At 71.5% G+C, this 57,245-nt stretch carries 50 protein-coding genes and 1 pseudogene (1 of these 51 running past the window's edge); 20 read left to right on the forward strand and 31 right to left on the reverse strand.

All coding sequences use genetic code 11. The features are described from left to right. Window positions 1-380 precede the first annotated feature (380 nt). From BM085_RS37425 to BM085_RS37435, 3 genes are all read left to right on the forward strand, one after another. Window positions 381-671 (forward strand): MerR family transcriptional regulator, encoded by a 291-nt coding sequence (locus BM085_RS37425; RefSeq protein WP_093891563.1) that lies wholly within the window; start codon window positions 381-383, stop codon window positions 669-671. Between the two features lie 285 nt (window positions 672-956). Further along, the gene (locus tag BM085_RS37430; protein ID WP_093891521.1) at window positions 957-1,292 is read left to right on the forward strand and encodes a Scr1 family TA system antitoxin-like transcriptional regulator; all 336 of its coding nucleotides are present in this window, start codon (window positions 957-959) and stop codon (window positions 1,290-1,292) included. After that, window positions 1,280-1,492, forward strand: a complete 213-nt coding sequence (locus BM085_RS37435; protein WP_093891522.1) for a DUF397 domain-containing protein — start codon at window positions 1,280-1,282, stop codon at window positions 1,490-1,492. Before BM085_RS37430 ends, BM085_RS37435 begins: the two co-directional genes overlap by 13 nt. Before the next feature lie 254 nt (window positions 1,493-1,746). Here BM085_RS37435 and pip read toward each other — a convergent pair whose 3' ends face one another. Beyond that, window positions 1,747-2,706, reverse strand: coding sequence for a prolyl aminopeptidase (gene pip / locus BM085_RS37440; protein ID WP_093891523.1), 960 nt, complete (start codon window positions 2,704-2,706; stop codon window positions 1,747-1,749). 324 nt (window positions 2,707-3,030) lie between these two features. Between pip and BM085_RS37445 the strand changes: the two genes are divergently transcribed. From BM085_RS37445 to BM085_RS47265, 3 genes and pseudogenes are all read left to right on the forward strand, one after another. After that, window positions 3,031-3,390: a YciI family protein gene (locus BM085_RS37445; protein WP_245789925.1), complete on the forward strand. Its 360-nt coding sequence runs from the start codon at window positions 3,031-3,033 to the stop codon at window positions 3,388-3,390. Window positions 3,391-3,397: 7 nt separating this feature from the next. Continuing rightward, window positions 3,398-3,736, forward strand: a complete 339-nt coding sequence (locus tag BM085_RS37450; RefSeq protein WP_093891525.1) for a YciI family protein — start codon at window positions 3,398-3,400, stop codon at window positions 3,734-3,736. Further along, a pseudogene (locus BM085_RS47265) lies at window positions 3,733-4,569 on the forward strand (RNA polymerase sigma factor); the annotation flags it as partial. The gene BM085_RS37450 and the pseudogene BM085_RS47265, both read left to right, overlap by 4 nt. Before the next feature lie 444 nt (window positions 4,570-5,013). On the opposite strand, the gene BM085_RS37460 reads toward BM085_RS47265, so the two are convergent. Continuing rightward, window positions 5,014-5,625 (reverse strand): TetR/AcrR family transcriptional regulator, encoded by a 612-nt coding sequence (locus tag BM085_RS37460; protein ID WP_093891526.1) that lies wholly within the window; start codon window positions 5,623-5,625, stop codon window positions 5,014-5,016. Window positions 5,626-5,794: 169 nt separating this feature from the next. Between BM085_RS37460 and BM085_RS37465 the strand changes: the two genes are divergently transcribed. Beyond that, window positions 5,795-6,220 (forward strand): hypothetical protein, encoded by a 426-nt coding sequence (locus tag BM085_RS37465; protein WP_143121247.1) that lies wholly within the window; start codon window positions 5,795-5,797, stop codon window positions 6,218-6,220. Window positions 6,221-6,230: 10 nt separating this feature from the next. Here the strand turns inward: BM085_RS37465 and BM085_RS37470 are convergent, their stop codons facing one another. Together BM085_RS37470 and BM085_RS44950 are read right to left on the reverse strand one after the other, a co-directional pair. Then, on the reverse strand, window positions 6,231-7,070 hold the full coding sequence (locus tag BM085_RS37470; protein WP_177245467.1) for a MerR family transcriptional regulator: 840 nt from the start codon (window positions 7,068-7,070) through the stop codon (window positions 6,231-6,233). Between the two features lie 86 nt (window positions 7,071-7,156). Next, complete coding sequence (locus BM085_RS44950) at window positions 7,157-7,327, reverse strand: hypothetical protein (protein ID WP_177245468.1); 171 nt, start codon at window positions 7,325-7,327, stop codon at window positions 7,157-7,159. A 179-nt stretch (window positions 7,328-7,506) separates the two neighbouring features. On the opposite strand from BM085_RS44950, the gene BM085_RS37475 reads away from it, so the two are divergent. After that, window positions 7,507-8,094: a TetR/AcrR family transcriptional regulator gene (locus BM085_RS37475; RefSeq protein ID WP_143121248.1), complete on the forward strand. Its 588-nt coding sequence runs from the start codon at window positions 7,507-7,509 to the stop codon at window positions 8,092-8,094. A gap of 108 nt (window positions 8,095-8,202) precedes the next feature. After that, complete coding sequence (locus tag BM085_RS37480; RefSeq protein ID WP_093891529.1) at window positions 8,203-9,405, forward strand: cytochrome P450; 1,203 nt, start codon at window positions 8,203-8,205, stop codon at window positions 9,403-9,405. A 152-nt stretch (window positions 9,406-9,557) separates the two neighbouring features. Here BM085_RS37480 and BM085_RS37485 read toward each other — a convergent pair whose 3' ends face one another. The 7 genes from BM085_RS37485 to BM085_RS37515 form a co-directional block, all read right to left on the reverse strand. Continuing rightward, entirely contained in the window at window positions 9,558-11,453 is a 1,896-nt protein-coding gene (locus tag BM085_RS37485; protein WP_093891530.1) for a P-loop NTPase family protein, read from the reverse strand. After that, window positions 11,450-13,339: a P-loop NTPase family protein gene (locus tag BM085_RS37490; protein WP_093891531.1), complete on the reverse strand. Its 1,890-nt coding sequence runs from the start codon at window positions 13,337-13,339 to the stop codon at window positions 11,450-11,452. Before BM085_RS37490 ends, BM085_RS37485 begins: the two co-directional genes overlap by 4 nt. Window positions 13,340-13,599: 260 nt before the next feature. Next, a complete protein-coding gene (locus BM085_RS37495) occupies window positions 13,600-14,304 on the reverse strand; it encodes a response regulator transcription factor (protein ID WP_031169984.1) in 705 nt (234 codons plus the stop codon). Between the two features lie 80 nt (window positions 14,305-14,384). After that, window positions 14,385-15,011 (reverse strand): hypothetical protein, encoded by a 627-nt coding sequence (locus BM085_RS43820; protein ID WP_143121249.1) that lies wholly within the window; start codon window positions 15,009-15,011, stop codon window positions 14,385-14,387. Between the two features lie 28 nt (window positions 15,012-15,039). After that, window positions 15,040-16,290: an ABC transporter permease gene (locus BM085_RS37505; RefSeq protein ID WP_093891532.1), complete on the reverse strand. Its 1,251-nt coding sequence runs from the start codon at window positions 16,288-16,290 to the stop codon at window positions 15,040-15,042. Then, complete coding sequence (locus BM085_RS37510) at window positions 16,287-17,018, reverse strand: ABC transporter ATP-binding protein (RefSeq protein ID WP_093891533.1); 732 nt, start codon at window positions 17,016-17,018, stop codon at window positions 16,287-16,289. Before BM085_RS37510 ends, BM085_RS37505 begins: the two co-directional genes overlap by 4 nt. Continuing rightward, the gene (locus tag BM085_RS37515; protein ID WP_093891534.1) at window positions 17,015-18,193 is read right to left on the reverse strand and encodes an efflux RND transporter periplasmic adaptor subunit; all 1,179 of its coding nucleotides are present in this window, start codon (window positions 18,191-18,193) and stop codon (window positions 17,015-17,017) included. The genes BM085_RS37510 and BM085_RS37515 overlap by 4 nt, the downstream gene beginning before the upstream one ends. Before the next feature lie 149 nt (window positions 18,194-18,342). Between BM085_RS37515 and BM085_RS37520 the strand changes: the two genes are divergently transcribed. After that, a complete protein-coding gene (locus BM085_RS37520) occupies window positions 18,343-20,154 on the forward strand; it encodes an efflux RND transporter periplasmic adaptor subunit (protein WP_093891535.1) in 1,812 nt (603 codons plus the stop codon). A 26-nt stretch (window positions 20,155-20,180) separates the two neighbouring features. Here the strand turns inward: BM085_RS37520 and BM085_RS37525 are convergent, their stop codons facing one another. The 4 genes from BM085_RS37525 to BM085_RS37540 are packed head-to-tail and all read right to left on the reverse strand — an operon-like array spanning window position 20,181 to window position 24,521. Next, window positions 20,181-21,569, reverse strand: a complete 1,389-nt coding sequence (locus BM085_RS37525; protein ID WP_245789921.1) for a sensor histidine kinase — start codon at window positions 21,567-21,569, stop codon at window positions 20,181-20,183. Further along, complete coding sequence (locus BM085_RS37530) at window positions 21,566-22,273, reverse strand: response regulator transcription factor (protein ID WP_093891537.1); 708 nt, start codon at window positions 22,271-22,273, stop codon at window positions 21,566-21,568. The genes BM085_RS37525 and BM085_RS37530 overlap by 4 nt, the downstream gene beginning before the upstream one ends. A gap of 35 nt (window positions 22,274-22,308) precedes the next feature. Further along, the gene (gene lhgO / locus BM085_RS37535) at window positions 22,309-23,499 is read right to left on the reverse strand and encodes an L-2-hydroxyglutarate oxidase (protein ID WP_093891538.1); all 1,191 of its coding nucleotides are present in this window, start codon (window positions 23,497-23,499) and stop codon (window positions 22,309-22,311) included. Further along, window positions 23,496-24,521, reverse strand: a complete 1,026-nt coding sequence (locus BM085_RS37540) for an NAD-dependent epimerase/dehydratase family protein (protein ID WP_093891539.1) — start codon at window positions 24,519-24,521, stop codon at window positions 23,496-23,498. The genes lhgO and BM085_RS37540 overlap by 4 nt, the downstream gene beginning before the upstream one ends. A 163-nt stretch (window positions 24,522-24,684) precedes the next feature. Between BM085_RS37540 and BM085_RS37545 the strand changes: the two genes are divergently transcribed. Next, entirely contained in the window at window positions 24,685-25,731 is a 1,047-nt protein-coding gene (locus BM085_RS37545) for a hypothetical protein (RefSeq protein ID WP_143121250.1), read from the forward strand. 226 nt (window positions 25,732-25,957) lie between these two features. Here the strand turns inward: BM085_RS37545 and BM085_RS37550 are convergent, their stop codons facing one another. Beyond that, window positions 25,958-29,569: an SCO7613 C-terminal domain-containing membrane protein gene (locus BM085_RS37550; protein ID WP_143121251.1), complete on the reverse strand. Its 3,612-nt coding sequence runs from the start codon at window positions 29,567-29,569 to the stop codon at window positions 25,958-25,960. A 301-nt stretch (window positions 29,570-29,870) separates the two neighbouring features. Continuing rightward, complete coding sequence (locus BM085_RS37560; RefSeq protein ID WP_093891543.1) at window positions 29,871-30,881, reverse strand: hypothetical protein; 1,011 nt, start codon at window positions 30,879-30,881, stop codon at window positions 29,871-29,873. Window positions 30,882-31,170: 289 nt separating this feature from the next. Between BM085_RS37560 and BM085_RS37565 the strand changes: the two genes are divergently transcribed. Further along, on the forward strand, window positions 31,171-32,139 hold the full coding sequence (locus BM085_RS37565) for an aldo/keto reductase (RefSeq protein WP_093891544.1): 969 nt from the start codon (window positions 31,171-31,173) through the stop codon (window positions 32,137-32,139). A gap of 444 nt (window positions 32,140-32,583) precedes the next feature. On the opposite strand, the gene BM085_RS37570 is transcribed toward BM085_RS37565, so the two are convergent. From BM085_RS37570 to BM085_RS37585, 4 genes are all read right to left on the reverse strand, one after another. Beyond that, complete coding sequence (locus tag BM085_RS37570) at window positions 32,584-33,294, reverse strand: hypothetical protein (protein WP_093891545.1); 711 nt, start codon at window positions 33,292-33,294, stop codon at window positions 32,584-32,586. A gap of 27 nt (window positions 33,295-33,321) precedes the next feature. Beyond that, entirely contained in the window at window positions 33,322-33,939 is a 618-nt protein-coding gene (locus tag BM085_RS37575) for a pentapeptide repeat-containing protein (RefSeq protein WP_177245469.1), read from the reverse strand. Window positions 33,940-34,059: 120 nt separating this feature from the next. Beyond that, complete coding sequence (gene amcA / locus BM085_RS37580; RefSeq protein WP_342742929.1) at window positions 34,060-35,013, reverse strand: multiple cyclophane-containing RiPP AmcA; 954 nt, start codon at window positions 35,011-35,013, stop codon at window positions 34,060-34,062. A 67-nt stretch (window positions 35,014-35,080) separates the two neighbouring features. Beyond that, the gene (locus BM085_RS37585) at window positions 35,081-35,305 is read right to left on the reverse strand and encodes a hypothetical protein (protein ID WP_143121252.1); all 225 of its coding nucleotides are present in this window, start codon (window positions 35,303-35,305) and stop codon (window positions 35,081-35,083) included. 469 nt (window positions 35,306-35,774) lie between these two features. On the opposite strand from BM085_RS37585, the gene BM085_RS37590 reads away from it, so the two are divergent. Both BM085_RS37590 and BM085_RS37595 read left to right on the forward strand, forming a co-directional pair. Next, on the forward strand, window positions 35,775-37,157 hold the full coding sequence (locus tag BM085_RS37590) for an NsdA family TPR-like regulatory protein (protein WP_093891549.1): 1,383 nt from the start codon (window positions 35,775-35,777) through the stop codon (window positions 37,155-37,157). A gap of 39 nt (window positions 37,158-37,196) precedes the next feature. After that, window positions 37,197-37,673 (forward strand): SAM-dependent methyltransferase, encoded by a 477-nt coding sequence (locus BM085_RS37595; RefSeq protein ID WP_093891550.1) that lies wholly within the window; start codon window positions 37,197-37,199, stop codon window positions 37,671-37,673. Window positions 37,674-37,966: 293 nt separating this feature from the next. Here the strand turns inward: BM085_RS37595 and thpR are convergent, their stop codons facing one another. From thpR to BM085_RS37615, 4 genes are all read right to left on the reverse strand, one after another. Next, entirely contained in the window at window positions 37,967-38,539 is a 573-nt protein-coding gene (gene thpR, locus BM085_RS37600; RefSeq protein ID WP_093891551.1) for an RNA 2',3'-cyclic phosphodiesterase, read from the reverse strand. Then, the gene (locus BM085_RS37605) at window positions 38,496-39,758 is read right to left on the reverse strand and encodes an MFS transporter (protein ID WP_342742930.1); all 1,263 of its coding nucleotides are present in this window, start codon (window positions 39,756-39,758) and stop codon (window positions 38,496-38,498) included. The genes thpR and BM085_RS37605 overlap by 44 nt, the downstream gene beginning before the upstream one ends. Before the next feature lie 224 nt (window positions 39,759-39,982). Then, window positions 39,983-40,444, reverse strand: a complete 462-nt coding sequence (locus BM085_RS37610; protein WP_086578735.1) for a MarR family winged helix-turn-helix transcriptional regulator — start codon at window positions 40,442-40,444, stop codon at window positions 39,983-39,985. A gap of 163 nt (window positions 40,445-40,607) precedes the next feature. Beyond that, the gene (locus BM085_RS37615; protein ID WP_245789922.1) at window positions 40,608-40,814 is read right to left on the reverse strand and encodes a PIN domain-containing protein; all 207 of its coding nucleotides are present in this window, start codon (window positions 40,812-40,814) and stop codon (window positions 40,608-40,610) included. 234 nt (window positions 40,815-41,048) lie between these two features. On the opposite strand from BM085_RS37615, the gene BM085_RS37620 reads away from it, so the two are divergent. Next, window positions 41,049-42,554 carry an ATP-binding protein gene (locus tag BM085_RS37620; RefSeq protein WP_093891553.1) on the forward strand — a complete coding sequence of 502 codons (1,506 nt, stop codon included), beginning with the start codon at window positions 41,049-41,051 and terminating at the stop codon, window positions 42,552-42,554. A gap of 37 nt (window positions 42,555-42,591) precedes the next feature. Here BM085_RS37620 and BM085_RS37625 read toward each other — a convergent pair whose 3' ends face one another. Beyond that, the gene (locus BM085_RS37625; RefSeq protein ID WP_093891554.1) at window positions 42,592-44,052 is read right to left on the reverse strand and encodes an NCS2 family permease; all 1,461 of its coding nucleotides are present in this window, start codon (window positions 44,050-44,052) and stop codon (window positions 42,592-42,594) included. 130 nt (window positions 44,053-44,182) lie between these two features. On the opposite strand from BM085_RS37625, the gene BM085_RS37630 reads away from it, so the two are divergent. Beyond that, window positions 44,183-44,473, forward strand: a complete 291-nt coding sequence (locus tag BM085_RS37630; RefSeq protein WP_093891555.1) for a DUF2530 domain-containing protein — start codon at window positions 44,183-44,185, stop codon at window positions 44,471-44,473. A 160-nt stretch (window positions 44,474-44,633) separates the two neighbouring features. Here BM085_RS37630 and BM085_RS37635 read toward each other — a convergent pair whose 3' ends face one another. Next, window positions 44,634-47,717, reverse strand: coding sequence for a sacsin N-terminal ATP-binding-like domain-containing protein (locus BM085_RS37635; RefSeq protein WP_093891556.1), 3,084 nt, complete (start codon window positions 47,715-47,717; stop codon window positions 44,634-44,636). A 96-nt stretch (window positions 47,718-47,813) separates the two neighbouring features. After that, entirely contained in the window at window positions 47,814-48,650 is an 837-nt protein-coding gene (locus BM085_RS37640) for a DUF3027 domain-containing protein (RefSeq protein ID WP_093891557.1), read from the reverse strand. Window positions 48,651-48,941: 291 nt separating this feature from the next. Between BM085_RS37640 and BM085_RS37645 the strand changes: the two genes are divergently transcribed. Further along, window positions 48,942-50,549, forward strand: a complete 1,608-nt coding sequence (locus BM085_RS37645; RefSeq protein WP_245789923.1) for an MFS transporter — start codon at window positions 48,942-48,944, stop codon at window positions 50,547-50,549. A 16-nt stretch (window positions 50,550-50,565) separates the two neighbouring features. Here BM085_RS37645 and BM085_RS37650 read toward each other — a convergent pair whose 3' ends face one another. Both BM085_RS37650 and BM085_RS37655 read right to left on the reverse strand, forming a co-directional pair. Then, window positions 50,566-50,964 (reverse strand): cold-shock protein, encoded by a 399-nt coding sequence (locus BM085_RS37650; RefSeq protein WP_031169890.1) that lies wholly within the window; start codon window positions 50,962-50,964, stop codon window positions 50,566-50,568. Window positions 50,965-51,054: 90 nt separating this feature from the next. Next, window positions 51,055-51,672: an HAD family hydrolase gene (locus BM085_RS37655; RefSeq protein ID WP_093891566.1), complete on the reverse strand. Its 618-nt coding sequence runs from the start codon at window positions 51,670-51,672 to the stop codon at window positions 51,055-51,057. Between the two features lie 310 nt (window positions 51,673-51,982). On the opposite strand from BM085_RS37655, the gene BM085_RS37660 reads away from it, so the two are divergent. The 3 genes from BM085_RS37660 to BM085_RS44955 all read left to right on the forward strand — a co-directional run bounded on the left by BM085_RS37660 (window position 51,983) and on the right by BM085_RS44955 (window position 55,901). Beyond that, on the forward strand, window positions 51,983-52,606 hold the full coding sequence (locus tag BM085_RS37660) for a TetR/AcrR family transcriptional regulator (RefSeq protein WP_031169885.1): 624 nt from the start codon (window positions 51,983-51,985) through the stop codon (window positions 52,604-52,606). 102 nt (window positions 52,607-52,708) lie between these two features. Further along, window positions 52,709-55,078 (forward strand): helicase-associated domain-containing protein, encoded by a 2,370-nt coding sequence (locus BM085_RS37665; protein ID WP_093891559.1) that lies wholly within the window; start codon window positions 52,709-52,711, stop codon window positions 55,076-55,078. Window positions 55,079-55,277: 199 nt separating this feature from the next. Continuing rightward, window positions 55,278-55,901, forward strand: coding sequence for an MgtC/SapB family protein (locus tag BM085_RS44955; protein WP_177245470.1), 624 nt, complete (start codon window positions 55,278-55,280; stop codon window positions 55,899-55,901). A 388-nt stretch (window positions 55,902-56,289) separates the two neighbouring features. Here the strand turns inward: BM085_RS44955 and BM085_RS37675 are convergent, their stop codons facing one another. After that, window positions 56,290-57,245: the 3' portion of a recombinase family protein gene (locus tag BM085_RS37675; RefSeq protein ID WP_093891560.1), read on the reverse strand. Its footprint extends 724 nt past the window's final position; only the last 956 of its 1,680 coding nucleotides appear in the window; its start codon lies beyond the right edge, outside the window; it ends in the stop codon at window positions 56,290-56,292.

The following is a 57,245-nucleotide window of genomic DNA, read 5'->3' on the forward strand; positions in this document are numbered from 1 at the left end:
CGCCATCAGGATCGCCCGCTGCCGGCTGAAGTTCGCCGCACGGGTACCGCAGCTCCACAGATTGGACGGTGGTCTACGGTCACGCATTCGCGATCCCCGCATCCCCGCCCCCACCGGGCGGCCACATGCGGAAGCAAGTAAGTCGGCCACATGGCCGGTAGATGGTGTTGAACCTCGTGGGCCCCGGCGCATCATAGCGCCGGGGCCCCTATTGGCATTCGGGAAGGTATATGGATCAAGCACCGATAGCGTCGGCCGTCCGATCGAGCCCCACGCTCCGAGACACCGCCGACAGCGCCCACCCGGCCGAAAGGCCCTCCGCCGCCTCCGGCGGCACCCCAGGTCACCGATTCGACGACGAGGACTACCCCGCCTACAGCATGGGCCGGGCCGCCGAAATGCTCGGCGTCACCCCGGCGTTCCTGCGCAGCCTGGGCACCGCCAAACTGATCGAGCCGCAGCGCTCCGACGGCGGTCACCGCCGCTACTCCCGCTACCAGCTACGCCTGGCCGCCCGCGCGCGGGAGCTCGTCGACCAGGGCACCGCCCTGGAGGCCGCCTGCCGCATCATCATCCTGGAAGACCAGCTCGCCGAGGCTCTGCGCATCAACGCCGAGCTGCAGCAGCCCCGCGACCAGCGGCCTGAGAACACCGACCGCCGCTCAGCATGAGAGCCGGTGATCACGGCCCTCACCGGCGATCCAGCAGTCCGCGGCCCCCTGCCCCATAGCGGCAGGGGCCGTGTCGGCTATCCCACTCGGGGCCGGATGAGGGGATCGGACGTGTCCGGGAGGGAGGCTTCGGGAGACGGCGGGCCGGCGGGGATCTCGCACCACACGGTCCGGCCGGGGCGGCGCTCGTGGGTGCGGTAGCCCCAGTTCCCGCCCGAGAGCTCGCTGACGATCGCCAGCCCCCGGCCGCCCTCCGTCAGCAGGCACGCCGGGCTGGACGAGGGCGTGCTGCACCGCCCCGTCGCGGGACCGGACGTGATGAGGGGCCAGTTCGAGCACCTCCTCGACGCCGGGGAGAGCCCGCGAATCTCCCTGCAGGTCCTTCCCTACGCGGCGCTGAACGTGCTTGGCTTGTTGGGAAGTTTCACCGTCGCGGACCTGCCGAGGGGAAACCGCCCCGTGGCCTACATCGACTCGCAGAGCATGGACGACCGGGTCAGTGACCGGTCCCACGACATGAGGAACCTGGCGTTCAGATACGACACGATCCGCGCCGACGCCCTGTCCCGGCGCGAGTCACTCAGCCTGATCAAGGAGACGATGCGCAGATGGACGGCCTGACCCGGGAACTCCGCACCGCCCGATGGCGCAAGTCCACCCTCTCCGGCGACGACGGAAGTGACTGCGTCGAGGTCGCCGAGCTGTCCGGCGGGCGGCGGGCCGTACGCGACAGCAAGGACCACGGCGGCCCCGCGCTGGTCTTCACCCCCGGAGAATGGGCCGCCTTCGTCGGCGGCGTGAAGAACGGCGAGTTCGGCTGACCCCAGCCGCCCGAAGCTCTCCAGTCACCCGCCTGGAGAGCTTCCCTCAGAGGTGACCTCGGCCCGCGTCGGCGGAACAGGCAGGGGTTCGACCAGGCCTTTCCGTGCGCAACTACCCGTGACCGAGAACCGATATTCGATATAACCGAAGATGAATTCGGTTTATGCGAAGCACCGTCGCGCCAGTGCGCGACCGCCATGCGCCCGGGAGACCTCCTCTCGCCGATTCTCACCGACGGGTTCCCGATGTCAGCTCACCGGTGGGCGAACCGGTCGATCGCGTCGAGTATGTGCGTGCGCATCGTGTCGCTGCCCGTGTGCCCCGAATCGTTGACGATGATCAGCTCGCTGCCGGGCCAGGCGCGGGCGAGCTCCCAGGCGGTGTCGGCCGGGCCGCTCAGATCGAGGCGGCCGTGGATCAGGACGCCGGGGATCCCGGCCAGGCGGCCCGCCTCGCGCAGCAGGACGCCTTCCTCCAGCCACGCGCCGTGCGCGAAGTAGTGCGCGCAGATCCGGATGAACGCCAGCAGGTCGGCCGGAGGACGGTCGCCGTAGGGGTTCGGCGTGCCGTTCGGCTCCATGGAGACCACCACGTCCTCCCAGGTGGACCAGTCGATCGCGGCCTTCTCCCGCACCTGGACGTCGGGGTGCTCCATGAGGCGCGCGTAGGCCGCGACGATGTCGCCGTCGCGGTCGGCCTCGGGGACGCCGTCCCGGAACCGCTCCCACTCCTCGGGGAAGAACCGCCCGACGCCGCGATACAGCCAGTCGATCTCCGATCGCCGGGTCGTGGTGACGGAGGGGATGACGATCTCCGTCACCCGCTCCGGGTGGCGCTCGGCGTAGGCGAGGATCAGCGTGGACCCCCACGAGCCGCCGAACAGCAGCCAGCGGTCGACGCCGAGGTGCTCGCGGAGCCGTTCCATGTCGGTGAGCAGGTGCTCGGTGGTGTTGAGGCTCATGTCGGCGGCGGGGTCGCTCGCGTGCGGCGTGCTCCGGCCGCAGTTGCGCTGGTCGAACAGGACGACCCGGTAGCGCTCCGGGTCGAAGTAGCGGCGGTGGCCGGCCGTGCATCCCCCTCCCGGCCCGCCGTGGACGACGAGGGCGGGCTTGCCGTCCGGGTTGCCGCAGACCTCCCAGTAGACGAGGTTGCCGTCACCGGTGTCGAGCATTCCGTGGTCGTACGGTTCGATCGGCGGGTAACTCGCGGTCATGTCATGGTCCCTTCGTCGATGAAAACACAACAGCGCTGTTACATTATGGGGGTGGATCTCCCCGGCCCCGCTACCCCCGCCACCGGGCCCGTTCGAGGGCGCGACAGGCTGACGCCGATGCGTGGACGGTCCGTTCCTATACTCCAGTGGTAGCCGTGGGGTAGGGAACAGCCAGGTCGGACGCCCCTTCGGGGAGAGAGTCGGAGCGGGCGGGAGATTCTCGCGATCCGGTGGCGCAAGAATGCGGCGCCGGCTCCGACTCCATGGAGAACGGCGCCTTCGGAGGTGCCGTCCGGCCATTGAAGGAGACGACGCGTGAAGTTCATGTTGATCATGCACAACAACCCGCAGATCTGGGACGCGCTGACCGAGGAGGAGCGCAACGAGGTGATGAGCGGCCACGGCCCGTTCATGGAGACCATCAAGAAGTCCGGGGAGATGATCGGCACCACCGCGCTGGCCGACCCGTCGCAGAGCGCCGTGGTCCGGGTCCGGGGCGGCGTCCCGGCGGTGACGGACGGGCCCTACCTTGAGGCCAAGGAGTACCTCGGCGGCTACTACCTGGTGGAATGCGACAGCCGGGAGCGCGCCCTGGAGCTGGCCGCGCTCATCCCGGACGCCGGCGTCGAGGGCCTCGGCATCGAGGTGCGGCCGGTGCTGTTCGCGGGCACGGCCGACGACTGAGCCCACGGTGAAGTTCCTGCTGAATCTCTACCGGAACGCGGCCGACCTGCCGGGGGAAGGGCTCGGCCATGAGGAGTTCCTGGCCGTGGCCGGGCAGGCAGGGGAACTGATCAGCGCTCACGTGTTCGCCGATCCGTCCATCAGCGCCGTCGTACGGGCTCGGGACGGTGTGGTGACCGTGACCGAGGGTCCGTACCCGCAGACCCCGGATCATGTCGCGAGCCAGTATGTGGTCGACTGCGAGAGCCGCGAGCGCGCCGTTGACCTGGCCGCCCTGATAGCGGGCGGTCAGGCCGGCGGCGTGGAGGTGCGGCCGCTGATGGACTCGGCCGGGATGGAGATGTGAGCACGGCCGAACACCTCGGGGACCTGCTGCGCGAACTGGCGCCGCAGGTCCTCGGCGTGCTCCTGCGCCGGTACGGCGGGTTCGAGGAGTGCGAGGACGCGGTGCAGGAGGCGTTGCTCGCGGCGGCGACGCAGTGGCCCGCCGAGGGTGTCCCGGAGAACCCGCGTTCCTGGCTGGTCACCGTCGCCTCCCGCCGCCTGGTCGACCAGATACGCAGCGAGCAGGCGCGCCGCCGCCGGGAGGTCACCGCGGCGGTACGGGAGGCGCCGGACGCCGGCCTCGCGCCGGCGCCCGGCGAGGAAGGCCCGGGAGACCAGGACGACACGCTCGCGCTGCTGTTCCTGTGCTGCCACCCGGCGCTGACGCCCGCCTCCCAGGTGGCGCTCACGCTGCGCGCCGTCGGAGGGCTCACCACCGCCGAGGTGGCGCGGGCGTTCCTGGTGCCGGAGGCCACCATGGCGCCGCGGATCAGCCGCGCCAAGCAACGGATCAGAGCCGTCGGCGCGTCGTTCGCGATGCCGCCGCCCCAGGAGCGGGCCGAACTGCTGGACGCGGTCCTGCACGTGCTCTACCTGATCTTCAACGAGGGCTACACCGCCAGCTCCGGAGCCGACCTGCACCGCGGCGAGCTCACCGCGGAGGCGATCCGGCTCACCCGGATGGTGCACCGGTCCTTGCCGGATGACGGCGAAGCGGCCGGGCTGCTGGCGCTGATGCTGCTGACCGACGCCCGCCGTACGGCCCGCACCGGCCCGGACGGCGCCCTCATCCCGCTGGCCGAGCAGGACCGGAACCGGTGGGACGCCGCCATGATCGAGGAGGGCGCGGCGCTGGTCACCGACGCCATGTCCGCCTCGCTTCTCGGCCCTTACCAGCTCCAGGCGGCGATCGCCGCGCTGCACGTCCAGGCGCCGCGGGCCGAGGACACCGACTGGGAGCAGATCCGCCTCCTGTACGGGATCCTCGCCCGGATCGCGCCGAACCCCATGGTCACGCTCAACCACGCCGTCGCGGTCGCGATGGCCCGTGGGCCCCGGTCCGGACTCGAACTGCTGGAAAGCCTGGACGGCGACCCCCGGATCGCCCGCCACCACCGCCTCCACGCCGTGCGCGCCCACCTCCAGGAGCTGGCCGGCGAGTACGCCGCCGCACGGGAGAACTATCGGCTGGCGGCCCGGCGCACCACGAGCCTCCCCGAACAGCGCTACCTGCGAGACAGGGCGGGCAGGCTGGAGCGACAGCGGCTCCCGAGCAAGGACGAAGGGCGTGATGACCGATCAGCCGCGGTTGTCGACGAAGGCACCGGCTCGGGCCGCGGCGAGCGCCACGACGACGGCCCGCGCGGCGGTGCGGGCGTCGACCGGCTCCCGGCTGACGACCGTGCGGTAGTACAGCGGCGCGGAGATGGCCCGGATGACGTCGGCGGAGTCGGTGCCGGCGGGTAGTTCTCCTCGGTGAACGGCGAGCTCGACCCGGCGCGCCCATTCACCGATGCGCCGCGCGTAGAACTGGTGGAGCGCCGTGGCCGCGGCGTTGTCGCAGGTCGCTGCCGCGATCATCGCTTGGAACGTCGCCCCGAGCCGCGGGTCGGTGAGCGCGTCGAGCACGCTCGTGGCGTTCTCCAGCAGATCGGCCTCAAGGTCGCCGGTGTCCGCATGGGCCACCGACCGATCGGCCAGGTCCGTCATGAGATCGGTGATCAGCCCGATCGGCCCGCCCCAGCGCCGGTACACGGTGGTCTTGCCGACACCGGCCCGGTCGGCGATCCGGTCCATGTTGAGGCCGTGGAACCCGTGCTCCCCGAGCGCGTCCTGGGTGGCCTCGAGTACGGCTTCGCGGACCCTGGCGGTACGGCCGCCGGGCCGGAGGGTTCCGGGTGACACATCCACAGTGACGCTCCTGACGCGTTCGGTCCTCCGGACAGCTTAACGAATCCCGAATCCCATTAGTGCGGGCATGGGGTGCAGATCGTGTCGATGACCTCCAAGTGTTCTGCAAGTGCGGAGGCATATCTATCGACATGTCATGAAAACGCTTATGTGTCTGGAGCCTCTCTCCATGCGTACCGGTCTCCGCGTCCTGCTCGGCCTGACCGCCGCCGCGGCGCTCACCCTCGGCGGCTCGACCCCGGCCTCGGCCGCCGCCGCCGACCCCTCCGTCTGGAGATGGGGCCCGATCTACTCCGGCGACGGCCACGCCGAGGCCCGGGGCAAGGTCGCCGTCGGCCAGTCGGGGTTCGTCGTGTACGGCACGCTGGAGGACACCCGGGGTTCGGGCTGCTCGTGGGTCCACGTGCGCTACCTGAGCGCGCGGAACGGGCGGTGGCACACGGCGTCCTACTACAACTGCGTCCCGGGCGCGGGATCGTTCCGCAAGAACGTCGGCGGGGTCCTGCAGATCAAGGCGAAGGCCTGCCGGGGCAACTCCTCCCGGCCGACCGGATGGTGCTCGCGGTGGAAGACCATCTACACCCAGGGCGGCTGACCCACCGGGATCATCGGCTCACCGTTATCGCGACCTCCATCCCCACGCTCTCCCCCTCCTCCATCAGCCCGATCTGGCGGAGGCGGGACAGGTCCACGCCCAGCCCGCGCTCCTCCGCCGCGGCGAGCAGCGCGAGCACGGCGGGATGCGTGACACCGTCGACGACCGTCACCGGGTCCTCGAACCGCCAACGCACCACCAGTTCGGGCGCGGCCTCGACGGTGCCGGTCTCGACCGTCCATCCCGGCACCGACCATCCGGCGGGCAGCGAACGGGCGATCGGCCAGCAGCACACCAGCTCGATCGCGGTGTCACTGCCGGGCGCGGCCCGGAGCGTCGACCAGAACGGCCCCGTCGGCGTGTCGCCGGCCTCCGTCAGTGCCCGCCACAGCGCGGCGAACGCCTCGTTGACCCGCTCGTCCACGCTGTCCACGTCCGCGGCGGGATCGTCGTCGCCCGGCACCGGCCACACGACGCCCGCCCAGTGCTGCCGCGTGGCCAGGCGCTCCTCCACCTGCCATTCGTGGCGATCCGCACCGCTCAGCAACCGGTCGAGGGTTTCGAGCGCGGCGTCCTGGCGCTCCCGCTCCGCGGCCATCCGGGCGCGGTGCTCGGCGAGCACCGCGGCGGCGGGCGGGTCCGCCAGCAGCCGGGGTGCGTCGGCCAGCGGGACACCGGCGGCGCGCAGCGTTTTCAGCCGGATCGCCGGCTCGAACTGGGACGCGCTGTAGCGGCGGTGCCGCGACCACGGATCGACCGAGGCCGGCTTCAGCAGGCCCTGCTCGTCATAGAGGCGCAGGGCCTTCAGGCTCAGCCCGGTCAGCTCCGCGAATTCGCCGATGCTCATCATGGAGCCAGTGTGCGACCTCCCCCAGGGGCAGGATCCACTGCGCCCGGCGGCGATCTCCACCGGCCCGGTCCGGGCCTTCGGGCGCGCTACTGGCTGATGTTCTTGCGGAGCGCGGCGTAGTACAGCGCGATCCCCATGCCGCCCACCACGGCCACCACCCGGACGGCTGTCCCATCGGCTCCGACGACCATGACGGCCACCGCCATGGCGGCGGCGAAGACCAGGGGGACGGCGATATCGAGGGTCCTGCGGTTCACGATTCTCCTTGTCGGCTTCTCGACGGCACCACACGGCCCCGTCAGTCCCGGCCGGCGCCGTACGGCCCCGGGCGGGCGAAGGCGATCGTCTCACCGGGAGCTCTTGACGGGAAATCCCATGCCAGGAAATATCAGGAAGTGAACATATATCGGCATCCTGATATTTCCTGAAGGCGGCAGTGACGAGGACGCAGGATCAGCGCAGGGCCGACACCCGGGCCCGGCTGATCGACGCCGCCTCCGACCTGTTCGCCAGGAAAGGGTTCCACGCGGTGTCCGCCGAGGCCGTCAGCGCCGCCGCGGACCGCACGACCGGTGCCCTCTACAACCACTTCGGTGGCAAGGAGGGCCTGCTGCTGGCCCTGCTGGAGGTGTGGAAGGACCAGGCCGCGACCGACCTGCTCGCCGGGTTCGGGGAGACGACCGAACTCGACGACCGGCTGGCCGCGGTGTACGAAGCGATCACCGACGGGAATCGCGGTGCGTCATGGCTCCTGCTGGAGATGGAGCTGTGGCTGCACGGCGCGCGCGATCCCCACATCGGCGGACCCCTCGCCAGGCGGTACGCCGGCATCCGGTCCCTGCTGGCCGACGGCCTGACCGACTGGGCCGAGCTGGCGGGGGTGTCCCTCCGAAGATCACCCGAGCACACCGCGGTCGCGGTGCTGGGTGTGCTCATCGGCTGCGCGATCCAGCACCGGCTGGATCCCCCCGCGGTCGAGTCGCAGGCCGTCGTCGAAAGCCTGCGCGACCTGCTCGGCCTGTAGGGCCGGGTCCCGCGGAGCACGGTCCGCGGGGACCCGTCCCACCGGGCCGGGCCGCCTGGCCGTACCGCGACGCACTCCCCGAACACGCGCCGAAAGGGAGCCCACGAGATGCAGATCAACCTGCTTGAGGAGACCTGGGAGCGGGAAGTCCCGCACCGGCAGTTCGCCTACCTGCGCCGCGAGGCGCCCGTCCACTGGCACGAGGTGCCCGGCGACACCGGATTCTGGGCCGTCACGAAATATGACGACGTGAAGGCGGTCAGCCGTGACCCGCACACCTGGTCCACCGAGATCGGCACCGCGTTCATCCGCACCCAGACGCAGGAGTTCATCGACGTCGCGAGCCTGATGCTGCTCAACATGGACCCGCCCAAGCAGACCCGCTACCGCAGGCTGGTCAGCGCCGGGTTCACGCCGCGGATGATCGCCAAGCTGGCCGCGACCGTCCAGGCCCGCTGCGAGCGGATCGCCGACCGGGTCACCGAGCAGGGCGGCGAGGTCGAGTTCGTCACGGACGTCGCCGAGCACATCCCGCTGCAGATGATCTGCGAGATGCTCGGCGTCCCCGAGCGGGACCACCATCTGATCTTCGAGTGGTCCAACCGCATGGTGGGCTTCCAGGACCCCGACTTCCGTACCACCCCCGAGGACGGTGAGATCGCCGCCGCCGAGATCTTCGGCTACTGCGACGGGCTGGTCGAGGAGCGGCGCAAGGCGCCCCGCGACGACATCATCACCGCGCTCGTCCAGGCCGAGATCGACGGTGACCGGCTCAGCCGCGACGAGATCGACGCGTTCTTCGTGGTGCTCTGCGTGGCGGGGAACGAGACCACCCGCAACCTGATCTCCCACGCCATGCTCGCGCTGATCGAACGCCCGGACACCTACCGCGACCTGGCCGCCAACCTGGACGACGAGGCCTTGTGGCGCTCGGCGACCGAGGAGTTCCTGCGCTGGGGATCGTCGATCCACAACTTCCGCCGTACGGCGACGCGGGACACCGAGATCCGCGGCCAGAGCATCGCCGCGGGCGAGAAGGTGGTCACGTTCTACATGTCGGCCAACCACGACGAGGACGTCTTCGCCGACCCCCTGACGTTCGACATCCGCCGCACCCCCAACGAGCACGTGACCTTCGGCGGCGGCGGGCCCCACTACTGCCTGGGCGCGGGTCTGGCCCGCCTGGAGATCAGGTGCATGATCCGGGAGCTGCTCCGCCGCTTCCCGTCGGCCGAGCTCGCCGGCCCGGTCCGCCGCATGCGCTCCGACTTCATCAACGGCGTCAAGCACATGCCGGTCCGCTTCCGTTAGGCCCGCCTCCCCCGGCTCCGCCACCACCGGCGGATCCGGGGGACCCGTTCAGTCACGGGCCCGTCGCCCGCCACGGGAGCCGGGGAACCCGTTCAGTCAGGCCCGCCCCCGGCTCCGCCACCCACCGGCGGGTTCCGGGGACACGGCGGGGCTCAGCCGCCGTCGCCGTTCCGGGCCACCGTGACCGCCTCGGTGAAGCGGCGGTAGCGGGACAGCTCCCCGGCCACGGGATCCAGCACCAGCTCGCGGGCGACCTGGCCGATGCTCGCGCGCAGCGCCCTGGCCGCCCCGCGCGCCCGCCGCCGGCCGCCCAGCCAGGCGGCCACCCGGGAGAGCAGCGCGATCGACAGCCCGAGCAGGATCCCGCCGGTCAGCAGCAGGGTCGGCCAGGGCAGCTCGCCGGCGGTAGGCAGGTACGGCTGCGGAAGCCGGAGGTAGTCCATCCCGAGCAGGCCGATCAGCCACAGCGCGCCCGCCAGCATGGCGGCGAACACCGCCCACTGCGCCAGCCCGGCCACCCGCCACCACACGGGCCGCCTGACCGGACCGAGCGAGGTGGCGGCCACGGCCCGGTCGAGGCCGTCCTCCAGCTCGTCGCCGTGCGAGCGGGCCGCCTGCCGTACGGCCGCCGCCCACGGAGCGGGCAGTCCCTTCGAGGCGGCCCCGGCGGCCTCACGGATCGCGGTGTCCATCCGGGAGCGCTGCACGACGGTCGTGACGGGGATCGAGGTCCGGCCCACGGGTCCGCCGGAGCTCCGCGCCCCCGGGGTGCTCAGCCGGAGCCGGCGGAGCGGGTCGGGCCGGAACCTGCGGATCCACCGGGTCAGCGGCCAGCCGGTGGCGGCGACCGACCGGTGCCGGTGGGCCTTGGCCACGGCCTCGACGACGGTCGGCACCCCGGCCGCCTCCGACAGCGCGTCGGTCAGCGGCCCGGCGAGCCCGTCCACGGACACCTCCGGCGCCGCCGTCGCGACCGCGTCGGAGCCGGAACGCGCCCCGGCGCCTGGAGCGGCACCCGCCCCCGGGCCGGAGCCGCCGGTGCGGGCGCCCGCACCGGCGGACGCCCTGACGAGCGCGTCGGCGGCCGTGCCGACGTCGGCGGCCAGGCGGGCCGCCCAGGATCGCCGGTCGGCGACCCGGGAGGCGAGCAGGGAACCCAGCTCGGGGAGCCCCGCCCCGGTGCGCGCCGAGACGCCGACCAGCGGCACCCCGGCCAGCCCGTCCTCGTCGAGCAGCCTCCGCAGATCCTTCAGGCACCGCTCGGCGGCGGCCGGGGTCAGCCGGTCGACCTGGTTGAGGACGACGACCATGACGTCCCGGTGCCGGGCCAGTGGCCGGAGATACCGCTCGTGCACGGCCGCGTCGGCGTACTTCTGCGGGTCGAGCACCCACACCAGCAGGTCGACCAGCTCCACCAGCCGGTCCACCTCCAGCCGGTGCGCCGACTCGATCGAGTCGTGATCGGGCAGGTCGAGCAGGATCAGCCCGGCCGCGTCGCCCTCCGTCCAGCCGTCCAGACCGGGGACGACGGCCGCGCCCCGCCCCTCGGGCCCGCCCGCGTCGTCTCCCACCCGGGCTCCCTGACCTTCCGGCCCGCCCGCGTCGTCTCCCACCCGGGCTCCCCGGCCGGAGGCGACGGCCGCGCCCCGGCCGGCCGGCGTCTCCGGCCCGGACCAGGCGCCGGCGGGCGACACCTCGTGACGGCGGGGGATGTCCAGCCAGTCGAGCAGCGGCCCGGACCCCGCGCCCCGCCAGAGGGCGGCCTGGGCGGTCGAGGTGGTCGGGCGGGTGACCCCCACCGTGGCGAGGCCGGTGCCGGACAGCAGGTTGAACAGGGAGGACTTGCCGCTGCCGGTGGCGCCGGCCAGCGCGACCGCGGTGTGGTCGATCGACAGGCTCCGCCGTACTCCGGCGCGGGAGACCACGGAACGCGCCCCGGCCACCGCGTCGGCGTCCAGCCGCCCGTCGGCGAGGTCGGCGGCCTCCGCCAGGCCCTCCAGCCGGCCGTCCAGGGAGACCGCGTTCCTGCGCCGCTTCAGCAGCTTCACCTCTCCCCCCTCTCCCGGTCGGTCCCGCGGGGGACGGCGTCCGTGGGCTGATCGAGCGGCCCCGGCGTGGCGGCCGCGCCGCCGGCCGGGAGCGTGAGCCTGACCGGTGTGGCGGGGAGCCGCCCCGGACGCTCCTCGGCCGGCGGCACGGCCGGGCGGCCGGCCGGCGGGATCTCCCGCTGGTGGTCCCGTACGGCGTGCGCGGCGGCACGGAGGGCGGGGGCGGCGTCCTCGGGGGGCTGGACGGCGTCGAGGAGGGAGGTGAAGCGGGTGGCCTCCGCGCCCAGCAGCACGGAGACGCGGGCCCGCAGGTCGGTGCGGGCCTTGATGGTGAGGGTGCGGACGGCCTGGTCGCCGAAGACGGCCTCCAGGAGTTTCTGGCTCAGCACGCTGGTGCCTCCGGCGATGCCGACCTCGATGCCGGTCAGGCCGCCGGTGGAGGCGAACACCGCGAGCATCAGCAGCAGCCCCGCGCCGTTCACCCCGTAGGAGGTGAGCCGGGCCGTGGTCCGCCGGTCGGCGCCCTCCTCGCGGACCAGGCCGAGCACGTATCCCTGCCAGCCCCGCACCGCCGCCTCCGCCTTCGCGGGCAGGTCGGCCGAGGCCCTGCCGAGCCGCCCGGCCTCGGCGACCCCGGCCTCCTGGAGCAGGGCGCGGCCCGAGGGGTGCGACGACCACGACTCCAGCACGCGTTCGGCGGCGCCGTCGGCCGAGGCCCTGATCAGTGCCTCCACCCCGCTCTCCAGCGCGACCCGCAGCTCGCTCTCGGGCGCGGGGCGGCCGGTGAACATGGCCACCAGGCGGTCCCTGAACCGTCCCACCCGGTTCTCCAGGGAGCGCATCAGGTCACCGGTCCCGATGAAGTCCTGCCAGCGGGCCAGCACCTCGCCCCGGAGCAGTGACCCGTCCAGCATGCCCTCGTCGAAGGAGGCCAGTCCCCCGGCGTAGGCGGCGGCCGTCATCGCCCGCAGCTCGGCGGCCACGGCGTGCTGGCGGTCCACCGCGTCGGCGAGGGCGGGGACGCGGACGGCGAGGCTCTCCAGCGCGCCGGACAGGGTCTGGCGCACCACTGCGGCGCGGGCCTGGGAGTCGGCCGCGATGCCGGTCAGCCAGTCGGCGACCGGTTCGACCGCCGAGCGCGGCAGCCGGGCGTTCTCCTCGGGCAGCACCAGCTCCGGTACCTCGAACAGGCGGGTCCCGCCCAGCCCGTTGGCCTCCAGCAGCCGGGTCAGGTCCCTCTTCACCACGCCCAGGGCCTCCGGCGGGACCCGCGACAGGATGACGGCCAGAGCCGTGCTCCGATCCCTGGCCGAGCGCAGGAAGCCCCACGGCACCTCGTCGGCGTAGCGGGCCGCGGTGGTGGTGAACAGCCAGAGGTCGGCGGCGGCGAGGAGCTGGGCGGCCAGCTCGCGGTTGGCGGTGACGACCGAGTCGATGTCCGGCGCGTCGAGCAGGGCCAGTCCGGGCGGGAGCGCGGGGACGGTGACCACCCGGAGCGTGCCCGGCTCGCCGCGCCCCTCTCCCGTGACGCGGGGAAGGCCGGGCAGGACGTGCTGGGCGGTGAACCAGTCGCGGTCGGCGGGGCTGGTGACCAGGGTGGGGGCCAGCGTGGTGGGCCGCAGGACGCCGGGTTCGGAGACGTCGGCGCCGACGAGGGAGTTCACCAGGGTCGACTTGCCCGCTCCGGTGGAGCCGCCGACGACGGCCAGCAGCGGGGCGTCGATCGCGCTCAGGCGCGGGATCAGGTAGTCGTCGAGCTGGCCGGTCAGCTCGCGCAGCGCCCGGCGGTCGCTCCCGACGTCACCGGCCACGAGCGGGAACAGGTCGAGGCCGAGGTGGCGCCGTAGCTCTCGCAGCGCCTCAAGCAGACCGTCGCTCCCGTTCATAGGAGCGATCCTTCCCGCGAGGAAGGCCCCTAGACGTGATTTTGCCCCACCGCTCGACCGGGTCACGGGGGCGAACTCGGTAGAGCGATGGGGCCTGCCCCGCGTTTCACGTGGGGGGCCGTACCGAACTCGTCTCCCCCGCAGCTGGAGGCGAGCCCGAACCCACCACGCGACCGCGGGTGATCGGGGGTCATGCGCTGCCCATTTGAGCAATCGAAGCTCAGGGTCAGGTCAGACGGAGCTGAGTGTTCGCTGAAAATTCAATCACCGCGCGGTAACCGCAGGACATATCCCACGCCACGCAGGGTGTGAATGAGTCGCGGCTCAGTGACGTCGACCTTCCGGCGGAGGTAGGAGACGTAGGACTCGACGACCCCGGCGTCGCCGCCGAAGTCGTAGTTCCAGACATGATCGAGGATCTGCGCCTTGGAGAGCACCCGGCCGGTGTTGACCATGAAATAGTGCAGCAGCTTGAACTCGGTGGGCGACAGCCGTACCGGCGTGCCCGAGCGCCACACCTGGTGCGCCTCCTCGTCCAGCTCCAGGTCGCCCACCTGGAGGCGGGAGGGCAGGTCCAGGTCTCCTCGCGTACGGCGCAGCACCGCCCGGATCCGGGCGAGGACCTCCTCCAGGCTGAACGGCTTGGTCACGTAGTCGTCGGCCACGCGCAGACCCGCGACCTTGTCGTCGGTCGCGTCCCGCGCGGTCAGGAAGACCACCGGCATCTGCCCGCCCATCTCCCGCAACCGCCCCGCGACCGTGAAGCCGTCCATGTCGGGCAGCATCACGTCCAGCACGACGAGATCCGGGCGGATCCGCTCCGCGAAGTGCACGGCCTCCCGGCCGTCCGCCGCGGTCACCACCTCGAACCCGGACCTGCGCAGGCTGGCCGAGAGCAACTCGCGGATGTTCGGCTCGTCGTCCACGACCAGCAACCTGGCCTCGACTCTCTCCAGCACATTCATGAGGCTTGCTCACCCTGCTGGAACACAGCTCAGCTCCGGCTGAACGTTTCCTGAGAAAACGTTTCCCGCGGACGGAACCGTCACCGGCGGCCGCTCCCCTCGCTGATCGCGGTCGCGGTGATCGAACCGTCCTCGCCCCGGGGCCCCTGGACGACCACCGTGCCGCCGGGCTTGAGGTCGGCGACCTTGCCCTCCTTGGAGATCCGCACGGCCGTCCCGCCGCTGGTGTTCACGGTGACGACGGACCCGTCCACGGTCTTGACGTAGACCTTCCCGCCGTCCACCCGCTCCACCGTGCCGACGGCCGCCCCGCCCTGGCCACCTTGACCGCCCGGACCCCCCTGGCCTCCTTGACCGCCTTGACCGCCCTGACCGCCTTGACCGCCCTGACCGCCCTGACCGCCCTGCTGCCTGCCGCCGAACCCTCCGTAGCCGCCGGGCCCGCCCCCGTAACCGCCGGAGCCCGCGCCCTGGCGGACGGCCGCGCCCGGGGCGTCCGCCGCCCCCGCCGGGGCGCCCAGCGCCTTCTGCGCCTGGATGCCCACCACCACCCCGGCGACGAGCATCACGCCCGCGCCGAGCACCAGCGTGAGCGTGGAGAGGCCGCGCCGCGGCCGGACCGTCAGCGCATCCTCCAGGTCACCCGTGAAAGGGGAGGTCTCCAGCGACTTCCCGGCCGGGGCCGTCTCATCCGCGTTGCCGCCCATGTCTGTCTCCTTGCGTAAGCCGTAAAGGTCACTCGTGGCGCAGGGCCTGGATGGGGCGGAGCTTGGCCGCCCGGTTGGCCGGGTAGCTGCCGAAGAACAGCCCGATGCCCACCGAGACTCCGAGGGCCAGCGCGATCGAGGACGGCACGATCACGGGCTCGATGCCCGCGATCGTGAACCGGGTGCCGACGAACGCGATCGCCACGCCCGACAGGCCGCCCACCAGGCTCAGCACCGTCGCCTCCAGCAGGAACTGGCCGAGGATGGCGCTCCTGGGCGCCCCGATGGCCTTCCTGATGCCGATCTCCCTGGTCCGTTCGGTGACGGTGACCAGCATGATGTTGGTGATGCCGATCCCGCCGACCAGCAGGGAGATCGCGGCGACCGCGCCGAGCAGGGCGGTGAAGACGCCGATGGTCGAGCTGACGGTCTCCTGGAGGGTGGCCTGGTTCAGGATGCGGTAGTCGGCGGTGCCCGTGGGGGTGATGTCGTGCCGCTGGTTCAGGACGGCCGTCACCTCGGCCTGGGCCGACTCCGTCGTGCCGGCGCCGGTCGCCTGCACGATGATCGAGCCGAGCGCGCCGAACCCGGTCAGGCTCTGCTGTACGGCGGGCAGCGGCACGATCGCGACGTCGTCGGCGTCCTGCATCCCCGAGGAGCCCAGCTCCTTGAGCACCCCGACCACCGTGAACGGCACTCCGGAGACGCTGACCCGCCGGCCGACGGGATCCGCCGCGCCGAACAGCTCCTCGGCCACGGTCCGCCCGATCACCATGACCTTCCGGGCGGCGAGCACGTCGTCGTTGACGAAGTAGGCGCCGCTCGTGACGGGCTTGTTCGTCGCCTCGAAATAGCTCGGATAGGTGCCGACGAGCTGGGAGATCGTGTGGCTCGCCCCCTCGTGCACGGCGGTGGCCGAGGACGCGGTCACCACCGGGGACACGCTCCTGACCGACGGCGCCTGCTCCCGGTCGGCCAGCGCCCTGGCGTCCTCCAGCGTGAGCTGCCTGGCCTGCGTGCGCGGCCCACCGGCCTGGCCACCGCCACCGCCGCCTCCACCGCCGAAGCCGCCTCCGGAGAAGGAGGCGGAGATGGTGAGGGTGTTGGAACCGAGCCGCTGGATGCTCTGCTGGATGCTCTGCGAGGCCCCCTCGCCGAAGGCGACCAGCAGGATCACCGCGCCCACCCCGATGAGGATGCCCAGCGTGGTCAGGAAGCTGCGCAGCTTGTTGGCCGCGAGCCCGCGGAGGGCGAATCGGAGGATCTCGAACCAGCTCACGCGGGAACCTCCGGCATGCGGGGCGGGGGACCGTCGACGGGAGCCTGGCGGCGGTCCTCGACGATCTGGCCGTCCACCAGGCGGATGACCCGCTTGGCGTGCGCGGCCACGTCGTCCTCGTGGGTGATGATCACGATTGTCCGGCCCGAGGCGCTCAGCCGGTCGAGGATCTCCAGCACGTCACCGGTGGACGCGGTGTCGAGGTTCCCCGTGGGCTCGTCGGCGAGCAGGAGCGAGGGCGCGGTGACCAGCGCCCTGGCCACGGCCACCCGCTGCTGCTGTCCGCCGGAGAGCTCGTTCGGCTCGTGGCGGACCCGGTCGGACAGGCCGACCTGCTCCAGGGCCGCCAGGGCGCGGGCGCGCCGCTCGGCCGCGCCCACCCCGCCGTAGGCCATGGGCAGCTCGACGTTGGCGAGCGCGCTCATCCGGGGAATCAGGTTGAACGACTGGAAGACGAAGCCGATCTTCCGGTTGCGCAGGACGGCGAGCTGGCGCTCCTCCAGCGCCCCGACGTCGGCGCCGTCGATGAGGTAGCGGCCGGAGGACGGCACGTCCAGGCAGCCCAGGATGTTCATGAGCGTGGACTTCCCGGAGCCGGAGGCGCCCATGATGGCCACGTAGTCGCCCCGCTCGACGGTGAGGGAGACCCCTCGCAGGGCACGGACCTGAGCGTCGCCCTCGCCGTACACCTTCGAGAGCTCCTGGACCGACAGGACCGGGGTGGTCATCGGCCGCCTCCGCCGAAACCGCCCCCGGGACCGCCCACTCCGCCACGGCCGCCGCCCCCGCCGAGACCGGGGAGACCACCGCCCTGCTGGGTGGTGCCGGTGGCCGCCGGGCGGACGATCCGGTCGCCCTCGCCGAGCCCCGACTTGATCTCGGTGAGCGCGTCGCCCTTGACGCCGACCTCGACCTGGGTGGGCACCTGCCGGCCGTCCCGCAGGACGGTCACGGTGCTCCGGCCGCCCGCCGTGGAGATCACCGTGGAGGAGACGGCGAGCACGTTCTCGGCCTGCTCGACGACCACCTCGACCGTGGCCGTCTGGCCGAGCCTGACCTCGTCGGGGACCTCGGTGAAGGAGATCGTCACCGGATACTGGACCACGTTGTCGCTGGTGGCCGCGGTCGGCTGGATCTGGGTGACCTTGCCGGCCCCGGTGACGCCGGTCAGCGCGTCGAACCGGATCGAGGCCTTCTGGCCGACCTTGAGCTTGGTGATGTCGGACTCGGTGAAGCTGCCGACGAGCTGGAGCTTCCCGGTGTCGGCGAGCTCGATGAACCCGCCGGACCCGCCGGACCCGCTTGCCGCGGCGCCGGAACCACCGGCGCCGCCTGAGCCCGAGCCGCCGGAGCCCGAGCCGCCCTGAGACGTGCCCGCGGACGAGCCGGACGCGGTGGAGGAGCCCCCGACCGTGCCGTTGACGGCGGTGACCGTACCGCCGAACGGGGCCTTGATGACGGTGCCCGCCACGGTGCGCCGGGCCGCCCGGTAGGTGTTCCTGGCGGTGACGTACTGGGCGTAGGAGGCGGCGGTCGAGGTGTCGTCGTCCGCGGAGTCCAGGGCGGCGGCGGCCGCGTCCAGGCTCTCCTGGGCGGAGGTGTCGTCCAGCCGCGCGAGGATCTGCCCCTTGGAGACCCTGTCCCCGACCTTGACGTAGATCTTCTCCACCGTGCCGCTCGACCCGAAGCCGAGCGACCGCGCCCGGGCACTCTCCACGGCCCCGGAGGCGGACACCGAGGCGACCACCGTGCTCCGGGCCGCCGACACGGTCCGCACCGCGGCGTCGGCGGCGGAGGAGGCCGCCCCGCCGAGAGAGGAGTAGGCGATCCCCGCGCCGCCCAGCAACAGGACCCCGAGAGCCCCGTTCACGATCAGCGCTCTGCGCTTGGTCGACAGCTTCACAGAGTCGTACTGTGGCGGACTTTCCTTGGACGCAACCCCGGCTCCGGCTGAAGGTTGGCTGAAGATCGCGTACGGCGGCCGGAGATACGCAGGAAACCCTCAGCTGTTTGTGAGGAGAGAGTGAATCAAACAGACCAGGATGGTCCGTCATGAGACCGACCAAGCTCCCGAAGCCCCTGCGGACGGGAGGACTCGCTCTGGCCGCCCTCGTCCTGGTGGGCGCGGGTGTGTTCTACGCGCTTGACGACGGCTCGGCCCCGGCGCCCCGGGTGGAGCTCGCCTCCGCCAAGCGGGGAACGGTGACGGCCGAGGTGTCCGCGGCCGGCAACACCGTGGACGACGGCACCCGGGAGCTGGCCTTCGGCGGCTCGGGCACGGTCACGAAGGTCTATGTCAGGGCCGGGGACAAGGTCGGCAAGGGCGACGTGCTGGCCAGGATCGGCTCGGCGCCCGCACGCGAGCGCTACACCGCGGCCAAGGCGCAGCTCTCGGCGGCCCGGGAGGCGCTGGACGGAGCCGGGGAAGCGGCGACGGCGCAGCCCCAGGCTCAGGAGCAGAGGCAGTCCCAGGAGCAGAGCCGGCAGCAGGTCGACTCCGCCCGGCAGGCGGCCTGCGAACCCACGTCGTCGCCGGCACGCCCCACCGCCACCCCCGGCCCGAGCGGCACGGCCGGCCCCCGCCGGACAGCCGGACCGGAGAGCACGGCCGATCCGAGCCGCACCGCCGGTCCGGACGGCACGCCCGGCCCGGCCCGCACGTCCACGACGGCCGGATCGGAGCGTCCGGTGGCGGTGGCCCCGGCCGGCGGGATCGCACCGGCCCGGTACTCCCCCGATACGGCGCGGACGCCGTCCTCGACGCCGACCCCGACCCCGTCGCCGACCCCCACCGACGGCCCCCCGGAGCCCGCGCCGACGGTGACCGTCACCGTGACGGCGACCCCGACCGTGACCGTGACGGCCACGGTCACGGCCACGGCCACGGCCACGGTGACCGCCACGCCGGGCACGAGCCGTCCGCCCGCGAGCACGGACCCCACGCGTCCCGGCCCGGCGCCCAGCCTGACGGCCGGGCCCAGCGAGCACCCCGGCCCCAGCTCGTCGGCCAGGCCCACCCCCGCCGCGCCCCCGACCGCCAAGCCCGATGCGAGCTTGGAGCCGACCGTCGGCCGGACTCCCGGACCGCGGTCCACCGCATGCCCGGGACAGAGCACCAGCCGCCGTTCCGGTCAGAACGACGGCACCGGCCAGCCGAGCGCCGACAGCGGCGGTGCCAGCCGGTCGGGCACCGGCACCGGCACCGGCGGGCAGCGGACGCTCAGCGTGGAGCAGGCCGAGGCCGACGTGAAGAGGGCGGAGGCGGACCTGACGGACGCCCGGGAGGAGCTGGCCGGTGTGCGGATCGTCGCCCCCGCGGACGGCACCGTCCTGTCGGTAGCCGGGACGGTCGGCGACAGCGTGGGCACCGGCGCGTTCCTCGCGCTCAGTGATCTCGACGAGCTCCAGGTGGAGGCGCTGTTCACCGAGTCGGACATCGGGAAACTGAAGCTGGGACAGCGGGCGGCGATCACGCTGGCCACCCGGGAGGGCGAGGAGTACACCGGTACGGTGACCCGCATCGCGCCCACCGCGACCACCACCGACCGGCTGGTGAGATACGGGGTCACGGTCGCGTTCGACGAGGCTCCGGCCGGTCTCATGGTCGACCAGACCGCCACCGTCAGGGTGACCGTCGCCGAGTCGGAGCAGGCGCTCTACCTTCCGGCCCAGGCCGTGCGGTCCAAGGACGGAGCCTCGGTGGTCACCGTTCAGGGCGGCGCCGAGCGTGTGGTCAGGACCGGGGTCCGCGGCGACCGGTACATCGAGATCACCTCGGGTCTGCGGGAGAACGACCGGGTCGTGCTTCCCGGCGGCACGGCCACCGGAGGGTTCCCCGACAGCAGCTGGCCGGAAGGCTCCTGACGGCGGTCTCCCCCGATCCGCCGGGATCAGTCGTATTCGGGGGCCAGGGGGAGGGCGACCCGGAACGTCGCCCCCTCGCCCGGCGCCGACTCCACGTCGACGGTGCCGCCGTGGGTGTCGACGATGGCCGCGACGATGGCCAGGCCGAGACCGCTGCCGCCGTCCTCGGGCGCCCGGCGGCCACGGGCCGAGTCGACGCGGTAGAACCGCTCGAAGACGCGCTCGCACTGCTCGGCGTCGAGTCCCGGGCCTTCGTCGGCCACCTCGATGACGGCCATGCCGTCCCGGGCGGAGAGCGCCATGTGCACGGGGGTGCGGTCCGGCGTGTGGGTGAGCGCGTTCGTCATCAGGTTGCCCACGACCTGGCGGAGCCGTACCTCGTCGCCGGAGACGATGAGCGCGGCGCCGTCCACCGAGAGCGTGATCTCGCGGACCGGGGCGAGGATGCGCGCGTCGTGGACGGTGTCGGCGGCGATGGCGAGCAGGTCCACCGGGCGCATGGCCACCGGCCGCTGCTGGTCCATCCGGGCGAGCATCAGCAGGTCGTCGACGAGCAGGCCCATCCGGACCGCCTCGGACTCCACCCGGCGCATCAGCGGCGCGGCGTCGATGTCGGGCGCCTGCCGGTAGAACTCGGCGAAACCGCGGATGGAGGTCAGCGGCGTGCGGAGCTCGTGCGAGGCGTCGGCGACGAACCTGCGCATGCGCTCCTCGGAGCGGCGGGCCGAGGCCTCCGACTCCGACCTGGCCCGGAAGGCGGTCTCGATCTGGGCGAGCATGCCGTTCAGCGACTGGCCGAGGCGTCCGACCTCGGTGCGCGGATCGGCGTCGGGGACGCGGCGGCTCAGGTCCCCGGCGGCGATGGCCTGCGCGGTGCGCTCGATCTCCTCCAGCGGGCGCAGGCTCCGCCGGATGATCATCACGCCCACCCCGGCGAGTGTCAGCATCAGCCCGCCTCCGCCGAGCAGCTCCACCAGCGCGAGCTGGCCGACGATCTGCCGGACCTCGACCATGTCCACCGCCACGAGGAGGGTTCTGCCGTTGTCCAGGGGGGCGACGCGGACCCGCCACTCGCCGCTCTCGAACAGGCCTGGCCCCTGGCCGACGGGCACCCGCAGGTCGGGCTTGCCCTCCACGTCGACGCCGCTGAGCTGGAGGATGGTCACGCCCTTGGCGTTGCGGAGCACCAGCCTGGTGTCGGCCGGGAGCGGCTTGCCGATCAGCGTGACGGCTCCGCGCTGCAGGCGGCGCAGCGTGGCGTCGGTGGTCAGGTCCATCTGGCTGTCCACGCGGTCGATCAGGTAGCCGCGCATGATCGAGACGCTGCCGATGCCGATGAGAGTGAGCGCGATGGCCAGCAGGACCAGGATGACCGCGATCAGCTTCACCCGCAGCGGGGTCCCGTTCATGGTCATTGGGCAGGTGGGAGGCGGAGAACGTAGCCGACCCCGCGCAGGGTGTGGATCAGCCGGGGGTCGACGTTGTCGATCTTCCGGCGGAGCACGGAGATGTAGGACTCCACGATCCCGACATCGCCCCGGAAGTCGTAGTCCCACACGTGGTCGAGGATCTGGGCCTTGGACAGCACCCGGCCGGCGTTCGCCATGAAGTAACGCAGGAGCTTGAACTCCGTCGGCGACAGCGCCACGGCCCTGCCCCTGCGCCACACCTCGTGGCTCTCCTCGTCGAGCTCGATGTCGGCGAAGGTGAGCCGGGGCGGACGGGCCAGCAGGTCTCCCGCGCCGGTACGGCGGAGCACCGCCCGGATCCGGGCCACGACCTCCTCCAGGCTGAACGGCTTGGTCACGTAGTCGTCCCCGCCCACCGTCAGCCCGCGAATCTTGTCCTCGGTGGCGTCACGCGCGGTGAGGAAGACCACCGGCGTGTCGGTGCCGCCGCCGCGCAGGCGTCGCACGACGTCGAACCCGTCCATGTCGGGCAGCATCACGTCGAGCACGATGAGATCGGGGCGGTGGCGCTGGACAGCGGCGACGGCATCCGTGCCGTTGCCTGCCGTGTTCACCCCGAACCCGGCGAATCGCAGGCTCGCGGCCAGCAGTTCGAGGATGTTGGGCTCGTCCTCGACGATCAGCAGGCGGGCTTCGGGTGAGTCGGTCACGGGTTTTATCTTCACTCGCCCACATGAAAAAGCAGTTAACGGGTCAACACAGAGGTTAACCCCACGATATGCCTGGCGATTGCCAAACTCGACGTCGCCGCCGGCGAGGGGGCGTTCCGCACCAGCGTGACGCGGCCGTGCACGTCGATCGCGAAATCGTCGAGCATGCTCCCGTCCCTGGCCACGGCCTGGGCCCGGACTCCCCCGGCGGTCCTGACCAGATCGGCCCTGGTGAGCTCGGGCACGTAGCGGCGCGCGGCCGCCAGGAAGGACCCCTTCGCCATGGAGCCGAGCACCTCCCGCACCCCGGTCCGCCAGTGCCGGGCCGCCAGCCGCCGGGTGCCCTCCCAGGCCAGGATCCGGCGCAGGTCGGTGAGATCGACGTCACCCCAGGAGTAGCCCTCCAGGGCCAGCGCCATGACCGCGTTGGGGCCGACCAGCACCTCGCCGTCGATCCTGCGGGTCAGGTGCACGCCGAGGAACGGGTAGCGGGGGTCGGGGACCGGGTAGATCAGCCCGCGGACCAGGTCCTTCGACGCGCCGGCCAGCGCGTAGTACTCCCCCCGGAAGGGGACGATCCGCACGTCGCCCGCGCCCCCGGCCATCCGGGCGACGGTGTCGGTGCCCAGCCCGGCGCAGACGATCAGCCGGTCGAAGCGCAGCCTGCGCGACCCGGCCAGCACCTCCACCCCGCTCGCGGTCTCCCGCAACGCGCGGACCGGGTGGGAGAGCAGTACCGAACCGCCCGTCTCCGCCACGTCCAGGGCCAGACGGCGGGCGACGGCGGGGAAGTCGGCGATCGCGGTGTGCGGGGAGTGCACGGCGGCCACCCCGACGGTGTGCGGCTCGACCTCGCGCAGCGCCAGCGCGTCCAACTCGGCGATGCCGGGGACCTGGTTGGCGCGGGCGCGCTCGGCGATCCTCCGCAGCCCCGGCCGCTCGGCCGCGGTGGAGGCGACGACGAGCTTGCCCACCTCGTCGTAGGGGATGCGGTGCTCCGCGCAGTACTGCCGGAGCAGGGCCATGCCCTCGCGGCAGAGCCGGGCCTTGAGCGAACCCGGCTGGTAGTAGATCCCCGCGTGGACGACCCCGCTGTTGTGCCCGGTCTGGTGGGCTCCGACGCGGTCCTCCTTGTCGAGGACGGTCACCGTGGCGCCGCGGGTCCGCGCCACCTCCCTGGCCACCGCCAGGCCGACGATTCCCGCACCGACGATCCCGATGTTCACCGCGCGACCTTACCGGCCGGCACGCCGGCCTTCCCAGGGGCGAGATGCCCTTCCTCAGCGAGCCAGCGCAGCGAGTCGGCGATGGTCTCCCGGACCGGACGCAGGCTCATCCCGAGCGCCTCCAGGGTGGGGGCGTCGAGGGTCGGCACCATCGTGACCATCATCTCGGCGGCGTCCCTGGTCAGCGGGTAGCCGATCGGCCTGATCCGTTTCACGGCGTCGAGCACGGCCGCCGCGCCGCGCAGCGCGGCGGCGGGGACCCTGAAGCGGCGGCAGCGACCTCCGGTCGCCTCGTCGCAGGCGTCGGCGAGCTCCGCCCAGGTGAGGTGGTGCCCGCCGAGCATGAACCGGCGCGGCCCGCGCCCCGGCTCCAGGCAACGGGCGAGCGCGGTGGCCAGATCGCGGACGTCGAGGACGCAGACGCCGCCCGCGGTGATCGGCCAGCCCTGCGCCAGCCCCGCGCGCAGCCCGTCCATGAGCGCGTCGAGCGAGGGCTGGTACGGCCCGGCGACCCCGCCCGGGTAGACGACGGTGACCGGGTCTCCCCGTTCCTGGAGCCGCCTGGCGTAGCGCTCGCCGGAGACCTTGGTCCTGCCGTAGGCGTTCCTGGGGGCGGACAGCGGGCTCTCCGCGGTGATCAGGGGCCCGACCGGCGGCACGAAGACCGCGACGGTGGAGACGTGCACGATCGGGTCGAGCCCGAGCGCGGCGGCCTGGCCGAGGACGTTCTTCAGCCCGGCCACGTTCGTCCCCACCAGGTCGCCGGCATGGCTGACGACCCCGATCTCGGCAGCGGCGTGAATGACCGCCTCACACTGTTCGAGCGCGTTCCGTACGGCTTCCGCGTCACGGATATCCGCCTCATGCAGGGGGACCATACCGCCGACCCCGACATCGGCCAGGACTTTCCGCGCCTTTTCCGGATTACGCACCAGGAGAAGCGGCTCGTGTCCGGCGGCGACAAGTGCGGCAACCGCGTGTGAGCCGACGAACCCGGACGCTCCGGTCACCAGGACGCGCATAGTCGACAGTTAACGGCAATCCTCTCCGGAGGAGAAGAGGGATGCCCCGTCTCGTTAGTAATCGTAACCATATGTAGGCAAGCTTTACCCACCCCGAGCAGGCAATACGCTGATACTCCCGCACGCGGAACCGCGCTGCGGACATTCGTTTCGGGGGAAACAAATGAAAAGGTCACATGCCGGGGCTCAGCGGCCCCCGCGTGTTCTTCTGCTGGGCGTCGCGGCGTCGTTGGCCGCCGCCTCCGTCTCCGTCCTCGCCGCCCAGCCGGTCTCCGCCGCGGAGGCTGCCGAGGCCACCGAGGCGGAGCCGTGCGCGGTGGTGAACGGGGGTTTCGAGGAGCCCGGCGGTCTGCGCGGGCAGGGGCACCTGCGCAAGGACGTCCCCGGCTGGCGCACGTCGTCGAGTGACGGTCTCATCGAGATCTGGGGGGCGGGCAACCACGCCGACCCGATGGACTTCACCGTCCCGCCGGACACCGGCGACCAGTTCGCCGAGCTGAACGGGACCTCGGTGTCCACCCTCTACCAGGACATCCGGACCGTGCCGGGCTCCACGGTCGACTGGAGCCTGGCGCACCGGGGGCGGACCAGGACCCAGGGCGGCCAGGACGTCATGCGGGTCCGCATCGGGGGCGTCGTGCAGGTTCCGGAGGGGCAGGACTCACCCGACATCGCCGACGGCGGCGACACCTGGGGTCACTACGGCGGCAGCTACACCGTCCCCCGGGGACAGCGGGTCACCCGGGTGGAGTTCGTCTCGGTCTCGTCCGGGACGGGACGGCCGAGCTACGGCAACTTCCTCGACTCGGTGTCGACCTCCTGCGCGTCGCCGAACCAGCCGCCCACCGCGCCGTACCTGGTGCTGTCCGGATCGGTGGGACAGACCCTCGACGGCTCCCTCACCTCGGTGGACCCCGAGGGCGGAGAGGTGACCTACAGCGCGACCACCCCGGTGCCGTGGCTGAACGTGACGGTCCGCCCCCACGGGACGGTGGTGGCCAGGGCGATCAGGCCGGGTGTCCACCAGGTGCCCGTCAAGGCCTGCGACGAACGGGGCGCGTGCGCCGACGGCAGGGTCGTCGTCGTGGCCTACCGCCGTACCAGGCCGCTCGCCAGGTCGCTCGCCGACCTGTACCCGATGCAGTCGGCCACGCCGCCGGCGGGCCCCTTCCCCGCCGGCGCCGTCGGCAAGGACCGCCGGATGCCGTGAGAACGGACCGCCCGGCCGGGACCGTCCCGGCCCGGCGGTCGCAACGACGGCTCAGAGCTCCCTGAACGCTCGGACGGGGCTCACCGGAGCGGGACCCGCGAGATGAGATCATCGGGCGCGACCGGCCGGGCGGGATCGACGGCCGGCCTCACCGCATCCGGCCGAGGGCCGACCTCACCGCATCCGGCCGACAGCCGACCTCACCGCATCCGGCCAAGGGCCGGCCTCACCGCATCCGGCCGAGAGCCGCCCGCAGCCGGCGTACGTCCCCCAGCCTCGCCTCGTAGGTCGCGCCGACCACGACGAGCAGCAGCCCGCCGGCCGCCATCGGCACCCACCTCGGCACCAGCACGACGACCTGCGCGATCCACGGCGCCAGCTCGTGCAGGGCGACGGCGGCCAGGGTCAGGCCACCGAGCAGCGCGGGGGCCTGGAGCCGGAGACGGGCTCCGGCCAGCAGCACGGTCAGCGAGACCACGCCGAGCAGCAGCGGCCGGACCCAACCGGCGCCGGCGAGCATCGCGATCATGCTGGGGAGCAGGCTGGAGGCGAGGCCGGACCCGTAGGCGACCCACGAGGAGGTCTCCCGGCTCCTGGCCCGCCACCAGCCGAACACCAGCAGGACCAGCGAGAACGGCACCGTGTAGGCCTCGACGACGGTGATGTCGGAGGCGAGCAGCCGCAGCCATGAGGCCACCAGCAGGAAGCCGGTCCCCACGTATCCGGCCCACCGCCGGTCGGGCCGCAGCGCCGTACCGGCCATCAGCACGCCGACGACCGCGCAGGCCAGCGCGGCGAGCGGCAGGTCGGCGGCACCGAGCGACAGGCCCACGGCCGCGAGGGCGTACCCGGCCGTCTCCGCGCCGATCGCGAACACCGCCGTCCTGAACCCGCCCGCCACCGCCGCCGCCAGGCAGGCCACCGCGAGCACGCCGAACGCCGCATGCCGTACCGGCCACTCCAGCGCCAGCGCGGCGGCGAGAGCCTCCCCGCCGGCGAGCGACGTCGCCAGCGCGGCCCCGGCGATCCGTACGGCCTTCGCCCGGCCGTGGAAGGCGACCAGTCCCGCGATCACCGCTGTCACCGGCAGCACGACCAGCGTGGCGGGCCTGCTCATGAGCGCCCAGGAGAGCGCGATCGAAGCCGTCCACAGCGCCGCCACACCGCCCCACGCCCAGTCCGTACGGCTCCGCGCGGCCATCCACGCCGGCGGGCCGAGCCCCGCGACGAACAGCCCCACCTCCAGCCCGTACGGCAGGCCCACCGAGACGGGCAGGACCGTCAGCGCCACCGGCCAGGCCGCCACTCCGGCCCTGAGCACGCCTCCGCGCCCGGCTACCTGCCAGGAGAGCAGCACCGCCGCGACCGCGACGAGAATCGTGATCACGATGAGGAGCGGGTGGCGGCCGCCGGAGGCGGGCAGAGGGGTCCACGGCAGCGCGAGGGGGCGGTAGAACCCGAGGATCTCAGCGAGGGCGGCATGCACGGGAAGCAGCGCCAGCGTGGCGAGCACGGCTCCCAGCACCAGCCCCGTCACCCTCCGAGGATCATCACCCCCCTGCACGGCGGGCCCGTCCACAGTGGCCTTCTCCACAGCGGGCCCGTCCACGGCCTCCACAGCGGGCCCGTCCACGGCCTCCACAGCGGGCCCGTCCGCGACGGGCCCGTCGGCCACAGGCCCGTCGGCCACAGGCCCGTCGGCCACAGGCCCGTCGGCCACGGGCCCCACAGCAGATCCTCCGGCCACCCCGTGCGGCGCGGACACCGCAGCCGGTCCCCCGGCCGCCTCGCGCGGCGCGGACACCGCAGCCGCGACGGACCATCGGCGGAGGGCGAGGAGACCGGCCGGCAGGGCGCCGATCGCCAGGGCCAGCGCGAGTCCTTCACCCACCGGCTGCCATCCTGTCCCGACGGACACCGCCCAGATCAGCCCGGTCGCCGACAGTACGGCCATCGCCAGGGCGGCCGCCGCCGCCCACGGCACCCGGGCGATGAACACCGCCAGGCCGCACGCGGCCAGCAGGACGGCGAGCGCCGCGTACGTGGTGGTCCGTTCGGCGAGCGCGGTGACCACCGCCAGCGCGGCGACCGGCCCGGCCGCCAGCGTGAAGGCTCCCGCCCATCGCGGCCGCCGGGCCAGGGTCAGGCAGGCGACGAGCGTGACGGCCAGAGCCAGCAGGACCGCGAGACCCGCCGCGCGGCTCCAGCCGAACGCGACCGGGGTGACGGCCACCGCGACCGTGCCGACGGCCAGGGCGACCGGCCGCAGGGACGCGTGTCCCCGGCGGGCCATCGTCACCGAGGCCACCGCCAGCAGTCCCAGCACGACCACCCCCTCGGGGAACGGCGAGATCCACCGGTCTCCGACGACCTCGTTGACGCTCGACCAGACGCTGCCCAGCCGGTTGAACGGTGTGAGCAGCGCGGAAGCCACCGCGGGGAGGAACGGAAGCGCGGTGAGCGCGGCCAGCGTCGCGGCGGAGGCGGCACCGGCCGAGCGGACCCGGGGATCGTTCAGACCGGGCAGACGGAGGGCGGCCACCGCGACGGCCAGCGCCGCGACGGTGTGCGGGACGGCCCACCAGCCGGCCGGGAGCAGCGGCCAGACCGGGGCGGCCAGACCGGCGGTCAGCGCGAACGCCGCCCCCGCCGTGAGGACCCTGAGCCGGCCCGTGGCCGTCCGGGGCGCGACGGCCACGCCGATCACGGCGAGCGCGATCAGCAGCGTGCCCTTGATCGAAGCGGTGAACAGGCCGTCGGCGCGGGTGAAGTCCATCAGCCCCAGGGACGAATCCAGGGATCCGTGGCCCACGCCCAGCGTCCACACCACGCCGAAGCAGAGTCCCACCGTCACCCGGACCCCGGCCCCACGCCCCGGCCCGGCACCATCCGGCACTTTCGCGAGCCCCGCCGTACCCGCATCACCCGGCACCGCAGGACCGGTCAGCCCACCACCACCCGGCACCACGGGGCCCGCCGTACCCGCATCACCCGGCACCGTCGCGGGCTTGTTCCGGCCGTGGCCGAACACCAGGAAGGCGGCGTCTGCCGCCGCGGTCGCCGCGAGAGCGGCGGTGAACCAGGGGGCCGTCTCGCTCAGGGCCAGCAACGGGAGTGGGAACTGGGCGAGCACGATGGCGACCGGCGGCGGCAGCCTCAGCGGGAGCAACCGCGAGTATCCCGCCACGACGAGCGCGATCAGGGCGATCAGCAGGGCGGCATAGTCGAGCGCGGCGATGCGATCGGCCCCGGCCAGACCGACCCGCCGGGCCGCGTAGCCGTCGAGGAAGAGCAGGGCGACGCCGAGCACCGCGATGGTCTCGGCGGTGGCGACGAGTTCTCGCTTCACCAGGAGCTTCGGCACGACGAGGGTCAGCACGGTGATCCCGGCGAGGATCGCGGCCCGCCCGCCGATGCCGATCTGCCCCCAGCTGACCACCGTGAAGACGACGGCCGCGACGGCCAGCAGCAGACCGCCGAGCACGAGCAGCAGATTCTGCACGGCCTTCGGCGAGAAGTCCCGCCGTGGCGAGGCTGCGGGAGGACCCGGCTGCCCGGGGGCGGGAGCGGCCGACTGTCCAGGAGCGGGAGGCCCTGCCGGGGCCGGGTGGGGACCCGTTCCGGCAGGGGCGGGCCGTACGCCGGAATCGCTCCCGGCCGGGCGGCCCCGTTCGGCCCGGAGCAGGTCGAGCAGCCGGCCACGCCGGATCAGGAGATCCGCCTCCCGTGCCCGCAGCCCGGCCAGTGCCCTGTCGAGCTGCCAGAGTTCGGCGGCCACAGGTCCCCGCAGGGGCAGCGCGCAGTGCGGGCAGCGGTCGTGGGCCCTGACGATGGCCACGCCGCACTCCGGGCAGTTCACTCCCGGTGGGAGCCCTGAGCCGGGAGGGGGACTCTGATCGCGCATGACATGAAGGATGCCGAGCGCGGGTCGCCGTTGGGTTACGGAGTGCTGTCCAGGTCTCCCTACGGGTACCGCGCCGGCCGGATGCGGCACGGACCGGCTACAACGGATACGGCACAGGCCGGAACCGCGCAGGCCGGAGCCGCACAAGCCGGGACCGCGCAGACCAGAGGCCACACAAGCCGGAACCGCACAAGCCGGGACCGCGCAGGCCAGAGGTCACACGGGCCGGGGGCGGCTAACGGGTGCGGCGGGCGATGAAGGTGATCACGCCGGTGGCTCCCGCCGCGACCGCCAGCCAGGCGGCCACGACCGAGCTCGGCACCCCGGCGTCCTCGTCCGCCTTCGTGTCGGCCACCAGCGTGGTGGCCCCCTCGGAGCTCCGGGCGGCCGTCGGCGTGGGAGCGGGCTTCGGGATCGTCTCCCGGAGGACCTCCGGCGGCAGCGGCACCCGGTAGACCGGGCTGCCGACCCCTTCGCTGCCGGTCAGCAGCGCCCTGCCGTCGGCCGTGTAGGCGATCGACTCGGCCTGCTCCAGGGGCGGCATCGACACCCGGGCGATCTGGTCGCCCGGAGCGCGGTAGACGGTGGCGGAGAAGTAGGTGCGGATCACGAAACTCGACCCGTCGGGGGCGTAGGCGGCGTCGGTGGCCATGATGGGCGCGGAGCCGACCTTGCGCAGGACGTTGACCTTGTCGGTGCGCAGCCGCTTGGGCGCCGCGTAGACCGAGCCGGAGAACTCCTTGCTCACGATGTAGAGCCGCCCGGTGCGGGGATGCACCATGACACCCTCGGCGTTGTGCCCGCCGTCCTCGTAGCGGAACCGGTAGCGCACGGCGGGCAGCACGGCGTCGCGCAGCGTGGTGGGCTCCGTCACCTTGTAGACCGAGATGTCGGGCCAGGCGCCGTCGAAGTTGTCGCCGATGTCGGCGAACCAGAGCACCCCCGCCCCGGTCTCCGGGTCCCGGGACGCGGCCATCCCCTCCCAGTCGCGGGCCGCCGCCCCCTGGAGGGTGAACGTCGCGCGGGTCCGCCCGTTGGAGCCGACGGCGAAGAAGACCGGCCCGGCCGAACTGTCGTTGTGGGTGTAGTAGACGTTCTTGCGCGTCGGCGAGACCGCCAGCCCGCTCGACTCGGTGATCCGCCTGTCCTTGAAGGTGAAGAAGGGCGAATCGCCGTCCGCCCACGCTCCGCCCCCCGCGAACACCGCTGCCCCGGCCAGCACGGCCACCGTGATCACGCGGATCATGACATTCTCCGGCCTACTCCCCATTCAGCCATCATGCCCTGACCGCGGGAGCGGGGGGCGCCGTGGAAGCCCCTTGTCCACATCAAGGTCACCCCCGCATTGCCGAAAGCGGATTTCCGGAGGCGGAGGCGAAAGGGCACGAAAAGCGGGACGCCGGGGAGAGGGACTCCGCCCGGATTCACCCTTCGGCCACGTCAGGACAGACCGTTGCCGATCAATGGACGTCCGGTGGAAGGCACCCGAGGGCGGTGCTCGCCTGGAGTGCACTCCAGGTCCATAGGGTGGACGCATGGATTACACGCAGCTTGGCCGTACCGGCCTGAAGGTCAGCCGCCTCTGCCTGGGCACGATGAACTTCGGCCCCGTGACCTCGGAAGACGACTCCTTCGCGATCATGGATCACGCCCATGAGCTGGGAATCAACTTCTTCGACACAGCCAACGTGTACGGCTGGAAGAAGGGCGAGGGCATCACCGAGAACATCATCGGCCGATGGTTCGCCCAGGGCGGAGGCCGCCGCGAGAAGACGGTCATCGCCACGAAGCTCTACGGCGACATGGGCGACTGGCCCAACGACGGCCGCCTGTCCGCGCTCAACATCCGCCGCGCCGCCGACGCGTCGCTGAAGCGGATGCAGACCGACTACATCGACCTGTACCAGGCCCACCACGTCGACCGGAGCACTCCGTTCGAGGAGTTCTGGGAGGCCATGGACATCCTCAAGCAGCAGGGCAAGATCCTCTATGTCGGGTCGTCCAACTTCGCCGGCTGGCACATCGCCAAGGCCCAGGAGGCCGCGGCCCGGCGCAACAGCCTCGGCCTGGTCTCCGAGCAGTCCCACTACAACCTGATCGTCCGGGCCCCCGAGCTTGAGGTCATCCCGGCGGCCGAGGACTACGGCCTGGGCCTGATCCCGTGGAGCCCGCTCGCGGGCGGCCTGCTCGGCGGCATCCTCCGGAAGATCGACAAGGGCCGCTCCGCCTCGGAGAACATGGTCAAGGAGCTGGACAAGCACCGCGACAAGATCGAGCAGTACGAGGCGTTCTGCGACGAGCTCGGCGAGGACCCGGCGAACGTGGGCCTGGCCTGGCTGCTCCACCAGAGGGTCGTCACCGCGCCGATCATCGGTCCGCGCACGCTCGACCAGCTCGACGGCACCACCAGGGCCCTGGAGATCAAGCTGGACGACAAGGCCCTCGCCCGCCTCGACGAGATCTTCCCCGGATTCAAGACGGCCCCCGAGGAATACGCCTGGTAGCCGAACCGACGAAGCTCTGTAGGCTGTTCTTGACAGACAGACCGCGTCTGTCTAATTCGCCGAAGAGGCCCCCGGTTTTCAGGGGGCCCTTTGCGTTATGGGCCTTAAGCCCCTGGTCGCTCCCTCCCTTCGTCATGTGCGACTCAGAGAGATTGGCGACGTAGGGAAGCACCTGCAACCAGGGGATATGGCCCTCGGTAGGGCGCGGTATCAGGGCACGCCTGAGGCCGGCCGAGGAAGGGGCTTGTCCTACCAGGGAAGTCGAGTCGGAGAAGAGCAAGAGCTTCTTTGCGTTGTGCGGCCAAGTCAGCCGAAGGCGAGCATGCGGAAGGCGCTACGGATGGTCATGAGAGGCTTCCGGTCACAACTGTAGAAGAACTTGTTTGTCAGCAGGACAGCCCACCGACCTTGCAGGAGCGGGGCGCGCTTTTGCGTTGCTCCCGCTCAACCCAGCCAGAAGGCGGCGAGTGACCATGTCTGGGCGCCGCTTGTGGAGCCGTCGTGCGGCGCGAGCTCGGTTGGCGCGATGTATCCCTGGCCGGGCTCCAATCGGATGCGCAAGCACCGCAGGGGCTGCCCGTCGGCGACGTATTGACGCACGTCGTCGGTGTGCGGGTAGTGCTGCTCCTGGTCCCGGCCGAGCGCCCTGCAGATCTCCAGGATGTCCCGGTCACCGACCAGGAGGTAGCGGGTTCCCGGCCCGAAGTTGATGCACAGCCGACGGCGACTATTCTGCCGGACCGGGTACGGCAGCCGATCCCAGTTGTCCACGTGCAGTCCGATCCTGTAGCTGATCGTCGTGTCCTCGGTGGAGGTGAGCAGCCCGGCCGGGCTGCACGAGGAGACGTGACGCCTGCGTGGCCAGCGGCCACCCAGCGGGTCGAGAGCGGCTGCGGCGTCCACTCGGGCTTGGAGATCGTCGGAGGTGAAGACCGGCAAATCCTGGCTAACCAGTTCGATCATCATGCTGGGTGGGGTGGCGGCGGCGGGCCGGAGACGGTCGGCTTCCGCGCTGCTGAGGGGTATCCAGTCCCCCTGGGGGACGACGGCCACACCGTCGTCATAGCCCGGCGCGTCGCCCGCCTGCCTGACGTGCCCGATCTCGATGCGTCCCTGGATGTCGCTGAACTGGTCGAACCGCAGCCGTACGCCCATGTCTCCGCCTCCTTGATTGTCGAGGTCCTAACCGAGGGTGATCTCCTGCTCGGCTGCGAACGCCTCGGCGAGGTCCTGGAGCTGTGACCGATCGATGATGATCTTTTTGAGCGCGCTCACGCCGCGAAGGCCGGACAGGTCGTTGCCGCGCAGGTCGCAGCCGCGGTAGGTGCCGCCGTCGAACTCGGTCAGATGCAGGTCGCACTCGTTGAACGCCACGTCGCTCAGGTCGGCTGCGGAGAACCTCGCCTCACGCAGGGAACAGGACGAGAAGATGACCGGCCCGGTGGCGCGTACGCCAGTGAAGGCGGCGAGGTCGAGCCTGCACCGCTCGAAGACCACGTCATCGAGCGTGACCTGCTCCCACGCAGCGCCGAGCAGCTTGCAGTCGGTGAACGTGACCCGGGAGAGCTTGCTGTCCTCCCAGTGGAGGCCGGACAGGTCGCAGCCGGAGAACTCCACCGAGTGCAGGCGCAGCTCGTCCAGGCGGGCCCGCTGGGTGGTGAGGCCGGTGACGCGTCCGTCCATGAGCTGGGTCCCCGACAGGGACAGCTCGCGCAGACGGGCGTCGCCGTATCGGAAGTCGCGCAGCTTGCCGTGCTCGCCTTCCAGCGAATCGACCTCGTCCAGGTCCGCATCGTCCAAGTCGGGCAGCGTAACGCTCGTCTGGCGTACGGCGCGTGTGTCCATCGTCTTGCCTTCCAGAGTGGAGATGCGTGGTCCCGTCGTGGGCGCGGGGGGCACCGCGCCCACGACGGTCCTCTGCTACTTCTTCTTGCTCCAGTTGTCCCAGCTCGGCTTGTTGTCGAATCCGCCCTTCTTGCCGTTGTCCCAGCTCGGCTTGTTGTCGAACTTGGCGGCCTGCAGCGGGTCGGAGTTCTCAAGGGTGCAGATGCCGATCAGGTCGTCGACCAGGCCGATGGTGTGCGGCCCCAGGCCCGCCAGGAAGTCCAGGAGGGACTCGGGCTGCTCAATGCCTTCGGTCCCTACAACGGCGATCAGGGAGAAGCGGATGCCGTGGTCACGCAGGCGGCCGATGCCGCGCACGATCCGGTCGAGGGCAGGCCGGCCGCGTAGATCCACCCGTCGGGCATTCAGAGCCGCCGGGCCGTCGATACTGACGCCGACACGGACCTGGTGGCGGGCGAGCAGGTCGCACCACTCGTTGTCGATGAGGGTGGCGTTGGTCTGCACGCTGTGCTGGATCCGGCCCGCGTGACGCAGCTCCTCGAACGGCGCGAGCAGCGCGCTGAACTTGCGCAGGCCCAGGGCCAGGGGCTCCCCGCCGTGCCACACGATGTCCAGTCGGCCGCTGCGATCGATCAGATCCGCAGCCGAGTCGGCAACGGCCTGGGCGACCTCGGGGGACATCTCACGGCTGAGGCGCCGGAACGGCAGATAGCAGTACACACAATCGAGGTTGCATAGCGTGGTCGGCTGTAGGACCAGTGTCCCCGGTCGGCCGAACCACCGATCGAACTCTAATCGTCCTTCCATCTCATGCGTTCCTTTCATGAAGGGAGAAGGAGCCGTGGTGCCCGCGGCCACGAGAGGGCTGTCGTCCTCCGCGCACCCCTGCGGGGATGAAGGGCGGTTCGTCTCGTGGCCACGGGGTTGTGCCTGGCGGGCCTCGCCGGCGGGGCGGGAAGTGGGCCAACCGGTGGGGATGAATGAGGCCCGCCAGAGTTTGGTATCGGCCATCAGTACGCGCCATCCCATAGACGGCGGTGCACGGTGGTGTGGGACAGGCCGGTGCGGTGCCGTCCGGGCGTGCGGGGGTGTCCGATCACGAGGTCACTCGCCCGGCGATCTCCTCCTGCTGGTCGACCTCGGCCTTCAGGTCGTCGAAGGTGTCGGCGTCCACGCCGGGCTCGGCTCCGGCGCGCAGCGCGCCCGGGGGGAACGCCTTTTCGCGGAAAGCCCAGAAGCGGCCCTGGTCGCTGCGGATCAGTCGCCAGCCCGGAATCCTGAGGATCACGGACTTGGGCATCGTGGATCTAGCATTCTCCATGGATCGGACCTCCATCCGATCAAGGACCCGTCCGGTCGTCGCAAGCGCCGGGCGGGTCCGCTTTGTGCAGCGGGAAAGGTGTTCGGGCGCCGTATGAGAGGGATGGCTGCAGGGCAAAGCGATCCTGACCTCACGCCCACCACAGGTCATCGGCCTTCACCCGTCTTTACGCCGATAAATGACAGCGGAATTTCGGCTGAGGAGGGTCCGAATAACAGGGTGGTGCGTTCGTCGTCCACGCTGCTCAAATTACGGAGACCGGGGCACGTTGCGTATGGGGTCAAGGTCCTCAGGGTGGTCAAAGTGGTCAAAGATCATTTGCTTGGTTCGGGCAACGGGACTTCTGGTCATTCGTCTTAAGAGCGTCGATGCCGGCGACTAGGGTGATCAGCACAACGCGGGAGCTGGTCTTCCGTAAATGCAGGTCGATCAAAGTGGTCAAAGATCCGTTTGGCATGCGGAGGCGACTATGGCGCGCGAACGAAATGAGCGGCTTGCCGTACTTCTCTTAGAAGCGGGCTGGTCGCGGGCCCAAGCAGCGAGTGCGTTCAACCGTGTCGCCCAGGAGAGCAACTTGCTCGATTACGCGTGCATCGGTCGCTCCCACGTCAGCATGTGGGTAAGCGGGACGAAGCCATCAGGTGCGGCACCCATAATCTTGTGTCAGGCACTGTCCCGTCGTCTGAGGCGTGTCGTCACACCGGATGAGCTCGGGTTCGCAGTTCCCAATACGCCGGCACAGGAAGCGCTGGAGTGGCGCGTCGATCCGTTGATCGCGCTGACCGACCTGGGGAGAACGGACGTGAACTCAGACCGCAGAAGCCTTCTGAGCGGGGCGGTGTACTCGGTGGCCGCGCTCGCCCTGCCAGGTCAGGGGTGGTGGGAGAAGATGGCCGGGCAGCCGCCCGCGCCGACGAAGCACCAGCGTGTCGGGCGCGGTGATGTGGCGACCGTTCAGGAGCTCACCGCGGCCTTCTCCCGGATCGATCAGCGACGCGGCGGCGGTCACGGCAGCAAGGCCTTGGTGCAGTACCTGCAGTCGGACGTCGCTGCTTTCCTGCACGGGACGTTTCCCGATGAGCAGGTACGGCGCGACATGTTCTCCGCCGCCGCGGAGCTGGCCTACCTGTCGGGTTGGATGGGGTTTGACAGCGGCGAGCACGCTCTGGCGCAGCGGTACTTCATCTTGGGCGTGAAGCTGGCCGCTCGTGCTGACAATGCGCCGTTGACCGGTCACATCTTGCGCGCCATGGCGCATCAAGCCATCGATCTCGGGTTCTTCGCGCAGGGCCTCGATCTGTCGACGGCCTCCGTGCAGGGCCAGTGCTATGCCATGGCCACGCCCCGGGAGCGGGCGCTGCTCAGCGTCGTTCACGCCCGCGCTCTGGCTGCGAGCGGCAGCAAGCAGGCGGCGGCCAAGGCTCTGCTGAGGGCTGAGGACGATCTCGCCTCCGCCAGCGCGGATATCGAAGAACCGCAGCGCACGTTCTTCTTCGGGGAAGCCTCGCTGGCGCACGAGACCGCATGTACCTTGCGGGACTGCGGTGACCGCCAGGGCGCTATCCGCCAGTTTCGACGCAGCGTCCGGACCCGAGGGGATGCCTTCCGTCGTACGCACGTAGTGACGCTCGGATACCTGGGGGCGACGCAGGTCGTCACCGGCGGCGTGGAAGAGGCGTGTGCCACCTGGAGCGCCGCTCTGGACGCAATGGAGGAGGGCATCTACTCGGGGCGGGCGCGGCAAGCGGTCGTTGACATACGCAACCTTCTCTCCCCGTACCGGCGCCGCGGGATATCGGCGGTCGCTGAACTGGACGCGCGAGCCGCCGCGTATCTGACCCACGTAGATTGATCCCGTCACGAGTCACGGCGAAGGAATGAGGGCGCGCGCATGGCACAGTCGCTGGAGATCAAGCCCATCGGCATCGTTGTCGGCGGACGCGCTGAGCCAACCGACGATCACTGGGGTGAAACGGCGATCATCCGTCTGAACCCGGACTTCCCCGTCGAGGTTGTCCAGGGCCTTGAGGAGTTTTCCCACCTGCTGGTCGTCTGGCACTTCCACCAGGCTTCGCCTGGTGATGTCGCTCTGCACGCTCGGAGCCCGCGCAACGATCCCAAATGGCCGGCTACGGGAACGTTCGTTCACCGCAACCATCGCCGACCGAATCAGCTTGCGCAGTCCTTCCCGCGGCTTTTGAAGGTTGATGGTCTGGACTTGCATGTGACCGACTTGGATGCGATCGACGGCAGTCCTGTTTTTGATCTTGCGCCGTATTTCAAGGAGATGGGGCCGCGCGGCGAAGTGCGCGAGCCCCGGTGGCCGGGTGAGATGCTCAAGAATTACTGGGACAACCCGCAGAACTGAGCCCGGGTGACCCTCCCTCGTACTGTGGAGATCTGACCTAAGGGAAGGTCGGATCATGGGAGAGACCAAACGTAGTTTCGATCCGGAGTTCCGTGCGGGTGCGGTGCGCATCCTCCGGAAGATCGACAAGGGCCGCTCCGCCTCGACGAGATCTTCCCCGGGTTCAGGACGGCCCCCGAGGAATACGCCTGGTAGCAGGCTAGGAGACCAGGGCGCCGATCACCACGAGCAGCACGAGCAGTGCGAGCACCATGGGCAGCAGCCAGCGTCGAGGACGATCCACGCCCTGGAGCTTAGCTCCGTCCACCGGGGGCCGGGGCCACCAGGGGGTATTCCGCGACCGTCTCGTAGCGGACCGCGGCTCCCAGATGGCTTCTCACCAGGTGGACGGCACCGGCCTCCCAGCCGGTCCCGGCGAACGACCCGAAGTCCTCGACCAGGCGCCGCAGGTCGGCGTCGGCGCGGGACCTGGCCAGGGTCAGGTGCGGCCGGAGCCGCCGCCGGTCGGCGTGTACGGCTCCCGCACGGAGCGCTCCCGCCCCCAGGGAGTCGGCCAGCCGGACGAGCCGGGGGCGGCAGCCGTGCACGCCGGTCCAGAAGACGCGGGCCCGGTGCGCCGAGGGAAAGGCGCCCGCGCCGAGGAGCGACAGCGTCATCGGCGCGTAGCGCGACGCGGCTCGGGCGAGCCGCGTCTCCAGGTCGGGCAGCACCGCCTCCGGCACCTCTCCCAGGAACGACAGCGTCACGTGCCAGGTCTCCGGGTCCGGCCAGCGGAGACCGGGCCACGCGGCGCGGTGGGGTTCGAGGGCGCGGCCGAGCTCGTCACGCACCCGCCGCGGCAGCGGCAACCCCACGAACAGCCGCATGCGACCTCCTGCCGATCACCCTGGTCAGCATTATCGCCGCCCCGGTGCCCGCGAGGGTGAGCACCCCGCCGATCATGACCCCCACGCGGGGACCGCCCATTTCGGAGATCCAGCCGAGCAGCGGCGCGCCGATCGGGGCGCCGCCGGTGAACACCAGCACGTAGATACCCATCACCCGGCCGCGCATCTCCGGTGAGGAGGCGAGCTGCACGCTGGTGTTGGCCGCCGTGTTGACGGAGATCAGCGCGACCCCGGCGGGGATGAGGAAGAGCAGGTAGAGCGGGTACCACGGGGCCAGGCCGGTGGCGATCTGGAACAGGCCGAACGACACCGCGCCGCCGATCAGCAGCTTCCGGCTGGGCCGTACCCGCCGGGCCGCCATCAGCGCACCGCCCAGCGCGCCCACCGCGAACATGCTGGAGGCCATGCCGAAGGAGGACGCGCCCGCGCCGAAGACCCCGCGGGCCATCAGCGCGATGGACATCGAGAACGACTGAGTGAACAGCGAGACGAAGGCGACCAGCAGTATCGGCAGCAGCAGGTCCGGACGGTCCAGCACGTAGCGCAGCCCCTCGCGGAGCTGGCCCTTGGCCCTGGGCACCGGGTCGGGCGCGGTCAGCTCCGAGGTGCGCATCAGCGCCAGGCCGCTCAGCACGGCGACGAACGACAGCGCGTTTATCAGGAACATCGGACCGGTGCCGCCGAGCATGGAGATCAGCACGCCCGCGACGGCCGGACCGACCACGCGGGCCAGGTTGAAGCTGGAGGCGTTCAGCGCGACGGCGTTGGCCAGGTCCTTGCGGCCGACCATCTCCACGACGAAGGACTGGCGGGTGGGCACCTCGACGCAGGAGATGAGGCCGAGGACGAAGGCCATCACGTAGACGTGCCAGAACTGCGCGTTGCCGGTTACGACGAGCAGACCCATGGTCAGCGCCAGCACGCCCATGAGCGACTGGGCGACCATCAGCAGTCGCCGCTTGGGATAGCGGTCGGCGAGCATGCCGCCCCAGAGGCCGAACAGCAGCAGCGGCAGGAACTGCAGCGCGGTGGTCACTCCCAGGGCGACGGCGCTGCCGTTCGTCAGGTCCAGCACCAGCAGGTCCTGCGCGGTGCGCTGCATCCACCCGCCGACGTTGGAGATCACCCCGCCGATCGCGAACAGCCGGTAGTTGTGGTTGCGCAGCGAGCGGAACATCCCGCCCCGCGCCTCGGGCACGGCCTGTGCGGTGCCCGTCTCGACGGCCTGCAGCTCGCCGGCGGCCGCGGCCCGCGCGACCCGTCGCCGCCGTGCCCTCGCCCGCCATCCCAGCGTCTTGCCGGGCAGGGCGCGCGTGACACGCAGCCGTCGGAGCTTTGCCCGCCACCCCGGCCCCGTGCTCGGTGTGGCGTGCGCCTCGGCGTCCTGCGGGTCCGCCGAGGCCCCGGGTTCCTCAGGTTCGGCTAGATCCGGCTGAGCTTCTCCAGGATCGGAGCCGCCTGCCGGAGCACCGCCCTCTCCTCGGCTGTCAGCTCCTTCAACCGCTGCGTCAGCCACGCCTCCTTGCGGCGGCGCTCCTCCTTCAACAGGGTTGATCCCTGCTCGGTCACGCTCACGGTCACCTGACGCCGGTCGGTCGGGTGCGGCGTACGTGACACCAGCTCCCGCTCTTCCAGCCCGGCGATCACGCGGGTCATCGAGGGCGGTTGCACCTTCTCGAGCTCGGCCAATTCGCCGGGGGTTATCCCTGAATGCCGTTCCACGGCGGCGAGCGTCGCGAGCTGGGTGGGGGTCAGCGAGTGTCCCGCGGCCTGCCTGCGCAGGCGTCTGTTCAGTCGTGCCAGTGACACGCGCAGTGCCGATGCCAGACCGGCGTCGCTGCGCAGGTTCGCGACGGGGTCCTTCTTGGGGGTTTTCGTTAGCATAAGTCATTACCTTTGCTAACTATATACGAGCTCACGGGATTCCCTCCAGGCAGAGCTTTTCGGGGCGGGCCGTACAGCGTGACAGACCGGGCCGGGATCCCCAACCCCACCGCGACATCCCCGCATGCAGGACCCCATGAGGACGTCACGGCCGGGGTGGCGTTCAGTTCACCGAACCCGGCGGGGCGACCCACTCGGTCTCGACGTCCGCGGCCTTCGCGATCGTCGCGAAGTCCCGGTCGTAGTGGAGCACCTTGAGCCCGTGGTGCCGCGCCGTGACCGCGATGAGAAGGTCCACGGCACTCGGCCCCTGATGGCCGGAGGTGGCCGCCGGCGTCTCCTCGTCCACGTCTACCAGGTTCCTCGTCACGGAGGCCTCCATGTATACGGCCGACTACCAGTGCATCCACCCCCATCACTCAAGGTAAATGAAGAAAGACCTCGTGCAGGGGCCTTTCATCGGTAAAAGCTCGGGACAGGACCAGGAGGGACGTGACGGGACCGAGCCGCATCCACACCGCCGCAGAGAGAACCGGCACGTGAAGTTCACCTACGAAGCAACACTATTTTGTATGCTTTGGAGCATACAAAATAGGAGGTCGATATGACCAAACCGCCCCATCTGCTGGCTCGCAGCTCCGAATGGGCAGCGCTCACCGAGTTCGTGATGCATCCCGATCCACATCTGCGGCTGGGGGTCCTGTCAGGGCGACGGCGTGTCGGCAAGAGCTACCTCCTCCGCGCCCTGGCTGACTCGATGGACGGACTTTATGTCTCCGCGGTCGCCGAAGAAGGCACGGTGACCGCGCGGAGGCGGTTCGCCGACGACGTCGCGCGGTATGCGGGAGTCGGCCCCGATCTCTTCCGAGACGATGCCGACTGGGAGTCTCTCCTGGACTCGGCGATCAGCCTGAGCATACGGCGACGCGGCGCTTCCGGTTTGCTGGTCATCGACGAACTGCCCTACTGGATGTCGCATTCCCCGGAGCTTCCCGGCCTGCTCCAACTGCTCTATGACCGTTCACAGACCGGCCACGGCCACGAAGGCGGACGCGTGATCGTCTGCGGGTCGGCCATGTCCGTGATGAACAACCTCCTGTCCGGCACGAAAGCACTGCGCGGCCGGGCTGCTGTCGACATGCGTCTCCAGCCGTTCGACCTGAGCACCACCGCACAGCACTGGGGTGTCGACGACCCCGCGACCGCGCTGCGACTGCACGCCACACTCGGTGGATCTCCCGGCTACCGCAGCCTGACCTCTTCACGCGCGCCGCAGAGCCTCCAGGAGTTCGACGCCTGGGTCTCCGCCACTGTTCTCAATCCCGGTCAGGCCCTCTTCTCCCGCAGCGAGGCGGAGTATCTGCTGAGGGAAGACCCACGGTTCACCGGAAGCGCCCTCCACTACGCGATCATCAATGCGGTCGCCGGCGGAGCCACCAGTCCAGCGAAGATCGGCGGCCTGCTGGAGCGTGATCGCACATCTCTGGGCCGCCCGCTTGAGATGTTGACGAGTTCGGGCTATCTCGACCACTCGACAGATCCGCTCTGGGAGCGACGCCCTGTGATCACCGTCGCGGATCCCATCATCCGCTTCCATAATCTGATCACCGTGCCGAACCGGGATCTCATCGAGACGGGCGGTTCTGTCCAGGCATGGCGTGAATCTCAACCCACTTTCATCTCTCGTATCCTGGGCCCCCATTTCGAGGAGTGCTCACGCGAGTGGCTCCGCCGTCACGCCGCTCCCTCCCTTCGCGGGGGAGCGAACACCATCGCCTCGACAGTGATCAACGATCAAGGCGGGCGGGCCAGACATGAGATCGACGTCATCGCTCTGGACCGGAGGTCCGGCCGTACCACGGTGGGTCTCATCGGGGAGGCGAAGGCCACTCTTGTCCGGCGAGGCCCCGCAGACCTGGAACGGCTCGTACGACTGAGGGAAATCCTCCGCGGCCAGGGACATGACGTCACCTCCACCCGGCTGGCGATCTTCTCCCTGGAAGGGTTTCACTCCGACCTCGTGACGGTCGCACGCCGCCGGGGAGACGTGCTCCTGGTGGACCTGCCCTCTCTCTTCGGCAGGACAGAACCGCCCGTCCTGCCGGAATGACCTGGGTCCGTGATCTCGCGAACCCAGGTCACGAGCGTCACAGACCGAGGAGGGACTTGACGGGGCCGAGCGCGAAGTAGAGGACGAACAGCACCGCGACCACCCACATCAGGGCGTGGACCTCGCGGGACTTGCCCTTGACCACCTTGATCAGCACGAAGCTGATGAACCCGGCGCCGATGCCGTTGGCGATGGAGTAGCTGAACGGCATGAGCACGATCGTGAGGAACGCCGGGATGGCGATCTCGTAGTCGGTGAAGTCGATGTCGCGGATCGCGGTCATCATCAGGAAGCCGACGATGACCAGCGCGGGGGCGGCGGCCTCGTAGGGGACGACGGCGACCAGCGGCGAGACGAAGATGGCCAGCAGGAAGAGCACACCGGTGACGACACTGGCCAGACCGGTGCGCGCGCCCTCCCCGACGCCCGCCGCCGACTCGACGTAGGTCGTGTTGGAGGAGACCGAGGCCGCGCCGCCGACCGCCGCGCCGATGGAGTCGACGAGCAGGATCTCGCGGGTCCTGTCCATCGAGCCGTCCTCCTTGACCAGGCCGGCCTGGCCGCCGACGCCCACGACCGTGCCCATGGTGTCGAAGAAGTCGGTGATCAGCAGGGTGAAGACGAGCAGCAGGGCCAGGATGACCGAGACGGAGCCGAAGGCGCCGAGCGGGTCGAACTCCTTGAACAGCACGAACGGGTTGCTGAACCCGAAGATCTCCTTAGGCATCTCCGGCACGACGAGCCGCCAGCCCGCGGGGTTCGGGCTGTCGGGCGTCCCCGAGCCGCCGACCTTGGCGACGGCCTCGACGATGACGGCGAGGACCGTGGTCGCGACGATGCCGATCAGGATGGCGCCCTTCACCTTCCGGGCCACCAGCAGGGCGATCGTCAGCACGCCGACCACGAACACGAAGATCGGCCAGCTCGTCAGGTTGCCGCCGATGCCGAGCTCCAGCGGTACGGCGGGCGCCTTGCGGACGAAGCCGGCGTCGACGAAGCCGATCAGGGCGATGAACAGGCCGATGCCGACGCTGATCGCGGTCTTCAGCTGGGGCGGGATGGCGTTGAAAACGGCAGTGCGGAACCCGGTCAGCACCAGGAGCGCGATGATCACGCCCTCCAGGAAGACCAGGCCCATGGCCGACTCCCACGACATCTGCGAGGCGATGCCGTAGGTGACGAAGGCGTTGAGGCCCAGGCCGGCGGCCATCGCGAACGGCACCTTGCCGATGACGCCCATCAGGATGCTCAGCAGACCGGCGACCAGCGCGGTGCCGGCCGCGACCAGCGGCACGTTGGGGACGAGCCCGTCACCGATGAACTGGCCGTCCGCGTCCTTGACGGTGGCGATGATCAGAGGGTTGAGCACGACGATGTAGGCCATCGTGAAGAAGGTGGCGAGACCGCCGCGGACTTCCCTGCCGACCGACGAGCCACGGTCAGAGATGTGAAAGAAACGGTCAAGTGCGCTTATTTGGGAGGTTTTGGTGTCACTCACGGACGCAGGGTGCCAGCGAGCATCCCCTACCGGAAGGCCCAGGTCACGATGGTGATGGTTTCGAGATCGATTCGCGCTCTCACCGAGGGCGTTTTGCGGGTAGTGAGAGCCCGTCGCCTACGCTGGAACCGTGAACCAGCCTCGCCGTCCGGAGCTCCGGCCGTTGAAGACCAACGACACGGCCACGATCCTCGTGGGCACGGCCCTGTGGGCGATCGCCCTGCTCGTGCTCCTGATCGCGCAACCGGATGCCGGGCACCGCTGGTGGATCTGGACCTGCGTGTCGGGCATCTGCGGCGGCCTGTTCGGACTGTGGTTCGTCCGGCGCCGCGACCGCCGGGGCCCGCCGCCCGCCTCCGAGGAGGCGGTCGAGCCCGCGACGGCGATCCCGCCCGTCTCCCCGGCCCCGCCGGCCCTGTGACGGAGGGCCGCCGCACCCGCTGCACAGCCCCCGCGCGGCTCGGGTACGGCTCCCGCACACAGCCCGCGCACGACTCCGGCACAGCCCCCGCGCGGCCCGCGCACGACTCCTCCACGCGGCCCGCGCACGACTCCTCCGCGCGGCCCCGGGGCGGGGCGGGCTAACCGGTCGAGGCGGTCCAGCTGTCCAGGTCGGACTCGGCGAGCAGCAACGGCACCGCGGCCGGGTCGCGCAGCAGCGCCGCGGCCGCCAGCCGGTCGCCCCACTGGCCCGACGCCCACGCGAGCCCGCGGGCCAGACCCTCCACACCCTCGGCGTGCACCGTGCCCTCGAAGAACCGCCAGGCGGCGGGGACGCCGTCCACGAGCAGCTTGTCGTGCTCCACGTAGGTCGCGGGCGCGCCCGGCAGCAGTGACCGCACGGCGGGCAGGACCTCGCGGACCGTGCCCGTGGAGGTCACCTCACCGGCTGCCTCCTCCCCCGCCAGCGGCAGGTCGAGCAGCTCCGACAGCGCCTCGGCCAGGTCGAACGGGGCCAGGATCAGCGGCCGGCCCGCGACCAGCGGGAGCAGGTCCGGCGCTTCCACCACGACCGGCTCGCCCGCCTTGCCCTCGGCCCCGCCGGACAGCAGGTGGCCGTCCTCGGCGTCGGCGACGACGATCTGACCGTCGAGGACGGCGCGGACCGCGCGAGGAGGCGCCACCCGGGCGGGGGCGACGGCGGCCAGAGCCACCCACAGGGCCCGGAGCTGGGCGCGGTCCACCTCGATCGAGGGGTCGGCCAGCAGCTCCAGGAGCTCGTCGGGGCCGCCGTGCGAGGCGAGGAGGTCGGGCAGCGTGCTCCGGACGCCGATCATCGCCAGCGCGGCCTCGTCGATGCCCGAGGGGGCGTCGCCGTACAGGCCGAACAGCAGGGGGTCGCCGGCCGGGAGCCGCAGCTCGGTGGGGCGCCTGCCGCCCAGCACCGGGTGGGTGGACAGCCACCAGGCGGTGTAGGAGGGCACCTCCACGACCTCGCCCGCGACCAGGACCCGCAGCGGGTGCAGGACCGAGCGGAGCGGCGGGCGCGACAGCAGGGCGAGCGCCGAGGGCCAGTCCGCGACGTACTCCAGGTCGCGGATGGCGGAGAACTCCCTGGCGACCGGCGGCACGTCCATCTCCGGCAGCAGGTCGAGAACCGCCTCCAGCCACTCGTCCTCACGGTCGAGGTCGTGGTCGCACTCGTCCGGGTCGAGCATGACGTCGGCGTCGTTCACCACGGCGAAGCCGTCGAGCACTCCGGCCGCGGCCAGCACCCGGGGGCCGTACCGCTCCACCAGCTCGGGCGCGGCGGTGCCGAAATGCGTCTCCTGGTCCAGCAGCCCGGCCAGCGACCCATCGGCCAGGAGCAGCTCACCGGCCGGGTACAGCTCGCCGTCGGCGCCGCGCAGCGCCAGCTCCGACAGCCACGGAGCCTCACCCGTGGCCAGCCCCGCGGCCTCCACCAGCGCGAGGACGGCCTGAGCCACCGGCTCCGCTTCGGGGCTGTCCAGGGACTGCGCGACCGCGGCACGGGTCAGCGGGTCCTCCAGGACCGTCCGGGGTGTCGCCTCGCCCGCGCCGAGCCGCAGCAGCAGCCGGTGGGCGGCGTCCGGGTGGACGACGCGCAGCCCGAGCGGGGCGAGCACGGCCGGGTCCAGGGCGGAGCCGTCACTCAGCAGCAGCGTGCCGCGCGGCCCCCGGACCAGGCGGCCGTCGGCCAGCGGCACCGGCAGCGCGCCGAGCGCCTCGGGGTCGTCGGCCGGCAGCACCTCGTACAGCGACCGCCACCAGGCCGGGTCCCTGTCCTTGACGGCGTCGCCGGAGAGCATGTCCACGACGTCGGCGAGCTCCACCCGCTTCACGCCGAGCGCGTTGACGGCGGGGTGCCGGGACGGCCACCCGGCGGGCAGCAGGCCGGGCACCATGCCGGCGATCTTCTCCAGCAGCTCGGCCGGGGCCGCGACCACGGACGCCTGCCGTCCCGCCACGACCAGGTCGCCGCCGGCGGGCGGTCCCTCGGCGTCGGCGGGCGGGGAGAGAGCGGGCAGCAGCGGGGTGGCGGGGAGCCTGCGCAGGATCGCCCGGCGGATGTGGGCGTCGAGCTCGCCCTTGCCCATCAGGCCGGGGACGAGATCGAGCAGTTTGGGCGTGCGGGGCAGCCCGCCGAGCAGTTCGAGATAGGCCTCGGCGGCCCGCTCGACCAGGAAGTCGGTCAGCGGGCCCATGGCCACGTGCCGCCGGTCGGTGGCCATCGGGAACGAGGCGATCAGCAGCGCGGGCAGGTCCAGCGGTTCGTCGCTCGGCGTCGGCGCGTGCACCACGGGCGGCACCCGCGCGGGCAGCGGCCGGGGCTCGCCCTCCTGCGGACCGCCCGGGGCTCCGGCCGAGGTCCCGTCGGCGGATCCGCCGACGGGGACGGCCCAGCGGACCAGCCAGTGGGGCCGGGACCGCTCCTCGGTGGGCCGGTCGGCGAACAGCTCGGCCACCTGCTCCGGCGCGAACCGCCCGGAGGCCGACACCACCTTCCAGCCGTCCGGCAGGACCGTCCGGACCTCGCCGTCCACATCGATCTCGATCGACTCCAGCGCGGGCAGGCCGAGCAGCAGCGCGGGGCCGGTCTCCGCCAGCATCCGCCGGACCGCGTCCTCGGCCGCCCTGTCACGCAGCGGCAGCCGTACGAGCGTGTCGAACCCGCCGGGGACCTCCACCGGGCCGGCGGGGAACGGCAGGCGCAGCAGCGGCACGTGCCGGTCGCGGTCGGTGAGCTCCCGGGCGAGCGCGGGCTCGGCCGCCACCAGGGCCGTGGTCTGGTCGCGCGACCAGCGGACGACCCCGGACCCGAGCGAGCCGATCACCGGCTCGTCGGTGACCGACACCACGGCCGCGAAGCCGACGCCGAACCGGCCGGCCATGCCGGACTCGTCCCGCTTGCCGGAGACCCGGAGCGTGGACAGGCCCTCGATCCCGGCCGCGTCCACCGGGGCGCCGGTGTTGGCGGCCGACAGCACCCCCTCGCGCAGCGACAGGCGGAGCCGTCCGGGCACCCCCGCGCGGAGCGCGGCGTCGGCGGCGTTCTGGGCGAGCTCGACGATCAGCCGGTCGCGGTAGCCGCCGAGCGCGAAGTCCTCCTCGGCGTTGGCGTCCTCACGGAAACGCGCGGGCGAGGCCGTCCAGGCCGCCAGCACGGCGGAGCGCAGTCGGTCGGTGCCGAAAATGTCAGTCACAGCGAAGAGTCCAAAGGTCGAAGGGCCCGCGGGTCACGTCGCACGGCAGCCGGCCGGGCCAGGGACGACCCGGCGGCCTGCGGGAGAGGCGTCAGGTCAGGAATGACCCAGTGGCTCGGTGTCGGTGTCGTCCACCGAGCCGGCCAGGTCCGCGGAACCGGCCAGGTCCGCCTCCGGGGAGTCCTCGGGAAGGTGGTCGTAGGCGAGGTCGTCGAGGATCGGCGAGGTCGGCTCGACCTGGTGCGGCAGCACGGCCGCCTCGGAGTGCGCGCCGCAGCCGTGGTCGGCGGCGACCACGCGGCCGTCGTCGGGGGCGTACTCGTTGGTGCAGACACCGAAGCCGGTCCCCAGCGCGCCGGCCAGCGGCCAGTAGAAGCCGCAGGTGGAGCACTGGGCGGGGGCGGCGTGCGCGAGCGGGGTGTGCGGGCCGGACTCGCCGGAGTGCCAGCGCCGCACGGCGCGGTCACGGCCGATCGGGGAGAGCACCCGGGCCCGGCCGAGGCCGTACTCGAAGATCATTTGACGTTCGGAGTCGTCGGCGGTCTCGGTGAAGCCGGGGGCCAGCCGGTCGTCGTCGGCGGCGGTGGGCAGCAGGTCGCCCACCCCGAGGTCGCCGGGACGGAGCCGCTCGCTCCACGGCACCCACTCCGGGGGCAGCAGCGCGCCGGCGCCGGGCAGGAGCACGACCTCGCTGACCGTCACGTTGCGCGCGCGGGAGGCCCGGGCGACGGTGACGGCCCAGCGCCAGCCCCGATAGGCGTGGTCGAGACAGGCGAAGTAATGGGTGACGACACGCTCGCCCTCGCCCTCGACACCGAGGTGCTCGCCCACCTGGGCGGGCCCGACGGTCTCCTCGATGGCGGAGCGGGCCAGGTCGACGGCGGCGACGCATGCCGCGTCGAGGGGCGCTGTGCGGGATCGAGTACGGCTCACGAGTTCTCCTCCGTCGGCCTCGCAACCCGACGGCCGCTGTGCTTTCTGGCTCGCTCGCTGCGCTGACTCACAGTTCATTCTCACCTATGCCCGGAGCGTACTGCACCGGTACCGTCCTACTGCACCCGACGATTCGCCCGTCGCCGGTCCTCAGAGGCGGAAACCTCCGACTTCAGCCGCCCCGTGACGGCCTGTCCCCCCGCGGATGTGAGACGGCGACGCCCGTCTGTGACGGGCGGGGCTCCCGTGCCGCGGCGATGGAGTCGATGTCAATCGGGTAAGACTGGATGCGTGGCAAATGGGTGGGAACGAGCGCGAAAGACGGCGGGCGAGGTCTCACGTCTGATCGGCCGCTCGGCCGCCGAGGCGGGACGGGCCACGGTGCGCGCGGGCCGGAGCACGGGGCGGGCGACCGCGCGGGCCGGGCGTGGCGCGGCGAGCGGGACGCAGCGGGTCGGCAAGGCCGCGCGGCGGCTGACCCATGCCCAGGGCGCGGGCCGCACGGGGCTGGGCCAGCTGATCGAGCTGACCGCCGCGCACAGCGCCGGCGACGCGCTGGTCACCGCGGCCCTGGCCGGGACCCTGTTCAAGCTCCCGGTGAACGAGGCCCGGGGCCAGGTCGCGCTCTACCTGCTGATCACGATGATCCCCTTCGTGGTGGTCGCGCCGTTCGTCGGCCCGGTCCTCGACCGGTTCCGCTCGGGCCGGCGCTTCGTGATGGCGGGCACCCTGTTCGGGCGCGGACTGCTCTGCTTCGCGATGGCGGCGGCGGTCGTCCCGGGCGACGTGTTCACCATCTTCCCCGCGGCGCTGGCCGTGCTGGTGCTGTCGAAGGCCTACAACGTCTCCCGTGCGGCGATCATGCCGAACGTGCTGCCCGCCGACATCGCGCTGGTCACCGCCAACGCCAGGGTCGCCCTGTTCGCGCTGGTCGCGGCCGGCGTCGCGGTCCCGGTCGGCGCGGGCGTCAGCGCCTGGCTCGGCGCCGAGTGGGTGCTGCGCGGGGCGACGGTGCTCTTCCTGCTCCAGGGCGTCCTGGCCGTACGGCTCCCGCGCCACGTGGACTCCCCCGACCTTGAGGAGCTGGAGGAGGGCGGCAGGCGTCCGCACCGCTGGCGCACCCTGCTGAACGTGGGTCCGGTGGTCGCCGAGGCGATGAAGGCCAACGTGGCCATCCGCCTCTACTCCGGGTTCCTCCTGTTCTACCTGCTCTTCCTCGTGCAGGACGGGAAGCTGCCCGGCTTCGCCCCGACGGTCACGATCGGCGCGCTGGCCGTGGCCGCCGGAGTCGGCGGGCTGACCGGGACGGTGGTGGCCTCCTGGGTGCGCAGCCGCTCCCCGCAGCTGATCGTGCTGTCGACGCTGGCGCTGTCGGCCGTGACCACGGTGGTGGCGGTGGTCGTGTTCAACCTGTGGACCGTGGTGGCCGTCGCCCTGGTGTCCGCGTTCGCCCAGGGACTGGGCAAGCTCGCCCTGGACGCGATCGTGCAGCGCGAGATCGGCGAGGAGGTGCGCTCGTCCACCTTCGGCGTGGTGGAGGCGTTCCTGCAGATCGCGTGGGTGCTCGGCGGGCTGGCCGGCCTGCTGCTGTCGCTGTTCGCCTCCGGCCCGGCCGGGCTCGCGGTGATGGCCGCGGTGCTGGGCGGCTCGCTCGGCTGGCTGCTGGTACGGCGGCGCGGGCGAGTCCAGGCGAGGGACGCCAGGGTCGAGGCCGCCCGGGCCGGGGCCCCCGACGCTCCCGATGCCCCCGGCACTCCCGCGGCCCCTGCCGACGACCGGTCGCCGGCTCCCCGGGAGCGCCGCCGACCGGATGCCGCGGGAACGACGACCGCGGTCGTGCGGCGCGAGGACCCCGCGGCGGAGAAGCGGACCAAGCCGCTGACCAACCCCCACGGCTGAGCCGCCGGGGAGGAGGTCAGTCGTCCAGGTCGTCGGCCACCGCGCGGAGCACGGCGGCGATCTTCTTGGCGTGCACGGCCTCGGGGTGCTTGCCCTTCTGGTAGGACGTGGAGACCGCGTCCAGGAGCTTGATCAGGTCTTCCACGATGACGACCATCTCGTCGGGCTTCTTGCGCTTGCCCTTGGGCTTGGCGGCCTTGGCGAGCGTGGGAGGCTGGTCGATCACGCGGACCGAGAGCGCCTGCTGGCCACGGCGTCCTTCGGCGACGCCGAACTCGACCTTCTGGCCCGGCTTGAGGGAGTCCACGCCACCGGGCAGCGCGGAAGAATGCACGAAGACCTCACCGCCGTCGTCGCGGGTGAGGAAGCCGAAACCCTTGTCGGCGTCATACCACTTGACCTTGCCACTCGGCACAGGGGTGACCTCGTTCAGACTGTCGTGAAAAGGAATGGATGTAGGTTATGCCCAGCGGAGGCCGAGGGCGACCGTCTAATCCGGCCTGAATTACACCAGTGCGGCAGGGGTTCGCCAGCCGTCGAACCACTCGGCGAACTCGGTCAGATCGCCGAGCACCACATCGGCTCCGTGATCATGCAGCTCTCCCGCCGGGTAGAGGCCGGTCGCCACCGCCACGCTGGCGGCGCCCCCCGCCCGTGCCGCCTCGATGTCGGCGACATGATCTCCGACATAGGCCGCCGCGCCGAAGGTCGCCAGGGCCGGGCCCTTCGCGGGCCCGAAGACCGATCCGGCGATCTCGTCCACGTCCAGACCGAGGAATCCGACCGTCCTGGTCGCGTCGAGGGTGTTCTTGCCCGTCACCACGATGACCCGGCCGCCGGCCCGCCGTACGGCCTCGACGGCCTCGCGCGCGCCGGGCATGAGGGTGGTGACCGGGACGGCCATCGAGGGGTACAGCGACCGGAAGACGGCGACGGCCGCGGGGATCTCCTCCGGGGGCAGCCAGTTGGCCAGCTCCCACTCCAGCGGCGGCCCCAGCCTGGCCACCACCGCCGCGCTGTCGATGAACACGCCCATGCGCAGTGCCAGCTCGTCGTAGACGGCGGCGATGCCCGCGCGCGTGTCCGCGAGGGTCATGTCCAGGTCGAACCCCACCGAGCTCATCCGGCCGATCACCACTCCCCGTCCGCTTCGCGGAGGGTCTGCTCCGCTGAACCCTCGAAGCATGCCAAATCTGTTGGGAACAGAGGTAATCCTGAGCCGCTGTACGCGGCGCCACCTGCTGTGGAACCCTTTCAGGAGGAACGTGCCCAGCGGGGAGGACGGTGGCGCCGAGCAGTCCGGCGGCCGTCTCGCGGCCGGCCCCGCCTTCCCGTCCAGCCCGCCCCGCCGCCCGCCGCGCGCCGGGTCCGGCGCGCCGAGAGCCGACGGGCTCGGCACTGGATAGGGTCAAGGGGGAGGTATCGGCAGAGAAATGACCAGATCGACACGCGAGCGGATCATCGACGAGGCCCTGCGCCTGTTCGCCGAACGAGGCTACTCGGCGACCTCGGTGGCGGAGATCGAGGCCGCCTCCGGGCTGTCCCCCGGCGCCGGGGGGCTCTACCGGCACTTCAAGTCCAAGTACGAGGTGCTGGCGGCGGCGATGAACGAGCACGCCGCCCGGACCCGGACACAGATCGCCGAGACCCTGACCGAGATGAGCGCCGTCGACCCCTCGGTCGACATCGAGGAGCGCCTGGCGCACCTGTGCAAGGCGGGTCTGGCCAAGGTCCGCGAGGAGAGCGAGCTGACGCGCGTCTTCTTCCGCGACCTGAGCCAGTTCCCCGAACTGGTGGCGATCGTCCGCGAGGGGCTGCTGCAACCCATGTTCGACGCGATCACCACCTGGTTCCGCGCCCAGCCCGAATACGCCGGAGCCGACCTCGACTGGCCCGGGATCGGCGCCGTGCTCGGCGGCGCGGTGGTCCACTACCGGCTTTTCCAGGAGATCGTGGGCGAGCCCCCCGGACGCGCGGAACGTGATCGTTTCGTCGCCTCCTGGGTGCGCCTGGCGCTCGGGCTGCTGCCACGCCCGGCCGTCCAGGCGATCGGCTGAACCGGGGAGGGCCGTCGTTTCCCCCTCATCCGCGGCCGATCGTATGAAACCGGATTTTCCCCAAGCCCCGCTCTGTCGGTAAGGCCTCCTACCATTGACGGAATGAGCACGGAGTTCACCGAGTGGCTGCGCGGCCGGAGCGATGACCAGTTGCGGGCTCTCGTCGCCGTGCGACCCGAGCTCATCACCCCGGTCCCGGCACACCTCGAAGGACTGGCCGCGCGGGCGGGCAGCCCGTCGGCGATCGGCCGCGTGCTCGACCGGCTCGACCTGTTCACGCTCTCGGTCATCGAGACGCTGGCCGTGCTCCCGTCACCGGTCGCCCACCGGACGCTGCGCGCCCAGATGGCCCGCGCGCTGCGGGGCGCGGCGGACCCGGCGTTCCAGGTCGCGCTCAGGGAGACGGTCGAGCGGCTGCGGACCCTGGCCCTGGTCTACGGGCCCGACAAGGCCCTGGCGCCGGCTCCCGGCGTGCGGGAGGTCCTCGAAGCGCCCGCTGGGCTCGGCCCGCCGGCGGTGGAGGTGTTCAGGCACCATCCCGCCGAGCGTCTGGCCGAGCTGGTCGAGGACGTCGGCGGCGACGGCGACGGCACCAAGGAGACCCTCGCCCGGCTGCTCAGCGACCCGGAAATCGTCGGACGGCTGATCCAGGACGTCTCACCGCAGGCCCGCTCCGCGCTCAACGAGCTGGCCTGGGGGCCGGCCAGCGGCCGGGTGCCCAACGCGCGCCGGGAGGTGCGGACCGACACCGCCCAGTCGCCGATCGAGCAGCTGCTCTCCCGCGCGCTGCTCGGCGCCACCGGCGAGGAGACCGTCGTCCTGCCCCGCGAGGTCGCCCTGGCCCTGCGCGGCGGCCGGATCCACCGTGACCTCTCCCCCGTCCCTCCCGCGCTCGACGGCGCCGTGCGCGACCAGGGGCTCGCCGACCGCACGGCCGCCGGGCAGGCGTTCGCGTTCACCCGCGCGGTGGAGGAGCTGTGCGAACGGTGGAGCGTCGACCCTCCCGGCGTGCTCCGCAGCGGCGGCCTGGCCGTACGCGACCTGAAGCGGGCCTCGATCCTGCTCGACCTGCCCGAGTGGGTGACGGGTCTGGTCGTCGAAGTGGCGCACGCGGCCGGGCTGGTGGCCGCCAGCGGCGCGGTGGACGGCGAATGGCTGCCCACCCCGGCCTACGACGGCTGGCGGGTGAAGGGCACCGAGGACCGCTGGACGGTGCTGGCCACGACCTGGCTCACCATGGACCGGGTGCCCGGAGTGATCGGCGAGCGTGACGAGCGCGACCGCCTGCTCAACGCCCTCCATCCCGACCTGCGCCGCTCGGCCGCCGCCGAGGTCCGCACCGCCACCCTGGGCATGCTCGCCGTCGCCGGCCCCGGTCTGGCCCCCACCCTGGAGTCGGTGCGCGAGCGCCTGGCCTGGGAGCAGCCCCGCCGGCGCGGCGGCCACCGCGACCAGCTGGTGGAGTTCACGCTGCGCGAGGCGGAGCAGATCGGGGTGACCGGCCTCGGCACGGTCGTGGACCACGGCCGCGCCCTGCTCCCCGGCTGCGACCGCACGATGTCGGCGGGCCGGCTCCTGGCCCCGCTGCTGCCCGAGCCACTCGACCACGTCCTGCTGCAGGCCGACCTGACCGCCGTGGCCCCCGGACCGCTCACCAGCGACCTGAGGCGGTGGCTGGCGCTGGCGGCCGAGGTGGAGTCCACCGGCGGCGCGACGGTCTACCGGTTCGACGAGCGGTCGATCCGGCGGGCGCTGGACGCGGGGCAGAGCGCCGACGAGATGCTGGCCATGCTGGAGCGGCACTCCACCACGCCGGTCCCGCAGCCGCTCGGCTACCTGGTCACGGACGTGGCCCGCCGCCACGGCCGCATGCGCGTCGGTACGGCGAGCGCCTACGTGCGGTGCGACGATCCCTCGCTGCTGGACGAGGTGATGGCCGACAGGCGTGCCCTCCCGCTGCGGCTGCGCCGCCTCGCCCCCACCGTGATCGCCTCCAAGACCTCCCGTCCGACCCTGGTCGACTCGCTGCGCGCGATGGGCTACGCCCCGGCCTCCGAGTCCCTGGACGGTGACGTGATCATCACCCAGCTCGACGTCCGCAGGACCGACGGCCAGCCCCTCGTCCGTTCCTCGGCGACGTTCAACGGCCTGGAGGCCGACGTCGTGGCGGCGGCCGTACGCGCCGTCCGCGCGGGCGACGCCGCGCACCGGGCACGCCGGGCGCCGGTGGAGGCCCCCGCCGGCCAGGTCCCGCGTTCCCCTGCGACCGCCACCATCGTCGCGCTGCGCGAGGCCATCCGGCAGGGCTCCCAGGTCTGGATCGGCTACCTCGACTCCCAGGGCAACGCCACCAGCCGGATCCTGGAGCCCGCCCGGATGGAGGGCGGCTATCTCACCGCCTACGACGAGACCCGGGCGGCGGTGCACCGCTTCGCCCTGCACCGCATCACCGGCATCGCCGACATCAACTGATGGGGGGCTTCCTCGATCGCGGATTCGCCGCCCCGGTCACGGGGCGCAGACGTCCCGCCGTCCGCCCTGGTAGGAAGGCTCTCACCCGGTCCGGTCCCGGCCGGATGCGACCGGCGTCATCCGCCTACAACAGAGGGCATAGGCCCCATATCGTGATATTTCTTGATATTCCCAGCTCAAGAGAAGCGAGAGACTCACAGTGAGCAGCGGCACACCTGAGGGCCCCAGCACGAACCCAGATGACTGGAAGAGCCCCTACAGCACCGGCCCCGGCCAGACGCCCGGGTACGGCCAGCAGCCCGAGTACGGCCAGCAGCCCGGCCAGGGACACCAGCAGCCGGGCTACGGCCAGCAGCCCCAGGGCTACGGCCAGGGTTACGGTCAGGACCAGAGCTACGGCCAGGGCCAGGGTTACGGTCAGCAGGCTCAGGGCTACGGTCCGGGCTACGGCGACCAGAGCCAGGGCTACGGTCAAGGCTACGGCGACCAGGGCTACGGTCCGGGCTACGGAGAGCAGCCCTACGGGCAGCCGGGCTACGGCTACGGCACCCCGCCACGCCAGAACAACGACGGCGTCCGGACCCACGCGATCGTCGCGCTCGTCATCAGCATCGTGCTGGCCCTGAGCTGCTACATCAGCCTCGGCGGCATCGCCGGAGCCATCATGTCCGGCATCGCGCTGGGCAAGGTCGACACCGACCCCCGGAGCGCCAGGAACCTCCTCAAGTGGACCTGGATCGGCATCGGCATCAACGTCGCCCTGGTCGTCCTGGGCTTCGGCGCCCTCATCGTCGCGGGTGTCAACGGCGCGTTCGACAACTGAGCGGATCGGGGACTGCCGGGAGGCTTATCTCTGTTGTACATACGGAGCGGGGAGTGTCGAGCCGGTAAGCGGACGCAGCACCGGGTCAGTCTCGGAGAGATGCCGCAGCCGTTCCAAAGCAGCCAACAGGGCCTTGCGATGCGTTTCCGTGTCGGCGCCCGCGTTCAGTTCACGCATGTGTCTCCCCTGCCGGCCCACCGGATCCCGAGTGGACTGCTCGTCGGCGCCGGGCCGAACAGCCCGGCATGGGGAGTACCAGTCCCGGAGAGGGAAGGTGTTAGGCCGAACCTCTCGGCAGGCACCGTGCCCGCGACGCTCAGACGGCCCAGGGAACGCGAAAAGGCCGCGTTCCCTTCGGGGAGCACGGCACGATGCAGGCGCAATTTAATCAGTCGTCGGCCGCGACCATCCCGGCAGTGATGTCATCGACAACCGCCGTCAGTTTGTCCTCGTCACCGCCCGACGCGGCCCGGCGGAGACGACCCTCGTCGCCAAACCAGATAGCGAATCGGCGAGGGTCTACCGTCTTGCCCCCCTTCAATGCCGGGGCAACCTCCACGAACGCGCCCGCGCGCAACAAGAGGTCGCGCTTGCCCTCCGTACCTTCGTGCGCCCAAACTTCGCCGAACGTCCGCCCCGTAGGAACAAGCTCCACCCCTCCCGGCTTCGCATTGGCCTGCATTTCACGGAGGTTGGCTAGGCGGCCCTCCGTATCTGCGTAGAGCTTCGCGAAGCGAGCAGGTCCGTTCTCACCAGAGAAGACACCGCGTTCGTAGCGGTCCGCTTCCAACTCGTCCAGGGCTTCTTCTGCCTGCCGGATCTCGGCACGGTAGTCCTCTCCCGCGTAAGCGCGCTCCTCCACGATCTCGACGCGCCCGATCTCTTCCAAGAACCGCTTGGTCACGTGGTCTTCAATGGCCTGCGCGGCGATCGACGGACCGATACATGGTGTACCCCCGGCGGTCTGACGGTTTTTCAAAGCCCCGATGCACCGGTAACGAAGCCGCCCGTTAGACACGTAGGAGTACATTCGGCTGCTGCACACGACGCACACGAGAACGCCCCGCAGCAGTGCCGTACCAGCCCGGCGACGGTCCTGCGGATTCTTTCGCCGCGCCAGCTCATCCTGTAGAGCCTGCCATGTGTCCAAGTCCATCACCGGAGGGCGGCCTACGAACGGAAGACCGTCCGTTCCCTTGATCACTTCACCATCATCGATGATGTATCCGAGCAGATGAGGCGAGGTAAGAACCGCTCGTGTGGTCGGGGTGTACCAACCGTGCGACTTTCCACGGCTCGCACGGTTGCTCGTCCCCGTCGAACGCGATGGATGCCCCGGCGACG

It is taken from the genome of Streptosporangium canum, assembly GCF_900113865.1.
Classification (GTDB): Bacteria; Actinomycetota; Actinomycetes; order Streptosporangiales; family Streptosporangiaceae; genus Streptosporangium; species Streptosporangium canum.

What these genes read in the sequence shown, in the direction of transcription:
- BM085_RS37425 (WP_093891563.1), top strand. Translation starts at nt 381, where the DNA reads ATGGGCCGGGCCGCCGAAATGCTCGGCGTCACCCCGGCGTTCCTGCGC.
- BM085_RS37435 (WP_093891522.1), top strand. Translation starts at nt 1,280, where the DNA reads ATGGACGGCCTGACCCGGGAACTCCGCACCGCCCGATGGCGCAAGTCC.
- pip (WP_093891523.1), bottom strand. Translation starts at nt 2,706, where the DNA reads ATGACCGCGAGTTACCCGCCGATCGAACCGTACGACCACGGAATGCTC.
- BM085_RS37445 (WP_245789925.1), top strand. Translation starts at nt 3,031, where the DNA reads ATGTTGATCATGCACAACAACCCGCAGATCTGGGACGCGCTGACCGAG.
- BM085_RS37465 (WP_143121247.1), top strand. Translation starts at nt 5,795, where the DNA reads ATGCGTACCGGTCTCCGCGTCCTGCTCGGCCTGACCGCCGCCGCGGCG.
- BM085_RS37470 (WP_177245467.1), bottom strand. Translation starts at nt 7,070, where the DNA reads ATGATGAGCATCGGCGAATTCGCGGAGCTGACCGGGCTGAGCCTGAAG.
- BM085_RS37480 (WP_093891529.1), top strand. Translation starts at nt 8,203, where the DNA reads ATGCAGATCAACCTGCTTGAGGAGACCTGGGAGCGGGAAGTCCCGCAC.
- BM085_RS37490 (WP_093891531.1), bottom strand. Translation starts at nt 13,339, where the DNA reads ATGAACGGGAGCGACGGTCTGCTTGAGGCGCTGCGAGAGCTACGGCGC.
- BM085_RS37495 (WP_031169984.1), bottom strand. Translation starts at nt 14,304, where the DNA reads ATGAATGTGCTGGAGAGAGTCGAGGCCAGGTTGCTGGTCGTGGACGAC.
- BM085_RS43820 (WP_143121249.1), bottom strand. Translation starts at nt 15,011, where the DNA reads ATGGGCGGCAACGCGGATGAGACGGCCCCGGCCGGGAAGTCGCTGGAG.
- BM085_RS37510 (WP_093891533.1), bottom strand. Translation starts at nt 17,018, where the DNA reads ATGACCACCCCGGTCCTGTCGGTCCAGGAGCTCTCGAAGGTGTACGGC.
- BM085_RS37520 (WP_093891535.1), top strand. Translation starts at nt 18,343, where the DNA reads ATGAGACCGACCAAGCTCCCGAAGCCCCTGCGGACGGGAGGACTCGCT.
- BM085_RS37525 (WP_245789921.1), bottom strand. Translation starts at nt 21,569, where the DNA reads ATGACCATGAACGGGACCCCGCTGCGGGTGAAGCTGATCGCGGTCATC.
- BM085_RS37540 (WP_093891539.1), bottom strand. Translation starts at nt 24,521, where the DNA reads ATGCGCGTCCTGGTGACCGGAGCGTCCGGGTTCGTCGGCTCACACGCG.
- BM085_RS37545 (WP_143121250.1), top strand. Translation starts at nt 24,685, where the DNA reads ATGAAAAGGTCACATGCCGGGGCTCAGCGGCCCCCGCGTGTTCTTCTG.
- BM085_RS37560 (WP_093891543.1), bottom strand. Translation starts at nt 30,881, where the DNA reads ATGATCCGCGTGATCACGGTGGCCGTGCTGGCCGGGGCAGCGGTGTTC.
- BM085_RS37565 (WP_093891544.1), top strand. Translation starts at nt 31,171, where the DNA reads ATGGATTACACGCAGCTTGGCCGTACCGGCCTGAAGGTCAGCCGCCTC.
- BM085_RS37570 (WP_093891545.1), bottom strand. Translation starts at nt 33,294, where the DNA reads ATGGGCGTACGGCTGCGGTTCGACCAGTTCAGCGACATCCAGGGACGC.
- amcA (WP_342742929.1), bottom strand. Translation starts at nt 35,013, where the DNA reads ATGGGATGGCGCGTACTGATGGCCGATACCAAACTCTGGCGGGCCTCA.
- BM085_RS37585 (WP_143121252.1), bottom strand. Translation starts at nt 35,305, where the DNA reads ATGGAGAATGCTAGATCCACGATGCCCAAGTCCGTGATCCTCAGGATT.
- BM085_RS37590 (WP_093891549.1), top strand. Translation starts at nt 35,775, where the DNA reads ATGGCGCGCGAACGAAATGAGCGGCTTGCCGTACTTCTCTTAGAAGCG.
- BM085_RS37595 (WP_093891550.1), top strand. Translation starts at nt 37,197, where the DNA reads ATGGCACAGTCGCTGGAGATCAAGCCCATCGGCATCGTTGTCGGCGGA.
- thpR (WP_093891551.1), bottom strand. Translation starts at nt 38,539, where the DNA reads ATGCGGCTGTTCGTGGGGTTGCCGCTGCCGCGGCGGGTGCGTGACGAG.
- BM085_RS37610 (WP_086578735.1), bottom strand. Translation starts at nt 40,444, where the DNA reads ATGCTAACGAAAACCCCCAAGAAGGACCCCGTCGCGAACCTGCGCAGC.
- BM085_RS37620 (WP_093891553.1), top strand. Translation starts at nt 41,049, where the DNA reads ATGACCAAACCGCCCCATCTGCTGGCTCGCAGCTCCGAATGGGCAGCG.
- BM085_RS37655 (WP_093891566.1), bottom strand. Translation starts at nt 51,672, where the DNA reads ATGAGCTCGGTGGGGTTCGACCTGGACATGACCCTCGCGGACACGCGC.
- BM085_RS37660 (WP_031169885.1), top strand. Translation starts at nt 51,983, where the DNA reads ATGACCAGATCGACACGCGAGCGGATCATCGACGAGGCCCTGCGCCTG.
- BM085_RS37665 (WP_093891559.1), top strand. Translation starts at nt 52,709, where the DNA reads ATGAGCACGGAGTTCACCGAGTGGCTGCGCGGCCGGAGCGATGACCAG.